The 56578-nt window shown below is 53.6% G+C and carries 57 protein-coding genes and 1 riboswitch (2 of these 58 running past the window's edge); of the genes, 21 read left to right on the top strand and 36 right to left on the bottom strand.

The annotated features are described in order from the left end of the window. Positions 1 to 414 carry the final stretch of an MFS transporter gene (locus tag NST37_RS02875; RefSeq protein ID WP_172920751.1) on the top strand. 828 nt of this gene lie to the left of the window's left edge, so only the last 414 of its 1242 coding nucleotides appear in the window; its start codon lies off the left edge, out of view; it ends in the stop codon at positions 412 to 414. A gap of 141 nt (positions 415 to 555) precedes the next feature. Here the strand turns inward: NST37_RS02875 and NST37_RS02870 are convergent, their stop codons facing one another. The 4 genes from NST37_RS02870 to NST37_RS02855 form a co-directional block, all read right to left on the bottom strand. Further along, positions 556 to 1434 (bottom strand): aldo/keto reductase, encoded by an 879-nt coding sequence (locus tag NST37_RS02870; RefSeq protein WP_003389829.1) that lies wholly within the window; start codon positions 1432 to 1434, stop codon positions 556 to 558. A gap of 95 nt (positions 1435 to 1529) precedes the next feature. Beyond that, positions 1530 to 1961 (bottom strand): BrxA/BrxB family bacilliredoxin, encoded by a 432-nt coding sequence (locus NST37_RS02865; RefSeq protein ID WP_003389830.1) that lies wholly within the window; start codon positions 1959 to 1961, stop codon positions 1530 to 1532. 103 nt (positions 1962 to 2064) lie between these two features. Continuing rightward, a complete protein-coding gene (locus tag NST37_RS02860) occupies positions 2065 to 3018 on the bottom strand; it encodes a bile acid:sodium symporter family protein (RefSeq protein ID WP_024984011.1) in 954 nt (317 codons plus the stop codon). Positions 3019 to 3258: 240 nt separating this feature from the next. Continuing rightward, positions 3259 to 4938, bottom strand: coding sequence for a ribonuclease J (locus NST37_RS02855; RefSeq protein WP_031932584.1), 1680 nt, complete (start codon positions 4936 to 4938; stop codon positions 3259 to 3261). Between the two features lie 341 nt (positions 4939 to 5279). Here NST37_RS02855 and NST37_RS02850 point away from each other — a divergent pair, with 341 nt between their 5' ends. Further along, positions 5280 to 5723, top strand: a complete 444-nt coding sequence (locus NST37_RS02850; protein ID WP_003389833.1) for a hypothetical protein — start codon at positions 5280 to 5282, stop codon at positions 5721 to 5723. 275 nt (positions 5724 to 5998) lie between these two features. On the opposite strand, the gene NST37_RS02845 is transcribed toward NST37_RS02850, so the two are convergent. The 4 genes from NST37_RS02845 to NST37_RS02830 form a co-directional block, all read right to left on the bottom strand. Continuing rightward, positions 5999 to 6622: an SCO family protein gene (locus tag NST37_RS02845; RefSeq protein ID WP_003389834.1), complete on the bottom strand. Its 624-nt coding sequence runs from the start codon at positions 6620 to 6622 to the stop codon at positions 5999 to 6001. Between the two features lie 38 nt (positions 6623 to 6660). Then, positions 6661 to 6975, bottom strand: a complete 315-nt coding sequence (locus NST37_RS02840; RefSeq protein ID WP_003389835.1) for a rhodanese-like domain-containing protein — start codon at positions 6973 to 6975, stop codon at positions 6661 to 6663. Between the two features lie 72 nt (positions 6976 to 7047). Further along, positions 7048 to 8073 (bottom strand): cytochrome d ubiquinol oxidase subunit II, encoded by a 1026-nt coding sequence (locus NST37_RS02835; RefSeq protein ID WP_339186222.1) that lies wholly within the window; start codon positions 8071 to 8073, stop codon positions 7048 to 7050. A 21-nt stretch (positions 8074 to 8094) separates the two neighbouring features. Continuing rightward, positions 8095 to 9408 carry a cytochrome ubiquinol oxidase subunit I gene (locus NST37_RS02830; RefSeq protein ID WP_003389838.1) on the bottom strand — a complete coding sequence of 438 codons (1314 nt, stop codon included), beginning with the start codon at positions 9406 to 9408 and terminating at the stop codon, positions 8095 to 8097. 375 nt (positions 9409 to 9783) lie between these two features. Between NST37_RS02830 and NST37_RS02825 the strand changes: the two genes are divergently transcribed. Continuing rightward, positions 9784 to 10530: a class I SAM-dependent methyltransferase gene (locus tag NST37_RS02825; protein WP_339186220.1), complete on the top strand. Its 747-nt coding sequence runs from the start codon at positions 9784 to 9786 to the stop codon at positions 10528 to 10530. A 224-nt stretch (positions 10531 to 10754) separates the two neighbouring features. Here NST37_RS02825 and NST37_RS02820 read toward each other — a convergent pair whose 3' ends face one another. Further along, positions 10755 to 10925, bottom strand: a complete 171-nt coding sequence (locus tag NST37_RS02820) for a hypothetical protein (protein ID WP_003389840.1) — start codon at positions 10923 to 10925, stop codon at positions 10755 to 10757. Between the two features lie 292 nt (positions 10926 to 11217). Continuing rightward, positions 11218 to 11322: riboswitch (SAM riboswitch) on the top strand. A gap of 81 nt (positions 11323 to 11403) precedes the next feature. On the opposite strand from NST37_RS02820, the gene NST37_RS02815 reads away from it, so the two are divergent. Then, complete coding sequence (locus NST37_RS02815; protein WP_031932586.1) at positions 11404 to 12705, top strand: homocysteine synthase; 1302 nt, start codon at positions 11404 to 11406, stop codon at positions 12703 to 12705. Between the two features lie 133 nt (positions 12706 to 12838). Here NST37_RS02815 and NST37_RS02810 read toward each other — a convergent pair whose 3' ends face one another. Continuing rightward, a complete protein-coding gene (locus NST37_RS02810; RefSeq protein WP_003389842.1) occupies positions 12839 to 13345 on the bottom strand; it encodes a GNAT family N-acetyltransferase in 507 nt (168 codons plus the stop codon). A 226-nt stretch (positions 13346 to 13571) separates the two neighbouring features. On the opposite strand from NST37_RS02810, the gene NST37_RS02805 reads away from it, so the two are divergent. After that, positions 13572 to 14057 (top strand): MarR family transcriptional regulator, encoded by a 486-nt coding sequence (locus NST37_RS02805; protein ID WP_227277770.1) that lies wholly within the window; start codon positions 13572 to 13574, stop codon positions 14055 to 14057. Positions 14058 to 14126: 69 nt separating this feature from the next. Then, on the top strand, positions 14127 to 15326 hold the full coding sequence (locus NST37_RS02800; protein WP_339186217.1) for an MFS transporter: 1200 nt from the start codon (positions 14127 to 14129) through the stop codon (positions 15324 to 15326). 62 nt (positions 15327 to 15388) lie between these two features. On the opposite strand, the gene NST37_RS02795 is transcribed toward NST37_RS02800, so the two are convergent. From NST37_RS02795 to NST37_RS02755, 9 genes are all read right to left on the bottom strand, one after another. Continuing rightward, entirely contained in the window at positions 15389 to 15997 is a 609-nt protein-coding gene (locus NST37_RS02795; RefSeq protein WP_003389845.1) for a TasA family protein, read from the bottom strand. Between the two features lie 100 nt (positions 15998 to 16097). Further along, on the bottom strand, positions 16098 to 16637 hold the full coding sequence (locus NST37_RS02790; protein ID WP_003389846.1) for a signal peptidase I: 540 nt from the start codon (positions 16635 to 16637) through the stop codon (positions 16098 to 16100). A 312-nt stretch (positions 16638 to 16949) separates the two neighbouring features. Next, complete coding sequence (locus NST37_RS02785) at positions 16950 to 18014, bottom strand: hypothetical protein (protein WP_339186215.1); 1065 nt, start codon at positions 18012 to 18014, stop codon at positions 16950 to 16952. A gap of 9 nt (positions 18015 to 18023) precedes the next feature. Then, positions 18024 to 18674, bottom strand: a complete 651-nt coding sequence (locus NST37_RS02780; RefSeq protein WP_122958063.1) for a hypothetical protein — start codon at positions 18672 to 18674, stop codon at positions 18024 to 18026. After that, a complete protein-coding gene (locus NST37_RS02775) occupies positions 18667 to 19938 on the bottom strand; it encodes a right-handed parallel beta-helix repeat-containing protein (RefSeq protein WP_122958064.1) in 1272 nt (423 codons plus the stop codon). Before NST37_RS02775 ends, NST37_RS02780 begins: the two co-directional genes overlap by 8 nt. Further along, complete coding sequence (locus NST37_RS02770; RefSeq protein WP_327955909.1) at positions 19935 to 20477, bottom strand: signal peptidase I; 543 nt, start codon at positions 20475 to 20477, stop codon at positions 19935 to 19937. The genes NST37_RS02775 and NST37_RS02770 overlap by 4 nt, the downstream gene beginning before the upstream one ends. 468 nt (positions 20478 to 20945) lie before the next feature. Then, positions 20946 to 22100 carry an HD domain-containing phosphohydrolase gene (locus tag NST37_RS02765; RefSeq protein WP_024983348.1) on the bottom strand — a complete coding sequence of 385 codons (1155 nt, stop codon included), beginning with the start codon at positions 22098 to 22100 and terminating at the stop codon, positions 20946 to 20948. 45 nt (positions 22101 to 22145) lie between these two features. Continuing rightward, a complete protein-coding gene (locus NST37_RS02760) occupies positions 22146 to 22769 on the bottom strand; it encodes a response regulator transcription factor (RefSeq protein WP_122958066.1) in 624 nt (207 codons plus the stop codon). Beyond that, positions 22762 to 24321 carry a sensor histidine kinase gene (locus NST37_RS02755; protein ID WP_339186213.1) on the bottom strand — a complete coding sequence of 520 codons (1560 nt, stop codon included), beginning with the start codon at positions 24319 to 24321 and terminating at the stop codon, positions 22762 to 22764. The genes NST37_RS02760 and NST37_RS02755 overlap by 8 nt, the downstream gene beginning before the upstream one ends. Positions 24322 to 24578: 257 nt before the next feature. Between NST37_RS02755 and NST37_RS02750 the strand changes: the two genes are divergently transcribed. From NST37_RS02750 to NST37_RS02730, 5 genes are all read left to right on the top strand, one after another. Continuing rightward, entirely contained in the window at positions 24579 to 25631 is a 1053-nt protein-coding gene (locus NST37_RS02750; protein WP_339186212.1) for a metalloregulator ArsR/SmtB family transcription factor, read from the top strand. Further along, positions 25628 to 26857, top strand: coding sequence for an MFS transporter (locus NST37_RS02745; RefSeq protein WP_339186210.1), 1230 nt, complete (start codon positions 25628 to 25630; stop codon positions 26855 to 26857). Before NST37_RS02750 ends, NST37_RS02745 begins: the two co-directional genes overlap by 4 nt. A gap of 112 nt (positions 26858 to 26969) precedes the next feature. Further along, positions 26970 to 27908 carry a MoxR family ATPase gene (locus NST37_RS02740; RefSeq protein ID WP_003389857.1) on the top strand — a complete coding sequence of 313 codons (939 nt, stop codon included), beginning with the start codon at positions 26970 to 26972 and terminating at the stop codon, positions 27906 to 27908. A gap of 3 nt (positions 27909 to 27911) precedes the next feature. Further along, entirely contained in the window at positions 27912 to 29105 is a 1194-nt protein-coding gene (locus NST37_RS02735) for a DUF58 domain-containing protein (protein ID WP_003389858.1), read from the top strand. Next, positions 29102 to 30427 carry a DUF4129 domain-containing protein gene (locus tag NST37_RS02730; RefSeq protein ID WP_039070403.1) on the top strand — a complete coding sequence of 442 codons (1326 nt, stop codon included), beginning with the start codon at positions 29102 to 29104 and terminating at the stop codon, positions 30425 to 30427. The genes NST37_RS02735 and NST37_RS02730 overlap by 4 nt, the downstream gene beginning before the upstream one ends. A 144-nt stretch (positions 30428 to 30571) precedes the next feature. Here the strand turns inward: NST37_RS02730 and NST37_RS02725 are convergent, their stop codons facing one another. The 3 genes from NST37_RS02725 to NST37_RS02715 are packed head-to-tail and all read right to left on the bottom strand — an operon-like array spanning position 30572 to position 31847. After that, complete coding sequence (locus tag NST37_RS02725; RefSeq protein ID WP_003389860.1) at positions 30572 to 30922, bottom strand: multidrug efflux SMR transporter; 351 nt, start codon at positions 30920 to 30922, stop codon at positions 30572 to 30574. A 17-nt stretch (positions 30923 to 30939) separates the two neighbouring features. After that, positions 30940 to 31254 carry an SMR family transporter gene (locus NST37_RS02720; RefSeq protein ID WP_003389861.1) on the bottom strand — a complete coding sequence of 105 codons (315 nt, stop codon included), beginning with the start codon at positions 31252 to 31254 and terminating at the stop codon, positions 30940 to 30942. A gap of 50 nt (positions 31255 to 31304) precedes the next feature. Next, entirely contained in the window at positions 31305 to 31847 is a 543-nt protein-coding gene (locus NST37_RS02715; RefSeq protein ID WP_003389862.1) for a TetR/AcrR family transcriptional regulator, read from the bottom strand. A 361-nt stretch (positions 31848 to 32208) separates the two neighbouring features. On the opposite strand from NST37_RS02715, the gene NST37_RS02710 reads away from it, so the two are divergent. After that, complete coding sequence (locus tag NST37_RS02710; protein WP_155807947.1) at positions 32209 to 32367, top strand: hypothetical protein; 159 nt, start codon at positions 32209 to 32211, stop codon at positions 32365 to 32367. Positions 32368 to 32564: 197 nt separating this feature from the next. Further along, a complete protein-coding gene (locus tag NST37_RS02705; RefSeq protein WP_339186207.1) occupies positions 32565 to 33050 on the top strand; it encodes a hypothetical protein in 486 nt (161 codons plus the stop codon). Between the two features lie 264 nt (positions 33051 to 33314). Here NST37_RS02705 and NST37_RS02700 read toward each other — a convergent pair whose 3' ends face one another. The 7 genes from NST37_RS02700 to NST37_RS02670 form a co-directional block, all read right to left on the bottom strand. Beyond that, on the bottom strand, positions 33315 to 33527 hold the full coding sequence (locus NST37_RS02700; RefSeq protein WP_339186205.1) for a YezD family protein: 213 nt from the start codon (positions 33525 to 33527) through the stop codon (positions 33315 to 33317). A gap of 141 nt (positions 33528 to 33668) precedes the next feature. Beyond that, positions 33669 to 33938, bottom strand: a complete 270-nt coding sequence (locus tag NST37_RS02695; RefSeq protein WP_339186203.1) for a DUF2325 domain-containing protein — start codon at positions 33936 to 33938, stop codon at positions 33669 to 33671. 751 nt (positions 33939 to 34689) lie between these two features. After that, positions 34690 to 35712: an NADH:flavin oxidoreductase/NADH oxidase gene (locus NST37_RS02690; RefSeq protein ID WP_003389870.1), complete on the bottom strand. Its 1023-nt coding sequence runs from the start codon at positions 35710 to 35712 to the stop codon at positions 34690 to 34692. A gap of 234 nt (positions 35713 to 35946) precedes the next feature. Then, entirely contained in the window at positions 35947 to 36609 is a 663-nt protein-coding gene (locus tag NST37_RS02685; RefSeq protein WP_024983338.1) for a hypothetical protein, read from the bottom strand. A 207-nt stretch (positions 36610 to 36816) separates the two neighbouring features. After that, positions 36817 to 37917 (bottom strand): citrate synthase/methylcitrate synthase, encoded by a 1101-nt coding sequence (locus NST37_RS02680; protein ID WP_339186201.1) that lies wholly within the window; start codon positions 37915 to 37917, stop codon positions 36817 to 36819. Positions 37918 to 38018: 101 nt separating this feature from the next. Beyond that, entirely contained in the window at positions 38019 to 39095 is a 1077-nt protein-coding gene (locus NST37_RS02675; RefSeq protein ID WP_003389873.1) for a DUF418 domain-containing protein, read from the bottom strand. Positions 39096 to 39230: 135 nt separating this feature from the next. Then, positions 39231 to 40130: a LysR family transcriptional regulator gene (locus tag NST37_RS02670; RefSeq protein ID WP_024983336.1), complete on the bottom strand. Its 900-nt coding sequence runs from the start codon at positions 40128 to 40130 to the stop codon at positions 39231 to 39233. 494 nt (positions 40131 to 40624) lie between these two features. Here NST37_RS02670 and NST37_RS02665 point away from each other — a divergent pair, with 494 nt between their 5' ends. Then, positions 40625 to 42277 (top strand): DUF6583 family protein, encoded by a 1653-nt coding sequence (locus tag NST37_RS02665; RefSeq protein WP_339186199.1) that lies wholly within the window; start codon positions 40625 to 40627, stop codon positions 42275 to 42277. Positions 42278 to 42468: 191 nt separating this feature from the next. Then, positions 42469 to 45621 carry a S8 family serine peptidase gene (locus tag NST37_RS02660; protein ID WP_024983333.1) on the top strand — a complete coding sequence of 1051 codons (3153 nt, stop codon included), beginning with the start codon at positions 42469 to 42471 and terminating at the stop codon, positions 45619 to 45621. Positions 45622 to 45761: 140 nt separating this feature from the next. On the opposite strand, the gene NST37_RS02655 is transcribed toward NST37_RS02660, so the two are convergent. From NST37_RS02655 to NST37_RS02640, 4 genes are read right to left on the bottom strand one after another with little or no spacing between them, the layout of a single operon-like run. Beyond that, a complete protein-coding gene (locus NST37_RS02655; RefSeq protein ID WP_339186196.1) occupies positions 45762 to 46784 on the bottom strand; it encodes an NAD-dependent epimerase/dehydratase family protein in 1023 nt (340 codons plus the stop codon). Positions 46785 to 46803: 19 nt separating this feature from the next. Beyond that, entirely contained in the window at positions 46804 to 47385 is a 582-nt protein-coding gene (gene clpP / locus NST37_RS02650; RefSeq protein ID WP_003389881.1) for an ATP-dependent Clp endopeptidase proteolytic subunit ClpP, read from the bottom strand. A 48-nt stretch (positions 47386 to 47433) separates the two neighbouring features. Next, positions 47434 to 47688: a hypothetical protein gene (locus tag NST37_RS02645; protein ID WP_003389882.1), complete on the bottom strand. Its 255-nt coding sequence runs from the start codon at positions 47686 to 47688 to the stop codon at positions 47434 to 47436. Then, complete coding sequence (locus NST37_RS02640; RefSeq protein WP_024983330.1) at positions 47685 to 48284, bottom strand: helix-turn-helix domain-containing protein; 600 nt, start codon at positions 48282 to 48284, stop codon at positions 47685 to 47687. The genes NST37_RS02645 and NST37_RS02640 overlap by 4 nt, the downstream gene beginning before the upstream one ends. 224 nt (positions 48285 to 48508) lie before the next feature. Here NST37_RS02640 and NST37_RS02635 point away from each other — a divergent pair, with 224 nt between their 5' ends. The 3 genes from NST37_RS02635 to NST37_RS02625 all read left to right on the top strand — a co-directional run bounded on the left by NST37_RS02635 (position 48509) and on the right by NST37_RS02625 (position 50409). Beyond that, positions 48509 to 48790, top strand: a complete 282-nt coding sequence (locus NST37_RS02635; RefSeq protein WP_003389884.1) for a hypothetical protein — start codon at positions 48509 to 48511, stop codon at positions 48788 to 48790. Positions 48791 to 48826: 36 nt separating this feature from the next. Continuing rightward, positions 48827 to 48955 carry a hypothetical protein gene (locus tag NST37_RS02630; protein WP_003389885.1) on the top strand — a complete coding sequence of 43 codons (129 nt, stop codon included), beginning with the start codon at positions 48827 to 48829 and terminating at the stop codon, positions 48953 to 48955. A gap of 287 nt (positions 48956 to 49242) precedes the next feature. Continuing rightward, positions 49243 to 50409, top strand: coding sequence for a cation:proton antiporter (locus NST37_RS02625; RefSeq protein ID WP_003389886.1), 1167 nt, complete (start codon positions 49243 to 49245; stop codon positions 50407 to 50409). A 102-nt stretch (positions 50410 to 50511) separates the two neighbouring features. Here the strand turns inward: NST37_RS02625 and rpmG are convergent, their stop codons facing one another. The 3 genes from rpmG to NST37_RS02610 form a co-directional block, all read right to left on the bottom strand. Then, entirely contained in the window at positions 50512 to 50661 is a 150-nt protein-coding gene (gene rpmG, locus NST37_RS02620; protein ID WP_003389887.1) for a 50S ribosomal protein L33, read from the bottom strand. A gap of 59 nt (positions 50662 to 50720) precedes the next feature. Then, positions 50721 to 51929, bottom strand: a complete 1209-nt coding sequence (locus NST37_RS02615; protein WP_339186194.1) for a GTP-binding protein — start codon at positions 51927 to 51929, stop codon at positions 50721 to 50723. Positions 51930 to 52215: 286 nt separating this feature from the next. After that, on the bottom strand, positions 52216 to 53175 hold the full coding sequence (locus tag NST37_RS02610; RefSeq protein WP_024983327.1) for a hypothetical protein: 960 nt from the start codon (positions 53173 to 53175) through the stop codon (positions 52216 to 52218). Positions 53176 to 53502: 327 nt separating this feature from the next. On the opposite strand from NST37_RS02610, the gene NST37_RS02605 reads away from it, so the two are divergent. The 3 genes in view from NST37_RS02605 to NST37_RS02595 are tightly spaced (at most 35 nt apart) and all read left to right on the top strand, a layout consistent with a single transcriptional unit that may run on beyond the window. Continuing rightward, positions 53503 to 54870: a hypothetical protein gene (locus NST37_RS02605; protein WP_031932602.1), complete on the top strand. Its 1368-nt coding sequence runs from the start codon at positions 53503 to 53505 to the stop codon at positions 54868 to 54870. Between the two features lie 35 nt (positions 54871 to 54905). After that, the gene (locus NST37_RS02600; RefSeq protein WP_003389892.1) at positions 54906 to 55616 is read left to right on the top strand and encodes a response regulator transcription factor; all 711 of its coding nucleotides are present in this window, start codon (positions 54906 to 54908) and stop codon (positions 55614 to 55616) included. Beyond that, positions 55603 to 56578, top strand: the 5' portion of a protein-coding gene (locus tag NST37_RS02595; RefSeq protein ID WP_243014795.1) for a HAMP domain-containing sensor histidine kinase. The gene runs 440 nt beyond the window's last position; the window shows 976 of its 1416 coding nt (coding positions 1–976); its start codon is at positions 55603 to 55605; its stop codon lies off the right edge, out of view. Before NST37_RS02600 ends, NST37_RS02595 begins: the two co-directional genes overlap by 14 nt.

Below are 56578 nucleotides of genomic sequence, written 5' to 3'. Positions count from 1 at the left end.
AAAAGGCTGGTAAAGCAAAATCTGTCCTCCCAGCTTGTCGTCAGTGCCATCGCTTACGGCGGGGGATTCGGGTTTATGCTGTTCTTTCATGACAATTATGCGGCTTTTATCATCGGTATGATTATTACGACCTTTGGAGAAATGCTGATCGCTCCTACTGTCCCGACTTTTATCAGCGAGAAAACCGGGGAATCGGCCCCGTTTTATCTCGGAGCCGTAGGGGCCATTACATCAGGAGGCCGCTTGCTTGGACCGCTTTTTTTCGGGCAGATGTACGACGCGGGCGGGATTGTTCCTGCGCTTACGCTGGCGACAGTAGTCTCGTCGGCTGCAGTCGTGCTGTGTCTGATCCATGCATCGTTCCATCGGGAGCGAAAGGGACGTGTGGAGGCTTCCGGCAAAACTGATTCATGAAAGCAAAAGAACGCGGCATCATAAACTGCCTCTCCATTTGTTTCGATATGTCTAACAAATGAGGAGTAGTTCAATGACAATCCCGCGTTCTTTTTTGTGTATTTATTTTTTTGTGTATTTATAGTCAAGCTTGCTTCTCTTCTACTCTTCCCACGCCAGCTTCGGCTGCCGGTACCACTCTCCGGACATCCATTCGCCTGCTTTCCAGCGCAGCACATCCGCACGGACCAGCGGCATGATCTGTTGAAAGAAGCTGACCCGTTCGATGTCCGTCATCGGAACAAAACGATTCGCTGCGGCTACATCGGCTTCCAGCTCGTTCATTTTGCTGACGCCCAAGACGGCAGTCGATACAGGCAAGCTCCACGTATAGCGCAGCGCCTGCTCGGTCCAGGGGGCCAACTGTCCCAGCGCCATTACTTTCATGCCGATCACAGCGACCCCTCTTTCCACCGCCAGCGGCACGAACTCATGGGCAAAGCTGTAGATGAAATGATCAAGTGCGGATAGAGCGACCAAAGCGCTGTCAAACGGAAAACGGCGGATCGCTTCGGCGAGCAGCCGGGGGTCGGTATGTCCGCTGATGCTGAGCTTTCTGACCATTCCCTGTTCCCGCGCCTCGATCAGCGCTTCCAGCGCCCCGCCTTTGGCAAAAACGGCTTCCAGATCATGCGGCTGCATGACGTTATGCACCCGCCATTCATCCACGTAGTCTGTCCCGAGCCGCTTCAGACTGCCCTCCAAGTCTCGCAAAGCCAGATCCCTCGTACGGCCTCCGGTTTTTGTGGCGATCCACACCTTGTCCCGCAATCCGCGCAAGCCCAGCCCGACCCGCGATTCGGACTGTCCGTCGCTGTAGCTGGGTGCTGTATCAAAGTAATTGACTCCGAGCTCTACAGCGCGCCTGATGATCGCAATCGCCTGTTCCTCCGTGCAATCATGCTCGTCTACAATCCGCTGGGCGCCAAAGCCAAGCAAGGAAACCTGGTGGGAGTCTCGTCCAAACGAACGGGTAAGCATTGTTCTCATCCTTTCCAAGTGAAAAAGGGGCTACGATTTAACAAGACGCCCCCTTCGGAGCGTCTTGTTGACAGTCTGTTATGATGTGCTGCACGTTATCCGCAGTATTTGTCGTATGCGTCGGTCAGCAGCTTGGCGATGGTCGGCAAATCGTTGTTTTCGATCTGATGGCGCTCAATCATGGTCATGATTTTGCCGTCTTTCATCAAAGCAAAGGACGGAGAGGATGGCGGGTAGCCTTCGAAGTACTCGCGCGCTTTTGCCGTCGCTTCTTTATCTTGGCCCGCGAAGACCGTGTACAGATGGTCCGGCTTTTTCTCGTGGTTGATCGAATAAGCGACAGCCGGACGGGCAAGACCAGCCGCGCAGCCGCATACGGAGTTGACGACGACAAGAGCCGTCCCCTTCATTTCTGAAAAGGCTTTTTCAACTTCTTCCGCCGTCTTCAATTCGGTAAAACCTACACGTGTCAGCTCGTCACGCATCGGTTGAATGACTTGGCTCATATATGCCTCATAGGACATCATTTGGCATTCTCTCCTTTGTGGATCACGATTCACTTATCCCTATTATACCCTCTCTTGTGCCCAAGGAGAATGTCGGAAGTGCAAAAACACAAAAACACCTTGATCAGGTGTTTTTGTCCAGGCTTTGCTGTTCGTTTTTCATCCGGCTGAAGATCGTCGCCACGATTGGGCCGGAGATGTTGTGCCAAACGCTGAAGATCGCGCTCGGAACTGCAGCCAATGGGGAGAAATGGGCCGTGGCGATTGCTACGCCCAAGCCGGAGTTTTGCATGCCGACCTCGATGGAGATCGCTTTTTGTTTCGCTCTGTTCATGCCGAACAGTTTTCCAAACAAGTAGCCGAGCAAAAGTCCGAGACCATTGTGCAGCATGACGACGCCGAAAATAGCAAGACCGGTCGTCGCGATTTTTTGCTGGCTTCCGGCTACGACAGCTGCTACGATCGCAACGATGGCGATGGTGGAGACCAGCGGCAGTGCCTTTGCTCCCGCTTCCGCCGGTTTTTTGAACAACGTTTTGACGATAAATCCAAGAACGATCGGAATGATGACAATTTGCAGAATGGACCAGAGCAGGGCCAGCGCATCCACCGGTACCCATTGGCTTGCAAACAGCAGGATGAGCGCAGGCGTTACGATTGGCGCCAGCAGCGTGGTGACAGAAGTAACCGCTACAGACAACGGGACATCCCCTTTTGCCAGATACGTCATGACGTTGGAGGCAGTACCGCCCGGGCAGCAGCCGACGAGGATGACGCCGACAGCGATCTCAGGAGGAAGCTGCAATCCCTTCGCCAAGCCGAAAGCGAGCAGCGGCATGATCAGGAACTGTCCGAGTACGCCGACCGCTACGTCCTTGGGACGGCGGAACACTTCCCGGAAGTCGGACGGCGATACGGTTAACCCCATACCGAACATGATAATGCCGAGCAACGGCGTAATGTACTTTCCGATCCATTTGAATGCGTCGGGGGAAAAGAAGGCCAGGGCCGCAAACAACAGCACCCAGATGGCAAATGTTTTGCCGACGAAATTGCTTAACTTTTCTAACGATTCCACTTGTAGCACTCCTTAGTTTATCTATAATTAAAAAATTAGTATTTATTATAATTGACTGAATTTGAAATTGCCATCATGAAATGCAGTCTACGGGCTTTTTTTCGAGAGTACGTGTTGATGAAAACAACGTATGAAAGACTGCCATCGTCGGACCGCATGTTGAAAAGGCCATCGTCAAGTTAGTGTAATGACAATGGCCTTTCCTATTGAACAACCTTTTGGCGCTAGAATGTTCTTTACCTACACTTCCATGAGGATCGTCAGGATCATCGGGTTGCGGCCCGTTTTTTCGTAAATGAACGGCTTGATCACTTCGTTGATCTGGGATTTCAGCTCGGACCATTCCTTGATTTTCTTGTCCAGCGCTTCCTGCAGGCGCTGGCGGACGAGAACGGTCGCCTCCTGGATCAACGACTCGGATCCGCGCACGTAGACGAAGCCGCGGCTGACGATGTCGGGGCCGGTGAGAATCTTGAAGTTTTTCATATCCAGGCTGACTACGACGACCATCAAGCCATCCTCGGCCAAATGCTTGCGGTCCCTGAGCACGATGTTGCCCACGTCGCCCACTCCGCTGCCATCGATCAGGACGATGCCGGCCGGAACCTTGCTCAACCACGCCTTCTCGCGGGTGCAGTTCAGCACATCGCCGTTGTCCATGATAAAGATGTTGCTTTCCTCGATGCCGACCTGCTGGGCAAGCTTGGAATGAGTCTTCAGCATCCTGTACTCCCCGTGAATCGGGATGAAGTACTTCGGCCGGATAAAGTTGAGCATCAGCTTCAGCTCTTCGCTGCTTCCGTGGCCCGACGCGTGAATGTCAAAGGCCGAGTTGAGAACGACATTGGCTCCTGCCCGGTACAGCTTGTCTATCGTGCGGCTCACGTTGACCGTATTGCCGGGAATCGGCGACGCGGAAATGATCACCGTGTCCTCCGGGTAAATCGAAACACTGCGATGAGAGCCGGACGCGATCCGGGTTAGGGCTGCCATCGGCTCACCCTGGCTGCCTGTACAAATAATCAGCACCTGGTTGTCCGCGTAGTTGTCGATGTGCTTGATGTCGATCAGCATGCCCTCCGGCATAGTGATGTAGCCCAGCTCTTGTCCGATCAAAAACACCTTTTCCATGCTGCGCCCGATTACCGCCACTTTGCGGTTGCACTCGGCGGCGGCATCGACCACTTGCTGCAGACGATGCACATTAGACGCGAACGTAGCCAAAATAATACGGCCCCGCGCCTTTCTCACCACGTCCAGAATGCCTTCGCCTACAGTGCGCTCGGACATTGTAAAGCCGTAGCGCTCACTGTTCGTGCTGTCGGAGAGCAGCGCCAGCACATTTCCCGAGCTGCCGATCTTGGCAATCTTCCCGTACTCGGTTGTTTTTCCGACAGGGGTCATGTCGAACTTGAAGTCACCCGTGTGAACGACCAAGCCCTCCGGCGTCTCCAGCACGATTCCGAGCGAATCCGGAATGCTGTGATTGGTTCTGAAGAATGTGGCCTTCATGTTTTGGAACGGAATCTCCGTTTCCTCCGAGATCGGGATCAATTGGACCTCGTTTTGCATGCGGTGCTCTTCCAGCTTTGCCTTGACCAAGCCCAGGGTAAGGCGTCCGCCGTAGATCGGCATCTTGATCTGCTTCAGAATGTACGGAATGGCGCCGATGTGATCCTCATGGCCGTGTGTCAACAAGAGCGCCTTGATTTTGTGCTGATTGCTGATCAAGTAAGAAACGTCCGGAATGACCAGGTCGATCCCAAACATCTCATTCTCGGGGAATTTCACCCCACAGTCGATGATCACGATCTCGTCTTCATACTCGACACAGTACATATTTTTTCCGATTTCGCCGAGACCGCCCATCGCGAAAATCTTAACTTCGCTCAACTTCTTTCCTCCTACCTCAACGTGCATGTTTTGTTGGAAACCCGAACCAATGCATGCCATATTTATTGTATCACAACCCAGCACGTTCTTTTCATTCAGTCTAGCCAAAATGCATCCGAAAGGAAAGTCGGTCCGTCTGGATTCTACGTTTGCATACACGCTTTAAGCATACCACCTGCACATCCTACATAAGTATTATAAGTAACCCAAGCAAGACATAAGCTTTGATCCAACAACGGGGCACTGGAATAAATTTACAAATGTCCGTTTTCATGATATCCTATTTAGGGTGCTTGCTTACTTTTTCCATGGATCAGCGAAAGATGCAAGTCCCACATATCCGGTCAAAAAAAGCGGGTGGTAGCGTGATGAAAAGGATTGCTGTGGCAGGAGCATGTACCCTGTTGGTAGCCGGGACACTCGGCTGGAATCACTCGACAACCAGTGCTGCAGAAGAAGAATTTACCGGAGAACTGCCGTTGGAACGATTTGCATATGACAAAAGCAAGGATTCTGACTCCCGGCCGATCAGCCCCAATTTCCTGAACTACAATGCCATTCCCGTGCGGATCATCATGGGCAATGACAAAACGGAAGCGTATGAAGACGCTGTTCGTTCAGTCGTTGCAAGCAAACAAAAGAACAGCGTAATTACCTCGCTCTACGTAAGCGACGATGAAGATGAGGGGTATGTGCTGGAGACGACGGAGGACGGCATTTCCTATGTGCATGTTCTGGAAAAGAACGGCGGAGACTGGGCGGTCGCCAGGGTGGAAAAGCTGGAGTGGAAGAAAAAGAAGCGCGGAGAATAGCGATAGTCGGTGAGCCTGTTTGCGTATGCGGATGGGCTCTTTTATTTTGGGGGGGAAGGTGACTGACTATTGGAGACATGAATTTGAAAGGCCTGCTGGGTCGGGCTTTGGGGGGCAGGAGAAGAAAAGAATACTAGAGCTGCTCCGCTCCTGAACAAAATCGTCTTTTCATAAATAACAATCCCTCCCCTGCAAGGGCACGGCTGCAAGCCACGCACTGCACGGGAGGGATTGTTCATGTCGGGACGATATTGATGCTCGCCCTTAGATTTTTATCAGTCAGCCAGTTGAATCATTTCGTTCAGGATTTGGTCCATGTCCATATCGGACGCCATTCCGTAAGCGCGGCGCATTTTTCCGTCCTGATCGAGGAGGAAGATGCGGGCGGTGTGGACGTAGGAGCCGTCCGGCTGTTTCAGGGTCGCCATCCCGAAGTCTTTTGTCACCTTGTCGATGTCGGCCTGCTCTCCTCTGAGGAATTGCCAGCCGCTGAAATCGACGTTGAATTGCTCGGCGTATTTTTTCAGCACGTCCGCCGTATCGCGCTCGGGGTCAAACGTAATGGTGACAAATTCTACCTTGTTTCCGAAGCTTCCCTTTTCCTTCAGCTGCTCCTGCAGCTTGGACATATTGAACGTGGTCGCAGGGCAAATATCCGGGCAGTGGGTAAACATGAATTCCACCAGCCGTACCTTGCCGTTGTGCTCCGACAGCGTGTACTTCGTGCCGTCGATGTTGTCCAGCGAAAAGTCATTCACTTGCTTCAATACAGGCAGCTGGTTCTTTTGCCAGTATTGGTAGCCAAACACGGCGGCGATCAGCAGGATCAGCACTGCAGCTACCAGCGTAAACCAGTGCCGCTGCAAAAAGGTCGCCTGCTCCCGTTTTCCTTCACTCACGACAATCCTCTCCCTATCAATTGTTGCTTACCTGTTCTCTATTGCTCTGTCTCTCCCGGCCAAGCCAGCATTCCGCCTACCATATTGGCCGCGTCAAACCCGAGATTGGTCAAGTACTCGGTCGCCATGTGGCTGCGTGCTCCGCTCCGGCAGACGAGCACAACGGGCACGTCCTTGTCCAGCTCGTCTACGCGGTGCGGCAAAAAGCCGAGCGGAATCAGCCTGGCCTCCTTGATATGGCCGGCATTCCATTCTTCTACTTCACGCACATCTACGACTTGCAGCTCTTCTTTCGCCGCCAGCTTCTCCATCAGCTCCTGCGGGGTCATTTCCTTTACGCCTTGATCGCTCATCTGCAAACAGCCTCCTGTATGCTCAGGTTTTCACCTTGCTTTCACTGTCTCCCATCATACCATATGCGGACGCTATTTTTGAATCGGACGACCCTGCACGTACTTGGCGTCAAAAAGGAACAGCTTGAGCAGCAGCAAAAGCGACGGAATCAGCAGGAAAAGACCGGCGATCAGTCCGATCACCAGAGCCTTGCCCATCGCGGGGCTGTTGATGCTGTCCGTGATCGTAATGTACGGGTAGAGCAGGTACGGCAAATGGGCCATTCCATAGCCAAAGAACGCGAAGGCAAACTGCAGCATCACGAGAATGAACGCCCAGCCGTAGCTGCGCTTTTGCAACTGCAGGGCAAGCGCACCGCAAAAGCAGGCAAAGGACAAAAGGAACAGCCAGCTGATGTCCATCATCTTGTCAAAATGCTCCGGGTTGTGCCAGTGAATGGAAAGGAACACCAGGAAGCTGGCGAAGATCGTCGGCAGGCTCCAGGCAATCGCAAAGGAACGAAGCAGCTTGACCGCGGCTGTGTCTTTTGCCCGGTCCGCATAAAAGGTCAGGAAGCTCGCGCTGATGTACAGCACGCTCACCAGCGCAAGGGCTACGACCGACCACGAATACGAGCTGGTCAAAAGCTTGCCCATATTCAGGACGATTTCTCCGCCAGCCATCTGCTCGATATAGCCCCCTTCGGAAATTGTCAGGACCGTGGACAGGGAAGCCGGGATAAACAGCCCGGTCACGCCGTAGACGAACAAGTAGGCCGTGCTGTTGCGCGCTCCGTAATGGGCAAAGGCGTAGAACGACCCCCGGAGCGACTGCAGGACGAGAAAGATGCTGCCCGGTACAAGCAAGGCTGTTCCGTAGTAATACGCCGTATCCGGGAAAAACCCGATGAGCCCGACCATGAAGAAAATCAAAAAGACGTTCGTGACTTCCCACACAGGCGACAAATACCGTTCAATGATCGCGTTGACGATATGATCCCGCCGCGTGACTTTGCAGAAAAACGAGAAGAACCCCGCTCCGAAGTCAATCGACGCAATAATGATATAGCCGTACAAAAAGATCCACAGCACCGTAATGGCCAATGTTTCCAGAGCCATGTCGCATACCCTCCCTTCCCGCTACTTCAGCTCGGCTTCAATCGGCTTGTTCTTGAACATCCGCTTCAACACAAGCGAGCAAACGATGGCCAAAAATGCGTACAGAAGACTGAACATCACCAGCATCTCACCGACGTTGTCCGCCGTCGTAGCCGCGTGCTGCGTTTTCATGTAGCCGACGAGAATCCACGGCTGCCGCCCGATCTCCGAAAAAATCCAGCCCAGCTCGATGGCGAGAATTGAAAGCGGCGCTCCCCAGAAAATCGCATGCAACAGCGGCCTCGGGACGTTCCCCTTTTTCCAGCGGCGAACAGCAAAATAGAGAAGCGGCACAACCAGCATGTACATCCCGATCGCCACCATGCCGTCAAAGAAGTAGTGGATAACCAGAGGCGGCCAAAGCTCGCGAGGAATTTGATCCAGCCCCATCACTTCGCCGTTTGGCGAACCGGTCGCGAGAATGCTGAGCGCATAGGGCAGCTTCACGGCTCCCTTCACTTCAAGCGTCTCCCGGTCCAGAACGCCGCCAAAGATCAGCTCGGCCTGCGGCTTCGTCTCAAAGTGCCATTCTGCTGCCGCCAGCTTGGCCGGCTGGTATTTGGCCAGGTACTTTCCGGCAAAATCGCCGTACAGGGCCGTCCCGAAGGAAAAAAGCAGCGCCAGGGCCACCGTGAAGTGAAGCGCTTTGCGGTAGTACTCGTGACGGTTGCCTTTGAGCAGCTTCCATGCAGCGATGGCGGCAAGGATAAAAGCAGAAGTTGCATACGAGGACAGAATCATGTGCCCCGCCTTTGTCGGCGTAGCCGGGTTGAACATGGCCGTGAGCGGCTGCACGTCGACGATAGCGCCATTTGCGAGCGTAAAGCCCTGCGGCGCATTCATAAACGCGTTCACCGTCATGATGAAGAAGGCAGAGGCCGTCGAGCCAATCACGACCGGGATCGAGAACAACCAGTGGATATACGGATTTTTAAAGCGGTCCCAGGTATACAAATAGATCCCCAGGAAAATCGCTTCAAAGAAAAAGGCAAACGTCTCCAAAAACAGCGGCAGCGCAATCGCCTCGCCGGCCACCTTCATGAAGCTTGGCCAAAGCAGGCTGAGCTGAAGCCCGATACAGGTGCCTGTCACGACACCGACCGCAACGGTCACGGTAAAGCCCTTTACCCAGCGGCGGGCCATCAGCGTGTACATTGGATCTTTGCGCCGGATGCCCAGCCATTCGGCAATCGAAATGATTACGGGAATGCCTACGCCCATAGCGGCAAAAATGATGTGAAACCCAAGCGTCAACGAGGTCAAGATACGAGCCAGCATCGTGTTGTCCAGTTCCATACGTTGTCTCCCCTCCCGAAAACAACATTTTCACAGTGGTTATATGTGAATGTGATCACAATCCTCTTTATCATATGGCTTGTGCATGCATTATGCTGTGAACAACGAAGGACGAATTGGTTACGGAAAAACGGCGAATTGGTTACGAAAATAAGGCGATGCTCGGTCATCGGCCAAAGCGCCTCTGCTGTGGTATGATTTGAAGCAACGAAACGGAAAAGGAGTGGTTGGGATGTCCGCATTTTGCACGTGCTCTTTTACTCGTATTCAAGAGGGATGGGGATCATAACTTCTTGTCTTCATTCAGAAAATTGTTTCCCTGTCCCCTCTTCATCTGAATGAACAGAAAGCAGGACAAACAGGGGGAATTTGATCATGAGCATGGAGATTTTCTTTGACATTCACAGCAATCTGCCCCGGGAAGGCCCCGGAAACAATGATTCGACCCGAAAAGCTTTTTCGTATGTCAAAAACATTCCGGGCGATGCTCGCATTCTCGATGTTGGCTGCGGTCCGGGCATGCAGACCATGGAGCTGGCAAAGCTTTCGGACGGCCCGATAACGGCAGTCGATACGCATCAGCCGTTTCTGGACGAACTGGCCCGGCGAGCTGCGGAAGCAGGGGTTTCCCATCGGATAACGCCTGTAAATGCCTCGATGTTTGCGTTGCCCTTTGAGCCTCTTTCCTTTGACGTGATCTGGTCGGAGGGAGCGATCTACATCATGGGCTTTGGCGAAGGGCTGCGGGCATGGCGTCCTCTGCTGAAATCAGGAGGATACCTGGCTGCAACAGAGCTTTGCTGGCTTCGGGATGAACGTCCTGACGAAGTGGAGCGGTTTTGGGCTGAGGCTTACCCGAGCATGAAAACGGTTGAACAAAACCTGCGGATAATCGCTGAGGCAGGCTACACCTTGCAGGAGCATTTTGTTCTGCCGGATTCGGCCTGGTGGGATGACTACTATGAACCGATGTGTGAGCGGATCAGTCATCTGCAGGATCGGTACAAGAACGACCGGGACGCGCTCGCGACGCTGAAAGAAGCCAGCCGGGAAGTTGAGCTGTACCGAAAGTATTCCAGCTATTACGGCTACGTGTTTTACGTGATGCAAAAGACAGATTAATGGATTGGGGCACGCCGCTATTAACAGGCAAAGGGAGAGCTTGTCATGCTCTCCCCTTGCCAAATTCCAGACTTGCTTGCACTTTACTTGAACTCTGCTTGATACTTCGCTTGAGCTTTGCTTGTACTTTGTTCATCTCTTGGGCTGCAACGGCTATTTATCCCTGCCATTCTCCGGACAAAGCCAGTTCCAATAGTCCGATTCACTCTATGTTGACCCGTCACCTACTCCTTTTTTTCCGGCAGCTTGTCCCATACGACGATGATCAGCGTTGCGATCGGGCCCAGGAAAAGCGACAAAAAAAACCAGTTGCGCCCGCTCCGATTCTTTCCCTGCGCCAATCCCGCATTGATCAAGGACAAAGTTCCCCAGCCTACTACAAACTCGTTCTCCATGGCTTTTTCCCCTCCTCCTGATTGTTATTGTAAGGCAAACCGGAAAATCCAGCAGCAGCACCGGGAACAGAAGGGTTCTTCAGCCCCTGCTCCTCTCCATGGCTTGCTGTTCTACGTGTCTGCGTTCTATATGGGCGAGCGTTTTAAAGCTGCTGCCACCGCCATATACGGAGTATGCAATTGCAGCGTTCTCGAAATCACAGAAAAACCACCCATTTAGTCGGAAATTTGATTGACCTTCCGAAATTGTCCCCTTATAATACCAAATAAGCACTATAAGAAAATTGCAAACATTTCATCAAGAGTGGTGGAGGGACAGGCCCGATGAAACCCGGCAACCTGCGCAAGGACGCATGGTGCCAAATCCTGCAGAATCGCTGATTCTGAGAGATGAAACCGCCCGGCATGTCCGAAGCCTTCCCCTCTCAGGAGAAGGCTTCGTTTTCTTTATATCTTTTGACGAGAGGAAGAGATGCCCATGTCAGACCAGCAACAGTGGAAACCGGAAACCCTTGCCCTGCACGGCGGCCAATCCGTCGATCCTGTGACAGGATCGCGAGCAGTGCCGATCTACCAGACGACGTCCTATGTGTTCCGCGATACGGAGCATGCGGCCAACCTGTTTGGCCTCAAGGAGCCAGGCAACATTTACACGCGGATCATGAATCCGACGCAGGATGTATTTGAACAGCGCGTTGCCCTTTTGGAGGGCGGGGTCGGGGCACTTGCCACTTCGTCCGGCCAGGCTGCGATTACATTCGCCATCCTGAACATCGCCCAGGCGGGTGACGAGATCGTCTCCTCCAGCAACCTGTATGGCGGCACCTACAATCTGTTTGCCCATACACTGGGCAGACTGGGGATCAAGGTTCATTTCGTCGATCCGTCCGATCCGGAGAATTTCCGGGCCAAGATCAACGAAAATACGAAAGCTCTTTTCACCGAAACAATCGGAAATCCGCGAATTGACGTCGCCGATATCGAAGCGATTGCGGCCATCGCCCACGAAAACGGAGTTCCGCTGATCGTAGACAATACGTTTGCCACGCCGCTGCTTTGCCGACCGTTTGACTACGGTGCCGATATTGTCGTTCACTCCACGACCAAGTTTATTGGCGGACACGGCACCGCGATCGGAGGAATCATCGTCGATTCCGGCAAGTTTGACTGGAACAACGGAAAGTTCCCCGGGTTGACCACACCGGACCCGAGCTACCACGGCGTCGTCTACACGGAGGCTGTCGGACCGCTTGCCTACATTATCAAAGCGCGCGTGCAGCTCCAGCGCGATATCGGCGCGGCCGTGGCTCCTTTCAATTCCTTTTTGTTCCTGCAAGGGCTGGAGACGCTTCACCTGCGGATTGAACGCCACAGCCAAAACGCATTGGCGGTAGCCCGCTATCTTCAGCAGCATCCCGCGGTCGAGTGGGTCAACTACCCTGGCCTGGAGGACAGTCCTTACCACGAACTCGCGAAAAAGTACCTGCCGAAAGGAGCGGGAGCAATCCTCACCTTTGGCATTCGCGGCGGTGTTGCCGAGGGCAAAAAGCTGATCGAGTCGGTGAAGCTGTTCTCCCATTTGGCAAACGTCGGCGATTCCAAGTCGCTCATCATCCACCCGGCTAGCACCACTCATCAGCAAATGAACGAATCCGAGCAGCTTGCTGCCGGTGTGACCCCTGGCATGATCCGCATTTCCGTCGGTACGGAAGCCATCGACGACATCATCGCTGATCTGGAGCAGGCACTCCATGCGGCGGTAGCGGTCAGCAAGGTGTAGCTGAACATTTAACGAGCCGGGAACAGCCTTTTTCCTGAACCCGCCATAGCAAAAGGGACGACCCTCTGTCGCGAATGACGCGGACGATGGTCTTCCCTTTTTCCTTTTCCTTGGCAGAGGGGCCAAGGTGAGCTCAAATAGATTTATAGTAAAAAACAGTTGCATGCAATTCCCCATCCGCCGATCTGGCGTAGTCAGGGATGCGGCCCGCTTCCTTATATCCGAGTGAGGCATAGAGCAGGTTGGAAGGATCTCCTTCTCTCGTGTCGAGAACAAGGAGCGTCCGCCCCGCCTGCTTCGCCCTCGCCTCCGCTGCTTGCATCAATCTGCGGCCGATTCCCTTGCGGCGATAATCCGGATGGGCCATCAGTTTGGCGATTTCCGCCCTGTGTCTGCCGTTTTGCTTCGTGGATGCATGCAACTGGACGCTTCCGACAATCTCATTGTTGATTTTGGCCACAAGCAGAATGACCCCGGGCTGCAATACGTTCTCCCAGTACCGCCTTGCCTCTGCCTGCTCCATCGGCGGGAGAAAACCGACAGACGCACCATCCTCGACAACCTTTACCAAAATCTCCGAAAGCCTCTCAACATGCTCGGCAATGCGATTGCATTCTTCAACCTCTACTTCACGAAACATAGCAGACACCCCCAACTGCTGGTTTTGGCCAATCTATTCTTTCTACTATACGCTGTGGGTAATCTTTCTTACAACAAGCGATGTACTTTTAACAGACGACGTATGTTAACAGACTCTGTCAGAACGACAATTTCGTCGGCTTGCTTGCAATGCTACCGAAGCTTGTGGTACATTGGTATTGTTTCCTTGGAAACAATACTGAGGAGGAGGCTGCTCGACATTGGATGTGAAGGAAAGCATCTTCCAGCAAATTCTCGTTCTGTCTCATAAGCAGGAGGAGCGAAGAAAACAGAGACACGACCGATTGCTCGATGAAATCAACCGACTTGCTCCCGACTGTGCGCCATGCAAAAATTTGAGCCTCACCGAGCTGCACGTGATTCAATGCATCGGTCTCGGCGGCGATGCAAACGTGACGGCGATCTCTCAAAAAATCGGGGTGACGAAAAGCGCTGTTTCCAAAATCACGGCAAAGCTGCTCACAAAAGGACTCATCACGCGCTACCAGCTTCACGGCAATCAAAAGGAAGTCTATTTTCGGCTTTCACGACAGGGAGAAGCGGTTTTCTCCATCCATGAGCAGCAGCATCAAAACATCAGCAGCGAGTGGAAGGCGTTTCTGGGGCGGTACACCGCAGAGGAGCTCGCCTTTTTGCACCGCTTGCTGCAGGATGCACTGGAACTGGCTGATCAAAAACAACGCGATGAATGACATTCGATCTTCGTCGCATTACTTTTGAACATATTGTTTCCACGGAAACAAAAAAGGAGGAAAACAACCATGATACAAAAACAAACGGTTGGCTCGTCTACTATTTTATACCTGCTGGGGATTACGATTTTAATCGGTACCTTTGCCCAAAATCTATTCTTGCCGATTTTGACCGATATGCAGCAAACCTTCCATGCTTCCGCTTTTGCGATCAATCTGACCGTTTCCGTTTTTACGCTGATGCTTGCCGTGATGCAGCTCGTGTACGGCCCTCTGGTTGACCGCCTCGGCCGCCGGAGAGTCCTGCTTCCTGCCCTGCTCCTGTTTGTGGCCGCCTCCATCGGCTGCGCTTATGCCCCTTCTCTTGCCTATTTACTGTTCTTCCGGGCGCTCCAGGGTATCGGCTTTGCCGCGATTCCGATCGCAACTGCGACGGTCATCGGGGACCTGTTTGAGGGGGCAAAAAGAGCAGAAGCGATGGGCACCTATCAAATGATGCTGGGATTGGGCCCGGCGCTTGGGCCGCTGCTGGGCGGCTGGCTGGGGGGACTTGGCGGACATCCGGTCATTTTTCTGTTTCTCGCTGTCAGCTCGCTGATTCTTTTTGGCGCCAACGCCTGGCTGCTCCCGGAAACCAGGCCGTCCGGCTTGTTGGCGACGAAAAAAGAGGGGCGACCGTTTGCCTCTATTTTGACCCATCCAGTGGGAGGAGCGATCATTTTTATCGCTTTTGCGCAAATGTTCACCTATTACAGTTTCCTCGTGTTCCTGCCTGTGCAGGCCACTCACTCCTTTGGACTGGATCCGAATGAGATCGGCGTATTGTTTCTGTGCATTTCGCTCGTATTCATTGCAAGCAGCAAAATGAGCCGTCTTCTGTTGAAGCGCTTCAGGCTTGAGCGCGCTTTGTTGATGACCGCCATCGCGAATGCCGCTGCCACCGTTCTCTTCATGCTGCTGACCAACATATCGCTGACCGCCCTGATTTTCGGCAGCATGGCGTACGTTTTGACGCTGGGGATCGGCATGCCTTTGCATACGACGCTTTTGTCCGAGGCTTTCCTCAATGAACGGGCTACAGCCATCGGCTGCTACAATTTTGTCCGCTACATAGGGATGGCGGCGGGCCCCGTAATCGGTGCCTTCCTGTTCAAGCTGGGGGACAGCTGGCTGGAATTTGGCTTTGCCGGGCTGTTTATCGCCGTCTCTGCATGGGTTGGCTGGATTCGTTTCCACACCGCTTCAAATGTCGTCCGTCCCGGCCAGTAGTACTTGCCAAAAAATCCCCACTCGTCTTTGAGTGAGGATTTCTTTTTGCGGCAGCCAACCAATTATTTCGGCTCGCCGGCTGTTTGCTTGCCTTCCAGCTTCAGCGTCAGGTTTACGCTGTCTTCCTGGAAGCGGTTTTGATCATTGCCGTCATCTGCGAATTCAATACCCATGTAAATGCGGTCTGTCGTGTCAGGCGGCAGCGTGAGGAGCTTGGTAGCCCAGCTGCTGATATCCACTTGACCGCTGTCTTTCAGTTCCTTCAGCGATTTGCCGTTCAGCGGATGGACGATGACCCGCTCGGAGATCGGGATGCTCGGATCTGCGCTGGACAGCCAGTAAACCTTCAGGTGATTGTCGAGATCATCAGAGCCGTTGTCGCCGTTTTTGTCGGCTACCGTGTAATCTACGCTCATCAGCAGTTTATTGATGTCGATAGTCCCTGTGTTGGTGATGTCAAATGTTCTTTCAAACCAATCACCGGGCTTCATGTTTTCCACTTGGAAGACGGACTCGGCTGGTGTTGCGCCGATTTCCATTTTACCGGCGGCAAACGTATTGTCCTTGATTTCGCTTGTGGCATTGAACCATGCGAAGGTGCCTCCGCCGATCAGTGCCGCGCCAAGTCCTACGGATGCCAAGGTTACCGCAAATTGCTTTTTCAAGCTCATGTTTTTCTTCCTCCCACGCATTCATGATATTTATGATGACTTGAAGCCTGATACCAGAAAGAACTGCTATCAGCCCCCAAGGTATCACCGCGAGGGTGATTTACGGCTGCGGCTTTGCCGCCGTTTTCGCTTCCTCTTCCTTGATCATTCGCAAGAGCTTCCAGACCTGGCTGACGATCAGGTAGAGTCCGGGCAAGCCCAGCATCAGCAGCATGCCGAGTCCCGATCTGGCAAACTCGATAAAGTAACCGATGAGCGGAACGGAGTACTGCACTTTGCCGATAAACCGGTCTGGCGTGACCGGGGCTGTGTCCTTTCCGTCGTTGGCGTCGCCCTTGGTAATCAACTGGCCATCGCGTTTCTCGATGACGCGGTGCGTAATCGTGAGGCCTTCCGGGTCCTTGAAGGTAATGATGTCCTTTTCTTTGACCTCCTTGAAGTCGACCGGCTTTACCGCGACGATGCTTCCCGTGTTGAAGGCGGGAGCCATCGATCCGCTGAGCACGACCATGATCTGGTTGCCGAACAGAACCGTTTTCCCTCCGTTTATCTTGCTGACGAAGAGAAGACCCGTGATGGCGATGACCGCGATTAAAAACAGACTCGTCAGAATGGATATGCACTTTTTCAACAGGACCACTGGATGATCTCCCCGCTTTCCTTGGCGTTCGGCTGTATGCCGTTCACAGTTCTCATCTTACGGATTTTCCGTTTTCCCATCTTCCTGCGTCAGGGTGAACTTCCTGACTGTCCGGGATGATCCGAAGCACCGGAAAGTATGGCTGCATTTTCATACCGAGGGATGACCTTATCTCAGCTTTTCATTGTGCAGTGGAACGACGGAAACGACTTTTGGCATGAAAAAACCAGCGAGTGGTGACCCGCCGGTCTTGTTTGATCCGTTTCTGTTTGATCCGTTTACACTTTGTTTGAATGCACGCTGCTAAAGCACTCAGCCTGTCGAGGCTGGCAGACTCTCGCCGTCTTGGTTCGACGGCGGAGTATTGTCTTCTCCCGGGCTCGGAGGCGGCTGATCCTCGCCTTCTCCGCCTGGAGGCTGCGGCGTCTTTTCCCCTGTGCTCGGAGACTGAGGTTCTTCTCCTGTGTCCGGTGGCTGCGGAATTTCTCCTCCTGCTCCCGGCGGCTTCGGTGCTTCTCCCCCTGCTCCCGGCGGTTGCGGTGCTTCTCCCCCTGCTCCCGGCGGTTGCGGAATTTCTCCTCCTGCTCCCGGCGGCTTCGGTGCTTCTCCACCCGCCCCCGGTGGCTGCGGAATTTCTCCTCCTGCTCCCGGCGGCTTCGGTGCTTCTCCCCCTGCTCCCGGCGGTTGCGGAATTTCTCCTCCTGCTCCCGGCGGCTTCGGTGCTTCTCCCCCTGCACCCGGCGGAGGCGGTACAGGGGTTTCCGTCCCCGGCGGCGGAGAGCCCGGCGTACCAGTCCCCGGTCCAGGTTTGGCGGGCGGAGGTGGCGGGCTCACCTCCACGACACTCGAGCTTTCCTTGTATTCCGTAACGACCGTCAACGGAATCACGTGCCGGTAAAAACCGCCCAAGGCTGTTATGTGCAGTTCCCCTTCCAGTGTTTCATGTTCGCGCTTGACTTGATCCCGTATATGGCCGATGCGAAACTCGATGCCGTTCCCGCCGCCTTCCCGGCTGATCTCGAGGCGCCCCTCCGGCTCACCCGTCACTTTCAGATTTTCCACGTCCAGATCGAGATGCGGACGCTGCGGCTTGAATACGAGCGTAAAGGTGCCCTCGTCGATGCTAATGTCTACATCGCGTTCCTCCGTGCTTTTTCCTGCTTCCGTCTTTACTCTGGTAATCGTTACGTGCTTCTCCACCTCTGTCACGAGGCGAATCGCTTCCGTTTCCGTTGTAAAGACGTCTTCATTGGTTCCCAGACTGACAGGGACTGTCTGCTTTTTCTCACTGGTCAAAAAGGCAACTGTACCTTCGAGGGGGAGGAGCGCGAAGATCAATGCGAAAGCCATGAGGCCCGACACCAGCTTTTTCACCATTCGTCCCCCCTATTCCGCAAAAATGGCATCCAGCGTGGCCTGTTTGGCCAGGAAGCGTATTTCCAGGTTCCCCTTCAGCGCTTGAAAGCTGTGATCTACGCCTTCCTTTGGCAAATAGACGGTGATCGCAAACGTCTTGCTTCGCTGATGGGGAGAGAAATGCTCTTCCGTTCCGTTCACATGCTTCAGCCCGGGCTGCTCCTGATGCAGCCCCCGGACCAGCCCGTCATAAATGACGCTGCCGCCGCTTTCAATCCGGATGCGCAGAACTTCTTCCAGCTTCTGCACGTCTTCCGGCTTGCCCGCTTCCTTCACCTCAGCCACAATCTTGTAGATAAATTCCAGATCGCTCTCTCCGCTGGAAAGGGTCGCCTCCAGCTGGCGGGCGTCTCCCGGGATCATCCGGAACAAGTCGACTGCCTGGTTGCCCCCTTCAATCACCCGCCACTTTTCGCCAAACACGCTGCTTGTAATGTCCAAAAGCCCGATGGCAAATTGGTTGCCTGTATCTTTGACCCCCTTCCACATCCAGCTATAGGTGCCGGCTGGCTGTACCCAAAGCGAGGCGGTCAGCCCCAGCAGAAAAATACCGCCTGCCCATTGTTCGGCAAGCCGCAGGCGTTCCTTTTTGGGTCTTTGTCCGCTTCGCCGCTCAATCATATTTGTTGTCTTCCAGGTAGAGGTCTGCCTTGAACAGATGGAGGGCAAGTTTCTTCGCATCCCCGTTCTCCTCGCTTGTCTCCTTGAATCCTTCAATGCCATCGCCCACTTGAACGCCGCCGCTGTCCACTGCGTATTTATTTACGTTGGCAAAGTCATTGCCGACGATCTGCACTTCGGTCTCCCGGTCGTTTGCTACGACCACAGCGTGTTGAACGCCCGAAAACGAATTGTTTGCGATGAATGCCCCTTTGATCGTCTGATCCAGCAAGATCGCTGCCTCGGCTCCGGCAAATGTGCTGTCTTTTACCGTCAGCCCCTCCAGCGTCTTCTCTCCGCTCAGATCGGGCATCGTCCGGATTGCCGCGTCGAACCGGCCGTCAAACGTGCAGCCGCTGAAGCTGACGTTGGAGCCGACGTACAAGCCTGTCCCGCTGCCTTCAAAGCGAATGCCTTCAAAAGCGGCGTTGCTCACCTGCAGCTCATCTGCCCGGACGACGACCTTGCCTTCCTTGCCGGGAGCCGCTTTCCACGTCACCTTTTCCGGCAGCTTCATGTCGGAAAGATCGTAGCTTCCTTCTTCGAGGATAAAGGTCAATCCCGTCACGCTGTCCTTTTCCGCTTCCTTGCTGGCCATCCGCAGCGTTTCCACCAGCTTGGTGCCGTTCAAATCCTGCGGTGTGAACGTCATGACAGGACCGCCCTGAGCAAAGTAATGGCCATTATCCTGCTGGGTAGCCAGGAAACCAAAGGTCACATCGGCCGACTTCTGCTGCACTTCATTTCCGGTGCTCTCCGGAAGGTATACGGAAAAATGCAGATCGTCGCTGGCATCCTTGGGCAGCTCCGGAATGATCACATTGGCCAAAGTAAGCTGGCTGACCCGCCCGTGGTAAAGCAGCTCGCCGCCTTCATTTTCCCTTCGCACTTCCACGACCAGCCGATCGTACACGATGTCGTCTCCGCCTTCCTTCTCAGCCAAAAGCGCGTATTTCACCGGGACATCACTCTGATTGTGGACCGTCAGCGTCTTTTCAAACCGGACTCCGGGCAAAAACGGCTGATCGTCGGCGGCTTGAAACCTGGCTTTCGTCTCTCCGAGGGAAATTTCCAGCTTTCCTGCCGCAAATGTACTGGAATCTTCCACTTGGCTCGTAAAGTAGGCGTACGTGCCAAAGCTGGTACTGGCTACGATGGAAGTCAGAACAGCCGTCCCCATCGCGATTCGCTTCCACGGCCAATTTTTGACCTGTTCCCACTTCATGAAAGTTCCCCCTCAATTGTCTCAGTTTGCGTACGCTTCGACCGACTCTGGCCCTTCCGATGCGAATACGCCAAAGCCACGATAAAGGCAGCCAATGCGAGCAAGACAGGCGGCTTCCGAAGTCCCTCCTGGACTGCAGCCGCGTACGGAATGGTGACGACCACTTTGCCGACAACGCGGTCCGGATCGGTCCACCCTCCATCCTCACCTTGATTGGCGTCTCCTTTCGTTTGCAGATAACCGTTTTCCATTCGATGCACGATGCGGTGAGTCGTAAGGGAAAGGCCATTTTGCTCTTGCCAGTACGTAATGATATCGCCCACGCGCGGCTGCTCTTCCCCGTACCTGCGAACGATGACCATATCGCCGGCATTTATCGCGGGGGACATGCTTCCCGTAAGCACAGAAAGCACCCGCCAGCTGCCGATCCCCGGCATGCGGTCATCGTTTAAGCGGCTGGTTGCGAACAAAAAAAGATTGAGGATGACAAAGACGATCAGGATAAAAATACCGCTTCTCTTTCCCCAGCGAGCTGCCACGCCGATCACCTCTTTTTTTCATTTTACGCGGAAGTCAGGGGCCCATCTTCCATCGCCGGAAGGACTGCGCATACACATTGGGAGGAAGATTTTTATTCGCCGGGATGAGACGATCTCAGACTGAAGGATGAGGGAAACAAAAAAGCTTGCAGATCTCACCTCTCGGGGAGTGTTCGGCAAGCTGTCAGTTCAATTTCTTCTATTTTTCGGGGCGGCTGCACAGGACGAATGGGAACATACGAGAGGGTGGCCGGAGTGGCACGGATACGGGAAAGGTCTTTGCCGCAATAGGGGCAGATCCATTCGTACCGTTCTGCGCTGCTATACGATCGCTTTTGGCATTTCCCGCATTTCTTCTGCCACACTTGCCTTCCCTCCTGACCGACAGTTCATACGTTATGATTACCATTTATTTATACCATCTGCATCAGGCTTCAGGCTGTTTTCTCCTATCCTTCAGGCGGAGATTTAGCCAACCATCGGCGGGACATTGGAAACGGTGACGGGAAGGGGCATCTGTATCGAGCGCGAAAAAGCGCAAACCACACGCTCATCGTATACCGTTCCTGCCATCAGGCGGATTTGCTCGCAGGCTTCCTCCACCGTTAGCGGCTCGCGATAGGACCGGAAGGTGGTCATGGCCAGATAGCATTCCACAATCCCTAAAGCCTGTGCGAGCACTGGAATTTCATTCGCCTTCAATTGAGTGGGGTAACCGGTGCCATCGTAGCGCTCATGATGCGAATGCAGCGCAGCAACCACGCGCTGACAGGCCGGATCGTCCTTGAACAGCTCCGTCCCGATGAAGCAGTGCTCCTGAATGACCTGATATTCGTAAGTGGTCAGCTTGCCTTCCTTTTCAAATACATAATCAGGCCACTTGATCCGGCTGACGTAATGCAGGAGGGACAGCAAATTCACCTCCCAATCGCTCACCTTCTCCTCCGGAAACTCGCGGAGCATCCGCTTGATCAGCCTGCCCATCTGCTCGATCTCCCGGGAGCTGATCCGCGTTTTTCGCTCGACCGTGGGCACAAGCTCGTTTAGCAGGGTCATCGCGTATTCGCGTTTCCTCTCGTCTGCCGCCCGCCTGGCACCGCCGACCCATCTGTTCAGGGAGTAGTACCCGAGCCAAGCGCAGATGCCGCTTCCAGCCGCGAGCGAAAGGTGGGCAAACACATCCATCGCGGCAGCTTGCTCCAGTTTTACACCGAGTGAAAAAGCGTAGATCAAACAGCTCACGGTTCCCCATATAAGCAGCAACATCCGGTTGTGAAAGAATGTGAGATACAGCGGATAAATCAGAAAAATGTTCCACAATCCCGCATCATACTGCCGGTTGGACAGACAAAGAAACAACAGCAAGGCGGTGACGAGAAAAGCGGACACGTGCGGTGATCTGGCGTCCGGCAGCACATAGCGCTTGTGCAGCAGGTAGACGGTCCAGGATACCGCTCCACCGATGACCAAGCCCATAACATGTACCCATGGAGAAGAGATGGCATTGGTTACTGCCAGAAGCACTGCAATCAGCGCATCGACCGTGACCAGCACAGCCAGCCAATAAAACATCCTGTCCGCCAGAAATTCGGTATGATTTCCTTTCCTCTTTCGCAGTTCCATGTAAGACCCTCTTTACCGTTTTTACAATCGGCTTTATTTGCTTATCTACCGCGGCACCCTGACCATGCCTTTTTTCAAACCGTACAGCACTGCTTGCGATCGATTGGGCTGGCCCGTCTTTCTGAGAATGCTGCTGACATGGGTTTTGACGGTCGCCTCTGATATGTATAGCCTGTGAGCGATTTCCTGATTGCTGAGATTTTCGACAATCAATTCAAAAATCTCTTGCTCCCGCTCTGTAAATACGACATCGGCCTCTTCCTTGCGTTTCCGCTGGAGCTTGGATTGAAAGCAGGAATAGCCCATCATGACCATGTCCATGGTGTGAAGGATTTGCTCTGGTCCCGTGTCCTTCATGACGTACCCGTCGACATGGGAGTCCAATGCCCGAAAAACGTCCTCGCTCTCATCATAGGCAGTCAAAATCATCACTTTCAGTTCAGGCAGCTGCTCCTTCATCGATTTGCAGCTGTCGATTACGGAGATGCCCGGCATTTTCAGATCGGATATGATCAGGTCCGGTTTGCTGCTCATCGCCTTTGCCACAAGTTCGTCTCCGTTGTTGGCTTCCTCGACCACTGTATAACGAGGCGAACTTTCCAGGATCATTTTCAGGCCCTCCCGGACGATCCGGTGGTCGTCCGCCAGCAGCAATCTTACCTTATCCATACATTTCCACTCCCTTTTTCGGTACAATCGCCACAATCTCGGTTCCTTCATTCGGTATGGATTGAATGTGCAGGGTCCCACCCACTTCAGCAATCCTCTCTCTCATCCCCAGAAGCCCGTAGCTGTTCTTCAGGTCCGCCTTTTCTTCCGGCAAAAAACCAATCCCGTCGTCCTTGATGCGCACTGTGATTTGCAGGGAGGACGCCTCCACGCTCACTTCCAGACGGGACGCGGCGGCGTGTTTCACCACATTGGCGGAAGCCTCCTCCACCAGTCGGTAAATCGCATCGAGGATCGGCAGAGGTTCCTCTCCCAGCCTGCCGCGCGTCACAAAATCCACGTCAAGATCGGTCCCCACCGTGATTCTCTTCAGCAATTGCTGGACGGCCTCGGTTATCCTTTGCGTCGGTCGGACATCCCGCAGGTGTGTAATGTACTCGCGAACCTCGCTATGACACCACTGAATTCGCTCCTCCATCTGCTGCAGCCTTTCCAAAGAGCTCTCCCTCGCCTCCGAAGGCAGCGTCTGCTTGATGTGAAACAATTGGGCAGAAAGGAAAAACAGCTGTTGAGCCAACCCGTCATGCATGTCTTGGGCCAGCTTTCGCCGCATTTCCCGGTGGAGGGAACGAGCCATTTCATAGCGGACGCGATTTTGCTTTACGTGCTGGCAAATGACGACAGCCATCATTCGCAGCAGAAGTTGTTCATAGCGGCTCACTAGCCGTTCGTGCGGAACTGAAAACAACAGGCATCCCACGGAACGGCCATCCTGCCTAAGCGGCATGCAAGCATACGTGTCTTCTCTGCCTGTAAAGTCATGCAAAGGCAAAAGGGTCAAATGCTCCAGCCCTTCCGCTCCCAGATCGAGCAAGCGCTGAACAAAGTAGTCTCTCCGCCAGTTCCCATCTCCTTCCCGCTCCTCAAACAGACATAAATAGGCGTTTTCCGCGCGAAACATCCGTTTGACCGCCTTTTCCGACTCATTAGTAAGATAGATATTCTGCTCTTTCTCCGACATCCGTCTCATAAACAGATATATTTGCAAACATTTAGAATAGGCCCCTTTCAATTGTTTGATCATCGTAAAGACCCAATAAGACAGACTGATCCAAAGCAATATGTCGAGCAGCAAGCGAAGGTGATCGAGATAGGGTTGCGGCAGCAGCAAATCGTGAGGTATCCATGCTTGAAGAACGAAGTAAGCGAGGAGAAAAAGAGCGGCGACCAGGAGAAACTGTTCCAATCGCAAAACAGCCGTCAGCCAAAGCAGCGTTGTATAGGCATACAGCATGAACGGACTGTTCGACTTTCCTGTCAGGACGATAAACAGCAGCGCCACTCCCAGATCGACCAATCCCAGAAAGAACCACGACTTCCGGGGGAGCGCGTACCAGAGCACCCCTGCATAGACGACAACCAGCCCCAAAAGGAGAAAATAAAACGTGTCGTGATTGGCTGACGACTGCATGTAGAAGGAAAAAAAGGAGAGAAACAAGACCCACTGCAAAAGATACAGCATCAGACGAATTTCTTTTAACAATTGGTTCATTCCGATTACCCTCAAAAGCTTCGTCAGAGTAAATATCGACTGATATGATGCAGACGACCTAATCGTATCCCAGTTTCCAGTCATTTACAACAAGTGTAAAATGTCGAACAGCTGCTGATATTTCCAGCCTTTTCGACGGAACCTTACAGATTCGACGAAAAAGATCCGGCCAAATTTCGGTATTCGGTTTTTATTGAACAATTTATTCGTTAAATATAGAATATAAACAACTACGATTCGGGAAGGATGTTCATTCGATGAAGCTTTTGGATATGAGCTATGGCCGCAGCAGCTATCAGGTGACACTGCATTCCTCTCCTCTGTTCGAAGCAGCCTTGGGGATCGCGGCTGCTACTTATGATGAAATCCATCCTACTCTGGAAAAGCCGAGGGAGCATTGGCTGGCGATGATCGACGCTCTCCCGCCTGACGTTCAAACAGAACTGTACGACGCGCAGCGGCATCATACTTGGAAAACGCTTTTGCAACTGCTGCATGCTCGCCCTTTTCCCGATCTCGCTGCATTCCTTTCCTATCTGGAAGGATTGCCCGGGCAGCAGCTTCGTCTGGAAGCATTGCCCTACCTCGGGAGAGAACGCGAGGATGCGCGCTATCTTGCGTCAACAGGAAACCGCCTAGCAGTGGCAGAACTCCTGCAGGCTTGTGCGGGCCACAAGTTTTTCCCCGCGTACATCTCCCATGTCTCCGAGGTGGATGCAAATGAATTGCGACGCCATTTGATAACGCTTTTCCGTGGCTGGTACAGCATCCACGTACGTCCGCAAGAAACGGAGCTGGGCAGCCTCTTGCAGCGCGACTGCGAACAGAAGCGCGCCATGCAGCAAAAGCTCTCTCCGGAAGCGCTCGTCGAATGGGCGACAGGGGGAAAATACGAGCCCGAGCCTTCCGTCGCTCGCGTACTGCTGGTTCCCCATACGCTGTACCGCCCGTGGACGATCCAGGCTGACGCTCCCGACACCAAGGTGTTTTATTACCCGGTCGCAGACGAAAACATGGCAGAGCAGGTCGATCCGTACCAGCCGCCGCATCTGCTCGTTCAGGCCTGCAAGGCATTGGGCGATGAACATCGCCTGCGCATCGTCAAGCATCTGGCAGAGCGCGCTCACAGCCTGCAGGAGCTGGCGGTACGGATGGACATGGCGAAGTCGACGCTCCACCACCATCTCTCCATGCTCCGCTCGGCCCGCTTGATCGAAATGGACGCCTCCAAATACCAGCTTCGGCGGACTCATGTCGACCAGCTCTCGCTTTTCCTGTCGGAATATCTGGACAAGGACTGCAGCCGATGAGGTGTTGGAAGCTGGGGGCGAACCCTTCATTTTGGCTGATTGTCTCGGGACAAGCCGTCTCCGAAATGGGGGCGAGCCTGGGAACGCTGGCAAACAGCTGGCTTCTGCTGGAGGCGACCGGTTCTCCCGCAGCAGTGGGCAGCATGTGGCTTTTGTACTTTCTCCCCTCGCTCGCCGTACAGTTGTTTATCGGACCGTATCTGGACCGCTGGGACCCGAAGCGAGTCATGATAGTTTCCCAATTGGCGAGAAGCGCAGCGTTTGCGTGCAGCTTTGCGGCTGCGCTGACGGGCTTGGGCGGAGTCTGGCCTGTCTACCTCACGTCTTTGGTAAACGGCCTGGTTCAACCGTTGTACGTCCCTGCCAGCCTGTCGCTCCTGCCCTCTGTCGTAAAGCCGGAGGCGTTGACCCGGGCCAATGCCACGCTTGACGGCACCTTGCGTCTGGCGATGGTCGGCGGCCCGTCGCTCGGCGGGCTTTTGATCGGCATTTTCGGCGGTACGGCAGCACTCGCTCTGACTGCGGCCGCCTTTGCCGCAAGCGGCACTCTTTTGGCTTTTTGCCAGAGCAGGTCTGTCAGTGAACGGGCGAAGCGGGAGGCCTGGATCTCGATGTTTGCCGAGGGTCTTCGTTTTTTTGGCAAAGAGCCGCTGCTTTTGCGTCTCGGAGTGCTGCTGTCATTTGTCCAGTTCGCCGTGGGGGTCCAGATGGTGCTGACCTTGCCTTATGTGGTGGACGAGCTGCATGGAACAGCTTCCCACGCCGGTCTGTTATTGGCTGGCTTCCCGCTGGGCTACGCCTTTGGTTCGATGCTGGTTCCAACCTTGTCCAAACGGTGGCCGCGTTCTGTCATCATGATGCTCTCCCTGCTCCTGGGCGGCACAAGCTTTGTCGCGCTGGCACTGGTCCACTCGATCTGGCTCGCCGTATGCATCGAAATCATCGCCGGCATCACAGCTCCCTTTTTCCATGTGCACAACACCAGCCTGTACCAGACAAGGGTTCCCCGGCAACTGCTGGGACGTGTGCTCTCTGTCCGCCTGCTGATTATTCGCGTCACGATGCCGCTCGGCGTCTGGCTGGGCGGACTGCTGGGGGAACAGGCGGGGATTCGCTTCGTCTATGCAGGTATGGGACTTTTGATCGTGATCGCCACTGTGCTGCTGCCTCTCCGGGCCCGCCTGCTCGAAGCCGGACAATGCGAGAGAACAGTCAACACCCCTTGATCAATCTATAAAATTTTATGAAAATCTGGCGATATCAGGATACTTGATTGTATAATGGATGACGAGTTGTTTTTTTGCAAAAACATCGGATAAAAAAGGGGTTTTTCTGAGAATGACACATCCAAAGCTGGAATCTTTGCTGGATACAATAAACAGAGTGATCGTAGGCAAGGAGGATCAGGTTCGGCTCCTTTTGACGGCTATGCTCGCACGCGGCCATGTCCTGCTGGAGGACCTGCCCGGGATGGGCAAGACTGTTCTGGCCAAAACGTTGGCCCAAGCGATTGGCGGCACCTACAACCGCGTGCAGTTTACCGCAGACCTTTTGCCTTCGGACGTCGTCGGTCTGCATGTGTTCAACCCCCGCACCAATGAATTTGAGCTGCGCCGCGGACCCGTTTTTGCCGATGTGCTTTTGGCGGACGAAATCAACCGGGCGACGCCCCGTACACAATCCGGTCTGTTGGAATGCATGGAAGAGCGTCAAGTGACTATCGAGGGCGTGACCCTGCCGCTGCCGTCCTCGCTGCTGGTGATCGCGACCCAAAACCCGATTGAATCCGAGGGTACATATCCGCTTCCGGAGGCGCAGCTGGACCGCTTTTTGTTCCGTCTGGCGCTCGGATACGGAAGCAGAGAGGATGCGCGTGAAATTCTGCGGCGTTTTCGCGGCCAGTCTCCGCTGGAACAGGTGCATGCTGTCGTCAGCCCCGACGAGATCGCGGCCTTGCAGCGGGAGACGACGGCCATCCACGTCAGTCCCGCTGTCGAAGAATACGTCATCGACCTGACGGAAGCGACCCGGAATCACCGCTCAGTGGAAGTGGGACTCAGTCCGCGCGCCATGCTCGCGCTCCTGCGCTCCGCCCAGGCCGCTGCCCTGCTCGACGGCCGCAGCTATGTCCTTCCAGATGACGTCAAACAAGTATTTCCTCCCCTGGCGGTCCATCGCATCCGTCTGTCGATGGAAGCGGAGCTGCACGTCACCGAACAGGAAATCATCCAGGAAATCCTCCGGGAAGTCCACGCGCCGGTCGAAGAGGGCGTCTAAAGCATGAGCACGCGGCAGACGTACCACGGTTTGGGCTTTATACTTCTGATCTTTGCCCTGTTTTCAGGCAATTGGTTTCTTTGGCTGTTCGGCGGGTTCTTCTTTTTTATGTCCGGGCTCGCTAGCTGGTGGGCTAGAAACCTGACCCGGTGGGTGCAGGTGGAATGGTCTGCTGATCAAAGCCGGGTCATGCCCGGCACGCCGATCACCGTCCGGCTGCGGCTTCACAACCGTTCCTGGCTGCCGCTTCCGGGGACGCTGGTCCAATTTTCCCTGCCCGACCATGTTGTCCCAGAGCAGGCAGACGAGGTGGTGGAGCGAAATGCGCGAACCTGGATACGCTTTCGCTTTCATCTGCCGATGCGAAAAACCGCGGAGCGGACATTCGTGATCACTCCGCACAAACGAGGCGTGCTCTGGCTTGGCGAAGCCCAGTTTGAAACCATTCCGCTGTTTGGCGAAGAAGCGGAGGCTCTTGTGCTCCCCTTCTCCTTTTCGGTGCTCGTGTATCCGCTGCCGCTGCCCATTCCCCCATTGGATACGGGAACAAGCGAGCCGGAGGGCAGCCGTGTCACGCGAAGCCACCCGATAGAGGACGTTACCTTTTTGCGGGGCGTCAGAGCGTATTCCCCCGGCGATCGCCTGAAGCATATTCACTGGAAGGCGAGCGCCAAAACCGGACTCTTGCAAACAAGGCTGTTTGAGCCGACGGCAAATCCGAAGTGGATCGTGATCGGTCACATCCTGCCCTCCTACGAGCCGGTTCTGCAGAAACACAACGATGCCGTCAACGAACGGACTATCTCCGGCCTGGCAGCGCTGTCCGTCCTTTGCCGCCGACAATCGCTGTCCTACGAGCTGTTGCTGACGGTCCGGCAGCGCGGCCGGGAGCATTACCACCAGACTGCCGGAAGCGGCAAGGCGCATCACATCCAGATCATGACCCATCTGGCCAAGCTCCACCAGTACGCGCCGACATCCCTCGCCGCTGTCCTGCACCGGCTTGAGCAGCAAAGCGCCGCAGAAGCGCGAATCGTCATCGTGACCCCCCGGCTGGATGAACCGGCATTGGAAATGATCGAGCGGCTGACTCGGCGCGGCCATCACATCACGGTGCTGGACGTGTCGCAGGACCAGCCTGTCATTCGCCGTTACGGACTTGCTGCTGCCAATCAAAGGAGGGTGAGCTGCCGATGAGCCGATCCTTTCTGATCCGCCAGTCTTTTCTCTTCTGGCAGGAATCCGTCCTGGCCGCTGTGCTGTTGATGCTGATCGGCTGGCTTCCCTCCCTGCCGGGTAGCGTAGCCGGCTTTGCCTGCGGCGCCACTGCTCTTCTCGCTCTGGGCCTCTGGCTGTACGAGGGCGGCGGACGTCATATCATGCTTCACTTTTTGCTCTATCCGCTGGTGATTGCGGCTGGTGTTCTCGTGTACTATTTGTTTGGCTCCCTGCTGCTTGCCGCTCTTGCTGCAGCGCTATTTTTCTGGCGGGTCCATGCCCTCTCGACGCTCACATATACCCGGGCCACACTGCAGCGGCTGTTCGTGATCGCGCTCTGCATCTCGCTCTTCCATTTGGCGATTCTCGCCTTGTTCGGGTCGATGATGAAAGACGCGGTCTACGACGCAAAGCAGCTGTCCCCCGTTTTGGTGCTGATACTCGGCGGCTATTTGCTCTCCAGTATAGGTGAGTATTTGACGCGGCAGGACACGAAGGGAGCTTTTCCGCCGTCAGCGTATGCTGCATCTCTGGGCGGGCAATTGCTCGGATCGCGCCTGCTGCTGGCCCTTGGCTATACGGCGGTGACAGGTCTTTTGCTGCTTGTCTTGAGCTTCCTTTGGGGGGTTGCCAAAAAGCCGCTCGGCGACGCGCTCTACTGGTTGTTCGGGCCTGCTTTGCGAGCGGCCGGAAATTTGATAGAACAGCTGGCAGGCGCTCTGGGGAACAACCAAAGAGTGAATGACCTGATGAACGAGTCTACGGAAGCAACGGATGAACTCCCGCTGGACGAGATGGAGTTTGCCGGAGAGCCATTATTTTCGCTTTGGGAGCCGTATCTCATCGGGGGTATTGTTGTCGTTGTGGCGGCCTCGGTGGGCTGGGCGATTTGGAAGCGGAGACGGCGGACTGCAAGTCTGAGCGCTGCTGACATCCCCGTCCAGGCTGAAACCGCCTTGCAGGAACTGACCGATGAAGGAGCTAATGAAGGACGGCCGATCTGGAATTTGGACGAGCTGCGGAAAAAGACGGCAGGCCCCGAGGAAGACCCGGTTCGCTACAGCTACTACCGCTTTTTGCTGCACATGGCAGATGCCGGCTTGCGAATCGAGCCCTTCGAGACAAGCCAGGAGTATTTGCGACGCCTGCGCCGAGAGTGGCCTCATCCGGACGCGCTCGAATTGGCTGGACGCATCACGCGGTACTATGAGCAGTACCGGTATTTGGAAAAGCCGCTGTCTTCGGAGGAATTGGCCGACCTGCGGGATTGTGTGGAAACGATACAAAAGACTATGGAATAGGAAAGAGGGTGCCCGACTGGGACACCCTCTCTTTCATGCGTCTTCGCACCGTAGTATACCGGACTAATCGCCAAATGAAGCAAGGAATACGCCTCTCTTCCTCACGCGGGGTTTTCCTTTTCCCCGCCAAACCGGAAGTGACATCTAGGCGGCTTCTTCTGCCTCTCCATCCGATTTTTCCTTCGCTTTGTTCAAAATGACAATTCCCACGATAACAAGGACGAGCGCAACAACCTTGATCAGGCTCAGGCTTTCCTGAAAAGCGAACACCCCGATCAAAGCAGTCAAAGCCGTTCCTACTCCTGACCAGGTTGCATAGGCCGTGGAGAGCGGAATCGTCTTGAGGGCAAAGCTCAGACACGTAAACGAGGCCAAAAAACCGATGGCCACACCGATGGAGGGCCAGAGAACCGTAAAGCCTTCCGATATTTTCAGCATCGTAGAGCCGAACGTCTCCAGCGCTATCGCCAAGCTTAAATAGATCACACCTGTCACAACCGATAACCTCCCACTTATTTCGCAAGATTCAGCAGGACAATGCCAATGATCAGGATGGCAATGCCTGCGATCGCTTGCTTGTTTACTTTTTCTCTAAACAGGTACACGCCCACAAGCACGGTCAGAATCGTCCCGACGCCGCTCCAGGTCGCATACGAAAGCCCCAGCGGAAGTGCTTTCAGCGCCAGGGACAATGCATAGAAGGCCGCTCCGTAACCGATCACCACGCCGACACTCGGCAAAAAGCGCGAAAAACCGTTGGACAGCTTTAACATGGTAGAAGCGAATACCTCCAGGACAATCGCTGCCCCCAGAAATACATAGGCCATGATTCTTTTCCCCTCTCATTTGTGTACGTGCAATTCCAGGCCAGCTCCGCTCAATCCGATTCTCCCTTGGTGAGCTGGATTAATCTCGCGATGACTTTCGCTTTCATCTCGTCATTTACAGGATTGAACTGGAACATGTCGTTATACCACAGTCCATCCGCGACGAGGTAGATGATATTGGCTAACACAGGGTCGATCTGGTCTTCTCCGGTCTTGGCGTAGAACTGCAAAAAACAGTCCTCCAAAGGACGGAGCAGCTCTCGGTTCTCCATCACTCCACTGAACAATGCCGAATACAGCTCATTATTTTTTGACTTGTCGTCGCCCGTCAGCTTCAAGTACGTCCGAGTCCATCTTCCGCGAGGGTCATCGTCTTCATCGTAAATGGCTTGGAATTGCTTTTCGACTTGTTCCTTGGCATAGATGACGATGGCTTCGATCAAGGCTTCTTTGGTTGAGAAGTGATACAAAAGGCCTCCCTTGCTTACCTGGGCCTCCTTGGCAACGGCATCCAAAGTGAGCTGGGCTGCTCCTTCGGAAAGAATGACGCGAGTCGCGGCCTCGATTATGTCAACGCGTTTAGATGAACGCATATGTCATGCCCCCCCTGTTTTGTCCACATCATTAGTGTACCGTCTGGACGGTTTAGTTTTCAACGTTTTTTTATCTATTCCACCTATCACCCTATCAAGACTGACTGGCTCAAGTGTTGTTCGAGGTCGAGGACTCGCTCACGTGTTGCTTATGTCCCGGACTTGTTCCCGTGTTGCTCAGGGCCTGGGATCGCTCAAGTGTTGTTCATGCCCTGGGCTCGTTCGCATGCTGCTCATCTCCCGCCGCAGCTTCGCAAGGCTTCCGTTGACAGCCCCCCTTCCCGTGAATAATGTCTGTCTTCGCTTTTGCCATTTTTAAAAATGAATGAACCAAATGGTTAATGGAAGAGGAGAGGAAATCATGCAGGGCTTGCAGCAGTGGCTTGGCAAGCGGGTGACAATCTCTTACCTTCCCGCAAAAGCGCTTTTTCTCAGCCTGCACGTCCTCGCCAATCCCGACCACCACACCTCCCGTATCGGCCGGGTGCGCGAAAGCAGCCGTGGTTTCAAGCTGCGATGAAAAGGCCGCAAATGAGCCGTATAGCCTTGCCTTTGCCTTTACTTTGCCCTCGGGTTTCTTCCGTTTTTTTCAGACAAAACAGCCACCAGAGTCGGTGGCTGTTTGCTTTGTTTTCTTTCATTTGCTCGGGCTTTTTTCTGGCATAGCAGCTACCGGAATTCCTTCCGAAACAAAACGCGATCCTGTCCCTTGCCGTCATGGCTCACAAATACGGGCACGCCATCCACCTCGCCGTTCCCTTTTTCTATCTAAAATCCCATGCGCTCCTGATGGAATGCGGCGATCCTCGCGGGGTGTGGGGAAGAAGCTTTCTCCCGATCCGCCCCGAGCTCTTGCAGGCAATCCGCAAGAAGCAGCTCTCGGTCTTTACCTGTCACTTGCCCATGGACACCAGCCGGCCCATCAGTACTGGCGGTACGATCATGGAAGCGTTGGAAGCCCAAGCTATGCAGCCTTTCTGGCGGGAAGGAAACGGGCATGTCGGCATGATTTGCCGGGTAAAAGAGACGGATACCCCGTGTTTAATCGATCGTTTAACATCGATTTTCGCCATCCCCTGCGTTGACTTTGAGGGAAACAGCGAGAGAAGATTCAGTGCATTGCCATCGTTCCCGGCTGCGGGGATGTGGTCGACCGAATGCGTGAAGCGGAAGCGCTGGGCGCCGATGAGAAATCTGATGTGAAGCTTATTTCTCAGACACGGTGGTGGCTGTAGAGACTGGGCGGTTTTCCACGGGAATGGACGGCGGATCGAATCGTATAATGCAGCCCAATTACGTAAGATACTTGTTTGGCGATGATCACGGTATGGCTCCTTCCTGACACAGGTTGCCACATATTACCACTGCGGACGAGAACAAAAAAAGATAGCTCATTTCTTAGCCAAGAAGCAGAGCTATCCTGCCTATGTTTTTGTATGTAAGGAAGCTTTCTGTCGATTGTGCGAATCACCCGCCTTGCCGTGTGCGTCCGACCGGCAGCCACTCCTTGGGCGTGGCCGTTTTTTCCAGCGGAAACCGCTTTTTCTCGGTCCGCTCGATCTGGGTGATCTGCGATTCGTGCACGATGATGTTCAGCGTCCCGTACTCCAGCCCCTCAAGAGCTTGCAAAATCATCTCCAGACGGGTGTCAACGGAATTTCCATGTCCTTTGTTCGACATACGTTCCACTCCTGTTTATGCCCGATTTGATTTGCTTTCTCGATTGCATGGTCGCGGGTTATCCGGACCTGGCGCGATTAAAGAAATGAATAATCTGCATTATTCATATCATATAAGTCGGATTTAAAGGCCAAAAAAGTACTACAACACCTTTTCCATCATCGTACACGAGCGTCTGCAAAAGACAATCGGAAGCTTTTTGGCTTTCGCCTGGCTCTTTACGTGACAAGACAGATTGTGATTGACGAAATCCGTAAACACTACGATCATTTTCGTATCAGCGGGGATGTTCACTTTGTACTGGGAATGTTTGCGTCCCGTGACGTGATAAATTCGCCGGTAACCGCGTCCGTGGAGCACATCGGTGATATTGCCCAAGCGGTCTCCGCCAATGACCAAAACTGCTGACATCGCTTCTCCCTCCAGACCTTTTCCTTTTTTCAATACCGTACAATCCGTTCGTGATTTCTGTTCGCTTGCTGTTCTCGTGTATTCCTGATCGTCAAAAGACAAGCAGAGCCCCTTGGTTGCGGGGAAACCTCCAGTTGTCCAGTCGGTTTCGCAGTGTTCGCGCGTAATTCCAAGTATTTTTATAGGTTTTTACATCATTATAAAAAGTTCGTTGTTGCCTGTCAACGGCTGTTTGTGGTGTGAACTGTTTCCGCTGGTAATTAATTGCAATTCATCGTTGTTTCGTGCTTTTAAAAATGGTGGGTGTTCGCGCGATAGTGGAGGAGATGAAACAGGGAGAAAACACTTCAGGTTCGGTGGGACACTTGCTGGGGGGCTGTACTGGCCGGCCCCATTTCAAAAGCGGAAGCCGCGTCCAAAAGCAGTATTTTCAAAGATGCGATTCAGAGTTGGACGCTAAGGGCAGCTTCCGCTTTTGGAATGGAGCCTGGGCGGTGTCCCAAAGACCTTCGCTGTTTTCTCCCTGTTTCATCTCTACAGCTTTTCGTTTTTACCGGTATTTTTAGAAGGAGAATCAAGGAAGACGCAAAAAAGAAAGACCTTCTTATTGGGAAGGCCTTTCCTTGCTTCTTGTTTCTTTAGACTTTTATTCATCTGCTTGTGGAAACAAAGCTTCGTTCCGATATCGCAACGGGTCGGTCACGCCAATCGTTTTTGCTTTGTTTATCTAACTGAGACAAAACAGCATTCCTTAAAAAGCCCGTCCGTATTGCTTCGGAGGCACGAGCTCGCCATTTAGCTGCTTGATCGCGTGCAGCGCCCAGTACGGGTCGCGGAGCATGGCGCGGCCGACGGCGACCAGATCAGCGTCACCGTTGCCGAGCGTCGCTGCGGCAAGATGGGGGTCGTCGAGGATGCCTACGGCGATGACCGGGACGTCAAGCGCTTCCTTGATCGCACGGGCCATCGGGACCTGGTAGCCGGGATGGATGCCGGGGCGGCCACCCGAACCAATCGGGCCTTCTCCGCCGCTGGTGATGTGGAAGATGTCCACGCCCGCCTCCCGGTAACGCCGGCAAAGCTCGGTGCTGTATTCCAATCCGTAGCCGCCGTCGATATACTCGACTGCCGATATCCGCATGATCAGCGGCATTTCCGGCGGCAGCACGCTTTTGACAGCCTGGATGACTTCGATGCCGAACAGCGCGGGGTCCTGGCCGTACTCGTCGCTCCGCTTGTTGGTAGCCGGGGAGTGGAACTGGTGGATCAAATAGCCGTGCGCCCCGTGCAGCTCGATGGTGTCTACGCCAGCTTCGACAGCCCGCCGCGCTGCATCGCGGAACAGCCCGACCATTTCCTTCACCTCGTCCGTGGTGAGGGCACGCGGCGTCTTGAACTGATCGCTGAATGCGATAGGCGACGGTGCGACAGGCACTTCCGCATCCTGCGCCTTGCGTCCAGCATGAGCGATCTGGATGCCGATCTTCGTTCCGTATTTCTGCACTTCGGAGATGATTCTTGCGAAGGCGGGAACTTGCTCGTCAGACCACAGGCCGAGATCGTAATCGGTAATCCGTCCGTCCGGGTCCACATCGGTCATTTCCATGATGATCAGTCCGGTACCGCCGACAGCCCGGGATACGTAGTGGACGAAATGCCAATCGTTCGGCGCGCCGTCCTTGGCCTCTACGGAATACTGGCACATCGGGGGCATGACGATACGGTTTTTGAGCGACAACCCTTTGTACTGAAATGGGGAATCCAGCTTGATCATAGCCATACTGTTAGCTCCAGCTCCTTCCTTTTCTTTCGGTACGTTTATCATCTCAAAAGCGCCCCCGATTGGCAAAGCTTCTTGACACTTTCGTTGCAGTTTTGACAGGAGGAGACACCCGATACAACTGGTGCGGCCTTCCGCCATTCTCTGATGGCCCGCCATTTTCCTCAATCAAGAAAAACAAAAGCCCACAAGCCGAAGCGTTCCGACTTGCGGGCAGTCCAGTGCTCCTCATTCATACAGATCTTCTGTAATGAGAACAACCTCGCCGAGGTGGCCTGGATTGTCAGGAGAGTCGCTTTTCATCTCAAGCAGATAAAAGCCGTCCACATATGTAAAGGAAGCGGAGACGGCGTCCTTTTTTGCCGGCACGCCTGCCGAATTGACCGTCAGCCCCAACGCTCCCATCACCTTCATGATATCATCCGGATATTTGTAAGGCGCTCCCTTCTCTATCGACAGCTTAATCCGCACGGCTTTCCCGTCCATAAATATGACGCTGATCGTCCCGATTCCAACCGTATAATCATTTTGTCTGTACGGCATCTGCTTTTCTGTGGACGTCAGTATCCTTTCGCCATTCTCGGATTGAATCGGTGTCCCCAGTACTGCGGAAACCTCTTCTTCCGTCTTGCCCGCAATTAATGTAATATCAAATAGTCCCGTTGCTGCATTTTCAATTTGACCAGGTTCGCTGCCGGCTGCGGCAGCCCCCGTGCCCTGCTCTGGATTGGCACCCGGCTTAGCAGTATCCGGTACGGGTGTTTCCTTTGCTTCCTGCTGTCCCTGGACGGATGCGGTCCTTTGATCAAACACATCCTGAGGCTGCGTCTTCTCTGTGGTACAGCCCGTTAGAATTGCGATAGCCACTATTAGGTATGCAATCTGTTTCATGACAACCCCCTTCCGCCTCCCCTTCATTATACGCCATCCGAGCTGAATTCACTATTTTCTGTAAATAAATATCATAGACAAACATAAAGAAAGCTTCCATTGAAGCTCTTCGAAGAGCAGATTCTTCGTTACAGGAAGCGAAAAAACCCCCTTGGGCAACCTGTATGGCCGCCTTTCGGGGGTCGTCAAAAACTTTTCCTATTTCCTTTATTCCGGCATGGAACCGATATAGTTGGACTGCGGGCGGATAATCCGGTTGTTGCTCGCCTGCTCCAGGACGTGAGCGCTCCAGCCTACCACACGGCTCACGGCGAAGGTCGGCGTGAACAGGAAGTCATCCAGGCCCACGGCACGCATCACTGCTGCGGCAAAAAACTCTACGTTGGTATGCAGCTTGCGGCCCGGTTTATATTCGTCCAAAAGCTTCAAGCCGACTTGTTCCACGTGGGTCGCCAGGTCAAACCACGGATCGTCGGCAGAGAGCTGGGAAGCTACCACGCGAAGCGCTGTCGCCCGTGGATCGATTGTCTTGTAAACGCGATGGCCAAAGCCCATCAAACGCTCGCCGTTTTCCAGCTTGGCGCGGAGCCAAGGCTCTGCGTTTTCCTTCGTGCCGATGGCTTCGATCATTTCCGTTACTTCAGAAGGAGCGCCGCCATGCAGCGGTCCTTTCAATGCGCCGATTGCCGCTGTGATCGAAGAGATCAGGTCCGATTGAGTCGAGGCGACGACTCGTCCGGAGAATGTCGATGCGTTCATGCCATGCTCCTGGGTGAGGATCAGGTAGGCATCCAGGGCCCGGACATGCGCCGGACTCGGCTCCTGACCTTTCAGCATATACAGGTAGTTGGCTGTATGATTCAGGTCCTGGCGGGGATTGAGCGGTTCGCGTCCAGCCAGGCGGGCAAAGCGGTGAGCGACGATTGTCGGCATTTTCGCGGTCAGAGAAATCACCTGATCGAGGCTTGGCGGCCATGCGTGATCGGGAGCAGCCAGCGCAGAGACGCCGGTCCTCAGCACACTCATCATATCGACATCCGCAGGTATCAGATCGAGAATGCCTTTTACATGTGCAGGCAGTTCCCGGTTGGCCTTCATTTTGTCTTGCAGCTCGGCAAGCTCCTGTGCGCTCGGCAGGTGCCCGTACCAGAGCAGGTGAGCGACTTCCTCAAAGGTGTGATGAATCGCCAGATCCCGCGCCCAGTGGCCGCGGTAAACCAGGAGTCCGTTTTGGCCATCCACCAGACTTAAATCCGTTTCGGCTACGGCAATCCCGTCTAAACCGATTGCTAACGCATGTGTTGTCATGATCACCACTCCTTTTTTCTCCGTATCTTTCCCTTAAGTATATCGATTAAAAAACACAAAGGGAAATAGAAGAAATCAGGGGTTTTGATCACTTTCTGCAATCAATTGGCAGGCGTCGCCGGCTTTGTCCTTCGACGCCCATACGTCATGAAGCGCCAGACGGTTTCCATCGGACCTCGTTCGAAATATCTCATCCAGATCGTGCTTGCGACCAACTGAAAGACATAGATGCCGATAGCCAGGTACAGCCACTGAACAAGCGGCATCGGCTGGATGTGGAAGAAATGAATGATCGTCATCACGAGAAATGTCTGCCCGAGATAGTTGCTCAACGCCATTTGACCTGCGTATCCAAAAGGTCGCAGCACGCGCTGGATCCTTTCTTTCGTCAACAGAACAAACAGGCCCGCAATAAAAAACAAGGCAGTCGGCAGAGTTCCCAGATTGACCATAATTTCTCGGGCAGCGTCCATCGTTTCTCCCGGATGTACATAAGTCCAAATCATGGCGCATTCTACTGGAATGCTTAGCACCAGTGCGGTCAGACAGACGCTTTTCAAAAGCTTAACGTGCGTAGCCACAGCACTGATCAGGCCTCGTTTCCCTGCATACAAGCCCAGCAGGAACATCGTGAAAATGGCGAGAATGTCGCTGCCAATAGCGCTTGCCCAGGTGTTTATTTCCACGCCCGACAGCGTTTGCCAAAGCACGATCGCCTTTGCCACCGTGTACAGAAGCCCTGTGCCTCCCGCCCAAGCCAGGATGGTTGATGTCTTTCTCCGATAAAACGGTATCAACAAAAATCCGATGACAGCATAAACGGTCAGAATGTCCCCAAACCAAATCACCATATGCACAATACCAATCAAAAGCAGGGCCAGCAGCCTCCGGGTAAAGCGCCAATACACTTTGTCCCTCCGCTGCTCAGCACGAGACATGAAAATAAAAAATCCCAGGCCGAACAGGAATGAAAAAATACTATAGAACTTGGTCTGAATCATTACATCGTACAGCAGTCTCAAAAGCGCATTAATCCCCGTCTCTTCCGGCATCGGCATCTCTTCCGTATAAATAAGAAAAGAGGGCATGTTTACGATCAAAATGCCAAACAGAGCAATCCCCCTGACGATGTCGATGGAAAAGATCCGATCTCTTTTAGCGATGGGTTCCGCCCCCATTGGTTTCAACCCCTTTGTTTAATCACACTAAACAAAAAGGAGTATACTAAAAGAAAAGAAAGCTGTTCCAGCGATATTCCTTACAGTTTGCTTACAGCTTTGTAATCTCTGTTCGTTTTTCTCTACCGGGGCACGCTAATGCACAGTCTCCATCGGTGAGTACAAGGCCTCCAAAATATCGACAAAGTGCTGTGCGGCCTCGCTCAAGCCTGTTTTCGGAACGAGCAGGTAGGAAGCCGCACTGGGAACAGTCAGCCCGGGAGTAGGCAGCTCGATAAAGCGGTTCTCAAACAGCTCCCGGCTGATCGCTGACCGTGGCAAAAAGGAAACCCCGAGACCTTCTTCAATAAACCATTTGGTAATATCGACCTGGGAAACGGCCATGGTCCGAAGCGACAAGCCCCGCTGTCTGAGCAGCAAAAGCAGATCGTCCCAGTAGCCGGGGTGATTGTGGGTCAACAGTCGCTTCGTTTGCAGCTCCTGCTCCCAGTCAGGCAGCGGTGCCTCCATGTCTCCACCGTAATGCGGCACGGCAAATACGACCGGGTCTTCGTACAGTTTGTAGGCGGAAAGCTGCAGCTCACCCGGAATCATTCGCGTCAATCCGATATCAGCCTGTCCACTCTGAACGAATGGCCCAATCTCGACGGAATCAGCCAGCTTGATCGACAAGTCCACATCCGGATAAAGCTTGGTGTAGCGATGAATCAAATGGGACAACCGGGTTCGGGCAATGATCGGCGAGACAGCCAATTGAAGCTTCTCGCGGTAGCCCTGCCGCCACGCCATCAGATCTTCCAATCCGTGATGCCACTGCTCCAATAGTCCTCTTGCGTGCGGCAGGTAGCGCTTGCCTGCGGGCGTCAAGCGGACCCGCTTTCCGACGCGTTCAAACAGCTTCAACCCCAGTTCGGTCTCGAGAATGCGAATATGTTGGCTGACTGTTGGCTGCGCGATAAACAACGCCTCCGCGGTCTGATGGAAATTCTCTGTGGTTGCAGCCATCACAAACGTCTGCAAAACGCGAAAATCCAAAGGTCCCCCTCCTTTATCCTTGCAGGCTTGACCCTTGTATATATGATCGGGTCGTACCGGGTTCTCACCATTCTATTCTATATCGCAAAGAAAAACGTCCCCATGCTGCTGCCAATATTGCGAAGCACCTGCTACTTGCTTTAGGCTCGGCACTTCTTATTTTGCCATGCAGACAGGCGTACAGGAAGGGAAGACTCCTTTTTTTGCGCAAGCCATCGCCACATTTGTCACAGGCAGTGTCCACCGACCGGAAATATCCGGGACTTTTGCCGTCTTGTCAGCCGTTCTCTTGTCTACCATTATCACGAAACACGACAGGAAATCCAGCCAACGGACAGGATACCCCCCCTTTTCTCCTGGTTCCATCTTCCTCTTTTTTAAACATATTACCAATTTTCGACATCTTTGCCCTCTTTATGTGGTACAATACGAAATCGGGGCGAGAAACGTCTTTTTTTGCCCCTACAGAGAGAAAATATTTGAGGAGGAAGAAAATGGAGACCACCACAAACGTGACCCCGCCTCGCAAAAGCTCGAAAAAGGCGCTGCTGATCGCCGGTGCAGTCGGGGTTGCGATTCTAGGCGGATTGGGTACTGCGTACGCCAAGCTGGACCTGTTCAAAAGTGCCAAAACGATTTATTTAGAGGCAGAGGCCAACAATGTCAAGCAACTGGCAGACGATGCCTCCCAGTCCTTTGGAGAATACGAAAAATATATCAAGCCTTACCTGGAGAAGCCTGTTCACTCCACGATGGAACTGAGCCAATTCAACATTGACGCAGATATTCCGGACCCGCAGGCTCAAAAGGTTTTGGACCTGTTGAAGAGCGCCAAGCTTGTCGTTGAAGCGAATGCGGATGAACAAAAGCGGCAGCAGTCCGGCAACTTTGAAATCCATCTCAAAGACAACAAGCTGATCAACATGGAGTATTTTGTCGACGATACGAAGATGGGCTTCCGTTTCCCTGACTTCTACCCCAAGTACGGCTATGTTGATTTGAAAGACCGCGATGTGATCAAGGAAAAGCTCGGCGAAGAGCTGCCGAAGCGCCTGGTTACCAACAAAGATATGTATGAAGCGATCAAATTCAGCCGCGAAGAGGTATCCAGCATTTTCGCTCCGTATGCGCTGATGTACGCTGAAAGCTTGAAAGACTCCCAGATCGCGATGAACAAAAACGCCTCTTTCTCCGAGGAAGGCTACAAGACAGACGCACGCGAAATCACTGTCACCTTCAACGCCGAGGAAGCGAAAGCGCTGTTTACGAAAATGGCCGAAAAGGCAAAAGCGGATGAAAAGCTGTTCGACCTGATCTACAACCGCTACCACAACGTATCAGCACTGCTCATCGACAGCGGTTACCCTGACGTACAGGAGCTTTCCAAGGATGAGTTCAAGAAGGAATACGAAAAAGCTTTCGACGATGCACTGAAGGATCTGAAAGATACAAAAGACTCCAAAGAACAGCTGAAAATGATCGTTCTCGTAGATGGAGACCATCAGATTCTTTCCCGCAAGCTGGTATTTGTCGAAGAGAACCAGAAAGAACAAAACATCTGGTCCAGCGTAGGCTTCAAAAACGGAGCAGACACGTACCAACGCTACTCCCTGTTCGTTGAGGATGGCGGCGAAAAAGGCGAAATGACCCTCAGCTACAAAGCAAACAAACAAGGCGACAAAACAACAGGAACGGTAGCTTTCCTGTTTGACGCCCAGCCGGACGTATTGCTCGACTTGACAACCAAATTCGAGACAACGAAGCAAGCCGACAAGGAAAACGGCACGTACGACTTCACGCTGAAAGCCAAGTCCGATTCTGATCCAGAGACGATCTCCCTGACCGGCCAAGTGACATCAGCCGTAACCAAAACAGAAAACGGACGCGATACTGACGGCACGTTCAAGGTGAACTTTGAACAATCCACTCCTGACATGCCAAAGAGCTTGAGCATGAACCTCAAGTTCAAGGAAGAATTCGGCAAGGCAATTACCATGCCGAGCTTGAGCGCTGACAATGCGGTCAACGTCGCGACTGTGACAGAAGAAGAAATGATGCAGATTCAGCAGGAAGTAGGCACTGCTGCCCAACAGTTTATGATGAAAAACATGGAGCTGTTCCAAGAGTTCATGCCTCCTATGCAATAAACCCGGGCTTTCGTTCGGATGATTCGACAAAAAACCTCTTTCTTTTGAAGAAAGAGGTTTTTTTGTCGATAAAAAAATGGCAAAACCTTGCAATGAATATAAAAAATTACTTTTCCTTTGAAGGAATACAGTTTCTCCAGACGAATAATTACCAATATTTAGAATTCTATCAAATGACAGGAGGAGAATGTGTGAAAAAACAAGCGAAATCGTTCATTCCCTTATCCCTCTCCGCAGCCTTATTGTTCAGCGTTGCTCCCGGCGGTGTCTACGCTTCCGAGGATCTGAGCAAACGGGAGCTGTCAAAGCTGAACAGCGTCACCAATGCAGTAGTGGAGCAGGGAGCAGCAACAGCCAAAATCTCTCCCCGCCTGAACACAACATCGCGGAAAGAGGTAAGCGTCATCGTCCAGCTGCAAGGAGAACCTGCCGCGAGCGAAGCGTCCTACAAACGCGGTTCGCGCTCTTCTGCCACGCGCTCGGCTGAATCGCGTGTCTCCCGCGAACAAACCTCCTTCTTGAAGGAAGCGCGCAAGAAAAATATCGATCTACATGTAGAACGCACTTTTTCACATGTCTTCAACGGGATGGAAATGACGCTGCCTGCCAACGAAATCGAGAGTCTGGCCAGCCTGCCGCAGGTAAAAGCGGTTTATGAAAACACGATCTACACCATCCCCGATGTCGAGCTTGACGCGATGAATGGCCGCGAATTCAAGTACGATATCGCTCCCCTCAAGCAGATTGGCGTCCTGGATATGTGGGATGCAGGTCTCACCGGAAAAGGGTTGAAGGTCGGTGTCATCGATACAGGTGTCGACTATCTGCATCCTGACCTGAAGGATGCCTACAAAGGCGGCTACGACTCCTACGACAATGACAAGGACCCGTATGAAGAGGCGCCCATCTCGCCCGATGACGATGCAAAAGGCGAAGGCGGCTACGAGGGCTCCTCGCACGGTACGCACGTCTCCGGGACGATTGTGGGCCGCGCCAAGAACAAAACGTCCGATGTGCAGGTAAAGGGGATCGCCTATGAGGCCGATCTCTACGTGTACCGGGTACTCGGACGAAAAGGCGGCAGCTCCGCACAGGTGATCGACGGTATCGAAAAAGCGGTGAGAGACGGCATGGACGTAATCAACCTGTCACTCGGGGCAGACATCGAAAAGAATGCCGACTCCCCCGACTCGATTGCGGTCAACAACGCGATGCGCGCAGGCGTCATCACTGTAGTCGCCAACGGCAATGCCGCCTCCGACGAGCCGGGCAGATTTTACTACACGGCCGGCTCCCCGGCAGGAGCGAAGCTGCCGATCTCTGTCGCGGCAGTGAATTCTCCAAGCGTTCTGTACGACGCTTCCGCCAGCTCATCTCTCGGCCAAGACTACCAATTCCACGTCATGGCCTGGCAGATCAGGGAAGACAATTTCAGCGAGCTGATCGGCACAAATCCGCTCCCTGTCGTGTACGCCAACCTGGGCTCGGTTCAAGATTTTGAGAAGGTAGACGTAGCTGGCAAGGTCGCTCTCGTGTCCCGCGGCACCCTCGCCTTCACTGACAAAATCATCAACGCGAAAAAGGCTGGCGCTGTAGCGGTAATCGTCTTTAATGGAAACGACAAAGACGGCGATGGACAAGCAGACCTCAATCTCCCGCCGGAAGATCGCGGCGGTTATGTGGACACCATACTGGGCGACCAGATGGATGCTATCCCTACCTTTGACATGAAGGGAACGGAAGGACGGGCTCTCGCCTTGCAGCTCCTGAACAATCCGTCCAGCCCTGTCACCCTTACCTTCTCCAGCGACTATCCGACCACCAGTGACAATGGAGACAAGGTAGCCAGCTTCAGCTCCCGCGGTCCCGTGCTTGGCGACAATTACTCGATCAAGCCGGATGTAGGCGCCCCAGGGGTTTCCATTCTGTCCGCTTATCCGGCATGGTCCAAGCTGATCGACGGTGCCAGCTACGAGAAGGCATACGCTCGCTCCAACGGAACCAGCATGGCGACCCCGCATGTTGCCGGCCTTGCTCTCCTGTTGAAGGAGGCCCATCCGGAATGGACTCCCTTTGACGTAAAAGCCGCTCTGTCCAATACGGCAAAGCCGCTGTATGAGGAAGAGGATGTTCTCTACGATGTCTACTCCCAGGGAGCAGGCCGCGTCGATGGATTTGCGGCGATGAAAACTCCTGCCCTGCTGCAGACAGTAGAGCAGCTCACCATCTTAAACGAAGATTTTGAAGCGGAGACGATCGAATACAACGGCTCCAACTACAGCTTCGGTCTGCTGAAAGCAGGCAGCAAGCCTGTTTCGCAAACGCTGCAAGTCAAGAACACGTCCGATAAAGAAGTGAGCTACAGAGCCGAGGTCAACATGCACAGCTCGGTAACCACCGATCCTTATCGTCCAAAGGATACACCGGACCCGAACAACATCGATGTCAAGCTGTCGACCAAGAATATCACCGTAGACGGCGGCGAGATCGAAACCTTTACCCTGACTGTAGAGCCGCAGGAGGATGCGGAGGAAGGCGTGTACGAAGGTGAAGTTGTCCTGCGCAGCTCCGATCGCAGCATTCCCAAGCTCCATCTTCCGTTCGTCATCCACGTGGGCGACAAGCCGGAGGATACCCACTTTGGCCTCGACAATATGAAGCTGTCCAGCGCCATCCTGTCTCCGGACGGTGACGGCGAAAACGATACGATCACTGTAGAAGCATTGCTCCAGGCTGAAGGCGTCAATGTGATCGAGCTGGAAGCCTGGAGCATGGATGACACGTACATCGGTACGATGGCTGCTCTGTTTAACGATTACAAACCATTTGCTCCCGGCCCGATCACCTTCTCCAACATCGACGGCACGTACGTGAACGGTTCTCTCATACCGAAGAAGCTGGATCCAGGCGTCTACAAGCTGCGCCTGGTGGCACAAGTAGTCGACCCTGATCTGCCGAGAGGCGAACAGGTCGTCGAAACGTATGAGATCTGGAAGTCGTTCAAGCTGGAAATCAACGAAACGGAAAAAGGCAAGCGGACAACGGAGAAGAACGACGATAGCCTGAAGCAAGCGGCTGAGGAATTTGAAGGCAATGTCGTCAATACTGACAAAGTAGGCGAGGCTGTTCTGGAACTGCCGGAAGACTCTGATGCAGTGACCTATGCCGTCACCGAAAGCTCCCATCCCGAGCTGATCGACAATGCGGGCGTACTGCTTGCATTGCCGGAAGAAGGCAATGAAACCGTCACACTCTGGGTTACGATTGCATCCAAAGACAACCCGGATCAAACTGAAAAAGTGAAAGTAAAAGTGAAGCTGGAAGCTGGAGAAGAATCGCGATAACACCGCAAGAAGGGCTGTCCCCGAAAAGTAGGAACCTACTGGACGGGGAAGCCCTTCTCTATTGTTTCATCCGTTTATTCCCTGCTGCCCATGGAGGGTTGGAGATCTTCACCCTCCACGATAATCGCCATCATTTCCCTCTACGCAAGTTTCCCCAAAGCAGTGAGAATCTCATCTTCAATCGCATATAAACGTGAGTCTGGTCCCCCTGCTGCGGGAGGATGGGAGGATTCCCAGGCGATCGTCCGGGCAAAAGCTTCTGCGCGTGAAACTTTTTCGGAAAAACCGAGCAGACGGCGAATCTTCCCCGTATCGATCTCGATGTGTTGGCTGGTCTCTATCCCCAGTTGCAAGGAGGGGGGCAGCATGTCGGGAGCTGCCGTTACGATACTACCCTGCCAGCCAACTTGTGCCGCGATGCCCATGATCCAGTCACGCAGCGAGTAGCTGTCCGACTCCCCGACGTTGAAGATTTCCCCCTTTGCCCGTTCGTCCTCCGCTGCCAAAACGATGGCTGCCGCCACATCCTCCACGTATCCGCGAGTCCAGCGCCAATCGTCCAGCCCCTCTTCCAGCAGGATGTACCGTCTGCCGTCCATCATCGGCTTCAGATACGGATACATGCGGTTTTGATAGTCTCCGGGGCCGTATACCATCGGCAGGCGGAGTACTGTTCCCGGCAGGCTGGGGCTGCTCATGACGACCCTTTCTACGAGCACCTTGTCGTAATCCTGTCTGTCTTCTCTCATGCCGCGGAACGGATAACGCTTCTCGCCCAGCGGCGACTCCTCCGTCAGCAGCCCGCGCTCGACAGGGCCGTCCTCGATCCGGTTCAGGATCTGAAACGCCCTGTATACATCACAGCTGCTGATCGCTACGACACGATCGGCAATTCCGTCGAAAACAGTCATCATACTCGTCGCATCGGACTCGGTATAAGGAAACATGTCAATCACGACATCTGCCTGATACTCGGCAAACTGCTGGCGATAGCTTTGCAGCTGCACTCGGTCCCCGATGATTCGTCTGACCTCATCAGGAAATCCACCATCTGCTTTCAACTCGCCGCGGTTGAACACCGCTACTTCGTGACCGGCCGAGACAAGCTGTCTGACCACATGCGGGCCGATAAAACGAGTCCCTCCCAACACCAGGACTTTCATCTCCCATCTCTCCCCCGCGTTACAGTTTTTCGATTACCTTGTCGACAATTCCGTACGCTCTTGCTTCCTCTGCGGTCATGAAATAATCGCGGTCGGCATCCCGTTCCACTTTTTCAACCGGCTGCCCGGTCCGCTTTGCGATAATCTCAAACAGCAAGCGGCGATGGTTCAGGATCCGATCTGCCTGGATTTTGATGTCGCTTGCCTGTCCCTGGCTCCCGCCCCACGGCTGATGAATCATGATCTCCGCATTGGGCAGGGCGTAGCGTTTACCCGGAGCTCCTGCCAGCAGCAGGAAAGAACCCATCGAGGCGGCAGACCCGATGCATATCGTAGAAACCGCAGGCTTAATGAATTGCATCGTATCGTAAATGGCCATCCCCGCCGTGATAGAGCCCCCCGGGGAATTGATGTACAGATGAATATCCTTTTCCGGGTCCTCCGCTGTCAGAAACAGCATTTGGGCGACTACCGCATTGGCTACTTGATCGTCGATTGCGCTGCCCAAAAAGATGATCCGGTCTTTTAACAGACGGGAGTAAATATCGTAAGAACGCTCTCCATAGCTGGTTTGCTCCACTACAACCGGTATCAGATTCATGTTCATGCCTCCTGTCTTCTTGTTTACTCATTTCCACACAACGAAGAGTTACGCGGCAGCTCTCCTGCCCAGCATAGCCTGAGGGGCTGCCTGTTTGCGCTCAGCCGCTTCAAATCCGGACGACACGATGGTGACAGTAGCGGGATTCTCTTTGGGCCCGACTGTCCAACTGGTTACCGTCGCTTCCTGCTCCACTGTTCCACGGCCGCTCTCACGCGTAGGAAAGGGAATGACCGAACGATCCTGCTGCCTGACATCACTTTCCCAAATGACTACTGCTTGCTTTTTCATTACCGGCATCATTTCTCTTCTCCTCCTTGGGCGATTTGGGGATAAACAGCCAGCACAACTTGATACGCTTCCTCTGTCTCGTCATGTGCTTGATATTTCTCGACAAGCTGGCTTACCAACTGCACGTACTCCTGCACAAAAGCGCTGCGCTGCTCCTTTGTTGCCAGCCGGATACTGGTATCGACCGTCGCACTCGGGACCTCCTCCTGCTGATCCGATCTCTCCAGGAGTGTAAGGGCATCCCGTTTGATCCGTTCGGCGGCCGTGATCAGATGGGACAGCGACCCTTGATCCTTGATCCGGTCGACGGTCTCTTTCGGCCAGTTAAGCGTCTCCGACAAAATGTAGGTCCGGGCGATAGCCTGGTACAGCACCTCTACCAGATTTCTCACCTGCCGCGTACCGACCCGGCGTACCAAACCGACCTTTTCCAGCGCCTTGAGATGGTAATTGACCCGTTGGGGGATTTCGTTGATCCCGCGGGCCAGTTCGGCCGCGGAGGCAGGTTCGGTCAATCGGCCGAGGATTTCCGCCCGCAGCGGATTGAGCAGAGCCATGGCCTGATCCGGCGACTCGACGACATACGTTTCCAATACTTGTTGATCCATTATATACACCTCGGAAAACTTATTGTTCACGTAAAAATATTTTATTACGTGGATCTCCCTTTTGTCAAATGGTGGAAAGGCCTTTTTTTGCAATCCATGTATCAGCCAGTGATAAAGCTGCTCCAGATTTTGTGGGTTGCACCCACTCCCGGAACGGAGTTACAATATGGGGTACCAAGAACCGAGGTTCTTGCCAGCGCCAATCAAAAGGGGGGAAATCACCGATGGAAGATCTGATTCTTCTGTTTTCGCTGGATGATTTCTTCGCCTTGCTCGCCTTGTTCGCGGGCTGCTACACCTCTGTTTCCTACATACAGAACTGGTGTCGTCCGCAGAGATTGCCTAATGGCTGGCGTTCTAGCGATACTTACGAACCTTCTATCAATCGTTGCTTGGTCGAGACGTATCCGACGGCGGCAAGGCAGCCGCAGCGCAGACTGATTCTGCGACGCTTGCGGTATGCAGACAGCGACAACGACGGCTCGGCACTCCTGTTTCCGGCATGATCAGAAAATCTGTCGTAAATAAGGAGGTTGATCAGTATGATCGCCAAGTATATCGGAGAAGCTTTGTTGGCTGTAATTGCACTCCCGCTGTTTGCTTACCAGACAGCAGAAAGCTTGCACGCTCTCGCTGATGTGTTTGCTCAGATGACCGATTACTTTAAATGAACATATTATTGGAAATAGGCAACCAGCCTGGCCGCAGCATTACGGTCAGGCTGGTTTTTCTTCTCGTCCAAATCCCACGTTTTCCCATTCGCAAAATGAGGAATACGTCTTTACTTTACCTCGGCATTCGGATATAATGATTATATAATTTAAAAAGCACGAACTTTTAGGAGGAGCCTGTCACCAGTGGCTTTCTTTTGCCTTTTTTCGCAAAAGAGCCAGTGGTGGCAGGCTCTTTTTGCTTGTTTTCCATTTGCAAACAATTTAGAAAAAGGTGGGGATACTGTATGCTAATCTTCCAACTGGCTGTGATCCTGCTCGCCTCCAAAATTGCCGGAGAAGTGAGCTCCAAGCTCGGACAGCCTTCCGTCCTCGGGAAATTGCTGATTGGGATTATCCTGGGCCCTTCGGTGCTCGGCCTGATCTCAAATACGGAGATTCTGAAAGAGATCAGCCAAATCGGTGTCATCCTCCTGATGTTTATTGCCGGGTTGGAGACCGATATAGACGAATTTAAACGAAGCGGAAAATCCTCCATGAATGTCGGCGTCGTCGGCATCGTCGTTCCGCTCGCTCTCGGATACGCTGCCGGAATGGCCATGGGACTGCCCACACTGGAGTCTGTATTCCTGGGTCTGCTGCTTTCTGCCACCAGTGTGAGCATCTCCGTCCAGGCTTTGAAGGAGCTCGGCAAGCTGAAATCAAAAGAAGGCGCAACCATCCTGGGGGCCGCCGTCATTGACGACGTGCTGGTCATCATCGCACTCGCATTTGTCATGAGCTTTGCGGGCGGTGATGTCAATCTGGGAATGGTCGTACTCAAGAAAGTGGCCTTCTTCGCGGTCGTCATCCTGCTCTCCTGGAAAGTCGTTCCGTGGGTCTTGCGGAAATTTGCTCCGTTGAAAGTGACGGAAGCGGTCGTAACGGCCGCCCTCATTATCTGTTTCCTGTTCGCCTACCTGGCGGAATACACCGGAGTGGCCGCCATTATCGGCGCGTACATCGCCGGCATCGCCATCAGCCTGACCAATTATCGCCATGAAGTAACGGAAAAAGTGGAAACGATCAGTTATTCCATCTTCGTACCGGTCTTCTTCACCTCAATCGGGGTGTCGGCCCAATTCAACGGCATTGTCGATCATCTCTGGCTGATTGTCGGCCTTAGCATTTTGGCCGTCCTGACGAAGTTTATCGGCGGAGCACTCGGCGCAAAGGTGTCCGGATTCGGCTGGCGCAGCTCGTGGGGCATCGGGTCCGCGATGGTGTCTCGCGGTGAGGTCGCCTTGATCATTGCATCGATTGGACTTGAGGCGGGGCTTTTGGCTGACAGCATGTTTGCTGTATTGATCGTCGTCGTCCTTGTGACCACGATCGTGACCCCGCCGATGATGAAGATCTTCTTCTCTGAAAAAGAGACAGGGAAAGAGCAAATTGCCCTGAGAAAAGAAGCGTAGCTTCATGCAATGCATCTGCCAAGAACCAACTGGCTTCAGCATACAAAGAAACTCTCTGCCCGGGACGAACCGGCAGAGAGTTTTTTCATGGATGCCGCAGCTTTACTTAGTTTCGCGGTGCAAAGTGTGCTTTTTTAAGCGGGGAGAGTATTTTTTTAATTCAAGCCGCTCGGGGTGATTCCGCTTGTTCTTCGTCGTGATGTAGTTCCGGTCTCCTGACTCTGTGCATTGCAGCGTTACCTGTACGCGCATCTACGCTCCTCCTTTTTGGGCTGCATCCTTTGAAAGCCCATTGATGATTCGGCTGTTTCTCACAGCACTGTTTCCACGACAGTATCTGCTGTCGGGAGCGGATCGGCAATCGCGCTCCAATCTCCGCGGTACTCATCCTCAGTCAGCAAGCACCGATCCAGCTTCTGCTCAATCTCTTCCCTGTTCATCTCCATGCCGATAAACACCAGCTCGGTTTGGCGATCTCCATGGTCGGCATCCCATGTTTTCGCCCACTCCGGATCTTCTGCCAGGATGGCCTCCCGCTCCGCTTCAGGCAGAGCTGCGGCCCAGTACCCGGCGGCGCCGATTTCAATCGAAGTTCCTGCCTGGCTCAGCGTCATGGCCAGGTCATTGCGCGTCGCGATCCAGAAAAAGCCCTTGGCCCGCACCACCTCTTCCGGCCAGTCCTCCAGCCAGCTCGCAAAGCGCTCCGGGTGAAACGGTCTTTTGCGTCGGTAGACAAAGGAAGAGATGCCGTACTCATCCGTTTCCGGCGTATGCTCTCCCTGCTCCAGCTCTTTGATCCAGCCGGCAGAACGGCTTGCTTTTTCAAAGTCAAACAAGCCGGTATTCAGGATATCCCTCGGGTGTATATGCCCCCGGCTGGTCCGGATCAGCTTGGCATCCGGCTGCAATTTGCGCAGGACCGCTTCCAGTTCATCCAGTTGTTCCGGCTCCACCAGGTCGCACTTGTTTAGGATCAGCACATCACAAAACTCGATCTGGCTGATCAAAAGATCCACGACATCGCGGCGATCTTCCTCTGCAGCAGCCTGACCGCGCTCCAGCAGGCTTTCTCCGGAGGAAAAGTCGTGCCAAAAACGGTTGGCGTCTACGACCGTCACCATCGTGTCCAGCCGGCAAACGCGGGACAGGTCGATGCCCATTTCCTCGTCGACATACGTGAAGGTTTGGGCAACTGGCACCGGTTCGCCAATCCCGGTCGATTCGATCAGAATGTAGTCATACTTCCCTTCAGTGGCCAAACGCTCCACCTCTGTCAGCAAATCCTCCCGCAATGTGCAGCAGATGCAGCCATTGGACATCTCCACTACCTTTTCCTCGACCCGGGACAGCCCGCCTCCCTGGGCAATCAGCTCCCCGTCAATATTCACTTCGCTCAAATCATTCACGATGACCGCGACTCGCATCCCTTCCCGATTGTTCAACACGTGGTTGAGCAATGTTGTTTTGCCTGCTCCCAAATACCCGCTCAGTACTGTTACCGGAATCCGATTGTCACTCATGCCTATGTACAACTCCCTGTTTGTGGATTGTGATGCGCAACAAATAAATCGTAACAATTACGATTTAACAATCATCCTACACCCCGCAAACAAAAGTTGTCAAGATAAATCGTATTCATTACGATTTAATAACTGCCTGAATCTATTTGCTCCTCCTCTGCTGGAAACAAAAAAAGCTGTCCCCGTCTGCGATAGACAAGGGACAGCCCTTAACCGTCAGTATTCAATGAAAAAGTGCTCGACAGGAGCTGTTTCCTATCTTCGGCTTTCTTGCAAGCTCACATGTTTATTTTTTTGCGGACCGAACGCTCTGAACCGAAGTCCCGACTCCTTGGCCATCTAATGTTACCTTGTACTGTTTCGGGTTATTGAGCGCTGCTTGATCGATCAAAGGTACAAACTTGGTATACTTCCACGTCAGGGCGCTGTATACGCGGCCATTTTTGGTCGGAATGGTCACAAGGATGTCTTTTACTTTGTCCGAGTTGATATAGCCGATGTTCAGCTTCGGCAGGTATCCGGCATCCAGCTTGCCTACGGAAGCAAAGAAATGCTGGCCCCTTCTTCCTTCGCGAACGACGATGCGCAGATCATCGACCGGCAGGCCAAACGCAGCTCCCTCTTTGTGTCCGACCAGCATGACATGGTCTTTGATGCCGTCACCGTTCACATCGGCATACTTGGTGTCGAGTACAAATGTGATGTCTTTATCCAGAGAGATTCCCGTATTGAGGAACACATCAGGAGACGGAAAGTTGTCTGATTCCCCCGGGCTTACAGTCAGGCCGACAAGCTTCGGCTTCTGGTTTTCCAGCTTCCAAATGCTTGTAGCGTGAGCGATCTGGTCGTTTCCGTGCAGTCCCCACATTCTTTGACGCCCCACGTATTGAATCGACCCGTTCTCGGTCACATAGGGAACCAGCTCAGCCAGCTTGTCGGAAAATCCGTTAGTCGGCTGCGTCACTTTCCCCTGCTTGTTATAAATCCCTCTGCGCAGGTACTCGTCTTTGTTTTCCTTGATATCGATATAGGTCGTCGCTCTCGTCTTGTTGTCCACGACTTTGGCGCGGAATCCGTCAATGAACTGGATCGTGAACAAGATCGACTCCTCCGGCGCAATCCGTACGATCTGAACTGCTGTCTGCTGACTTGCTTGTGCCTGAACGGGTGCTCCCGTCCACGTAGAGGTCAATGTGACTGCTCCCCCCAAAACAACTGTACATAACGCTCGTTGCCATGCTTTCATTTCTTTCTTCCTCCCTTAGTACCCAGGCTTTCCTGCTCTTTTTCTCCTGTTATCATTAGCACAGGTCCAGAGTCATGCCTCTTTTCATGTATGTCCCATCCACTTATCCGCCATATTTCGCAATGGATGGGTTTCATTTCTCTGTAATCATAAACGGTATAACCTCCTAAATTGTTGCAGGCAGGTTTCTCCATGCCCATTCTTTTTTTAAGCGGGTCTGTTTTTTTTACCGGTTTGCAACAAATTCACCTCTCGGGCAAGCTACAATAGAGTGGGAATGAAATCATGCGTCTATTTGAGCACCAACAGAAAGGAACGAAAAGACAGATGAAAAAAATCTGGCTGTATTTGGCTGTCTTGTCTGTCGCGCTGACCGGCGGCGGCTGCGGCTTTACCGATACTCCCAACGAACTGATGCGTGCGCCTGCGGCCGACGTCAACCAGCAGTCGATCAATCAGGCGGTCATGCAGTTTCTCCCCCCCGGCTCACAGCTGACCGTGCCGTTGAACCCGGCAGAGTCTAGTGCTGTCGCCCTTCACGACTTGACAGGCAACGGCTCGCCTGAGGTGATCGCCTTTTACAAGACGGAAAAAACCGACTACGAGATCGGCGTCCTGGTCTTGTCACAGAGTGGCGGAAACTGGAAAAAGACTGCCTCTTTCACCGGGATCGGCCGGGAATTGGACTATGTCGATTACGTTGACATGACCGGCGACGGAATTCCCGAGATGCTGATCGGATGGGGCGGCGGAGACGGCCTGAACAAGGAGCTTTCCGTCTATTCCCTAAAAGAAAATCAGCCCGTGGAACTGCTGAAGCAGCCTTATTCGGTCATGGCGGTAGGAGATCTTGCCGGAAATCAGGAGCAAGAGCTGGCCCTCGTCGTTCACGACAACAACAATCTGGTATCCAAAGCAGAGGTGTACGGCCCAACGGACGGGAAACTGTCCAAATGGACGGAGATCCAACTGGACGGCAATGTAAACGGCTACGAGCAGGCAGTCATCGGCAAGGCGTCCCCGACAAAAAATGGCATTTTCATCGAAGCCGGCCTCGGAGCCCATTCCGCTATGACCGAGCTGTTGATCCTGGAAAATGGCCAATTGCTCCGTCCATTGGCTGGCACCCGGGAAGAAATGGAACTGACTTTTAAACCATACAGCCTATATAGTGAAGATATTAACGATGACGGGATTATAGAAATAGGAATTCATACACAGCCGCCAGGCACGGACGAAATGGCCATGGCGGAAATCCCCTGGATCTCTTCCTACTATCAGTGGGATGGCAAAAGCGGCCTAAAGCATATGGAGGATCATTTCCAAAGCACCAGGCTTGGCATCGATTTTCGCATCCCGGATAAATGGAAGGACAAGTTTACGGTTGAGCGAAATCCCGATTCCAATTCGACCGTGGCCCACATGGTCTACTACGGTCAGAACGGCGAGCAGAAAGCGACCCTCCTCACCTTCCAATCGATCCCTCAGCAGGAGTGGGCGAAAATGGAAAAATCCTCTGAGGGCAAGCAGACGCCGTATCTGGTATTGTCAGAACAGGGCAAGCAAGTGCTCGTGGCGATCCAGCCGCAAAAGCCTGACAATCTGAGCAGTGCCGCTTTGCGCGAATACAACGCCATGCTGCTGACCTCGGACGAAATCAGACAGTTGTTCCGACCGTTGAAAATGCAGCTCTAAGCTCGGCCGGTTCGGTTTTCTAAGGAGACGAGAACATGAAAGTACTGCTGTTAGAAGATGAAAAATCAATCCGCGATTTTGTCCGCATCAATCTCAAGCGCGAGGGATGCGACGTCATCGAGGCCGCCTCTGGCGAAGAGGCGTTGACCATTGCGGACAGCCAACCGAATATCGAGATCGCCATCCTGGACGTCATGCTGCCGGGAATCGACGGATTTGAAGTGTGCGGACAGCTCCGCCGCAAGTTTCCCCGCATGGGAATCATTATGCTGACGGCGAAGAGCCAGGAGCTGGACAAAGTGATGGGGCTGGAGTTTGGCGCAGATGACTACGTCGTCAAACCATTCAGCCCGGCAGAGCTGCTCGCCCGGGTAAAAGCCCTGCACCGCAGGCTTACTGCGCTCGAGGTGCAGGAGGAAGATTCCCGCATTATCGACATTCCTCCTTTCCAACTGCTTCTCGACGAGCGGAAGCTGATCAAGCACAAACAGGAAATCGATTTGACGCCGAAAGAATTTGCCATCATCAAGCTGCTTGCAGAGAACGCCAACAAAGCAATTAGCCGCGACGACATTTTGACCGAAGTGTGGGGACAGTTCTATATCGGCGATCTAAAGGTAGTGGACGTGAACATCCGTCGAATCCGGCAAAAAATCGAAGACGATCCGGCCCATCCCGCATACGTCGAGACGGTCTGGGGCTATGGTTATTTATGGCGAAAGGAAACCGCTGATGAGGGGAATTAGAGCGCGGCTCGTCATTCATTTTGGCCTGATCCTGCTGTTGATCGTCCTCGTCCTTGAGGGGCTGTTCTACTGGGCTGTGCGTACCTACTATTTCGGCACGGCCACAGAGACTCTGGTGACGAGATCGACGACCTTCACCAACTTTATCAACAAGTACGCGGACAGCTACCACTTGAGAGACAAAGCCCGCTATATATTGGAAAACGTCTCAAAAGAAGAAACCGCCAAAGTGGAAGTCCTTGATCTGACTGGAAAAGTCATTCTCAACTCTTACGGCTTTCAGACGGCAGAGGTCATCGAAACGCCAGATGTGCTCAATGCCTTGCAAACCGGCATGGGGTTGTATGTCGGCAAGTCTCCGTACACGCGGGAGAGGGTGATCGCGGTATCCAATCCGCTTGTCTACATGGGAGAGCAGGTAGGTGTCCTGCGCTACTCGATTTCAGCCGAGCCGCTGTACGCTGCCGTATACCGGATTGCGATGTACGGTGCGGGAGTCGGGGTGATCGTGGTGTTATTCGCCTTCACGTTGAGCCTGATCATCGCCAAGCGCATCGTCGGCCCGATTCAGGAGCTGACCCGGGCGGCTACACAGATGGCGACCGGAAATTTCTCCGCGCGGGCAAAAAAGCAATTTAATGACGAAGTCGGTACTTTAGCCGAGGCGTTTAACTACATGGCAGCGGAGATAAGCAAGAATGAACAGATGAAAAACAACTTTATCTCATCGGTTTCCCATGAACTGCGGACGCCGCTTACCTCGATCAAAGGCTGGGGCGAGACGTTGATTTCCGGAGGGCTGGAGGACAAGGAAGAGACGATGCTGGGGCTGGAGGTCATCTCCAAGGAGACGGACCGGTTGATTGGTCTGGTAGAAGAGCTGCTCGATTTCTCGAAGTTTCAGTCCGGTGAACTGAAATTATCGACGGAGCGCCTCGATCTGCGCGATATTGTAGAGGATG

It is taken from the genome of Brevibacillus sp. FSL K6-6036 (genome assembly GCF_037964015.1).
Classification (GTDB): domain Bacteria; phylum Bacillota; class Bacilli; order Brevibacillales; family Brevibacillaceae; genus Brevibacillus; species Brevibacillus borstelensis.
The sequence above is the reverse complement of the archived record's forward strand: the minus strand, read 5'-3'. Positions and strand labels throughout refer to the sequence as shown.

What these genes read in the sequence shown, in the direction of transcription:
- NST37_RS02870 (WP_003389829.1), bottom strand. Translation starts at nt 1,434, where the DNA reads ATGCTTACCCGTTCGTTTGGACGAGACTCCCACCAGGTTTCCTTGCTT.
- NST37_RS02865 (WP_003389830.1), bottom strand. Translation starts at nt 1,961, where the DNA reads ATGATGTCCTATGAGGCATATATGAGCCAAGTCATTCAACCGATGCGT.
- NST37_RS02855 (WP_031932584.1), bottom strand. Translation starts at nt 4,938, where the DNA reads ATGCACGTTGAGGTAGGAGGAAAGAAGTTGAGCGAAGTTAAGATTTTC.
- NST37_RS02850 (WP_003389833.1), top strand. Translation starts at nt 5,280, where the DNA reads ATGAAAAGGATTGCTGTGGCAGGAGCATGTACCCTGTTGGTAGCCGGG.
- NST37_RS02840 (WP_003389835.1), bottom strand. Translation starts at nt 6,975, where the DNA reads ATGAGCGATCAAGGCGTAAAGGAAATGACCCCGCAGGAGCTGATGGAG.
- NST37_RS02835 (WP_339186222.1), bottom strand. Translation starts at nt 8,073, where the DNA reads ATGGCTCTGGAAACATTGGCCATTACGGTGCTGTGGATCTTTTTGTAC.
- NST37_RS02830 (WP_003389838.1), bottom strand. Translation starts at nt 9,408, where the DNA reads ATGGAACTGGACAACACGATGCTGGCTCGTATCTTGACCTCGTTGACG.
- NST37_RS02825 (WP_339186220.1), top strand. Translation starts at nt 9,784, where the DNA reads ATGAGCATGGAGATTTTCTTTGACATTCACAGCAATCTGCCCCGGGAA.
- NST37_RS02820 (WP_003389840.1), bottom strand. Translation starts at nt 10,925, where the DNA reads ATGGAGAACGAGTTTGTAGTAGGCTGGGGAACTTTGTCCTTGATCAAT.
- NST37_RS02815 (WP_031932586.1), top strand. Translation starts at nt 11,404, where the DNA reads ATGTCAGACCAGCAACAGTGGAAACCGGAAACCCTTGCCCTGCACGGC.
- NST37_RS02810 (WP_003389842.1), bottom strand. Translation starts at nt 13,345, where the DNA reads ATGTTTCGTGAAGTAGAGGTTGAAGAATGCAATCGCATTGCCGAGCAT.
- NST37_RS02800 (WP_339186217.1), top strand. Translation starts at nt 14,127, where the DNA reads ATGATACAAAAACAAACGGTTGGCTCGTCTACTATTTTATACCTGCTG.
- NST37_RS02795 (WP_003389845.1), bottom strand. Translation starts at nt 15,997, where the DNA reads ATGAGCTTGAAAAAGCAATTTGCGGTAACCTTGGCATCCGTAGGACTT.
- NST37_RS02785 (WP_339186215.1), bottom strand. Translation starts at nt 18,014, where the DNA reads ATGGTGAAAAAGCTGGTGTCGGGCCTCATGGCTTTCGCATTGATCTTC.
- NST37_RS02780 (WP_122958063.1), bottom strand. Translation starts at nt 18,674, where the DNA reads ATGATTGAGCGGCGAAGCGGACAAAGACCCAAAAAGGAACGCCTGCGG.
- NST37_RS02775 (WP_122958064.1), bottom strand. Translation starts at nt 19,938, where the DNA reads ATGAAGTGGGAACAGGTCAAAAATTGGCCGTGGAAGCGAATCGCGATG.
- NST37_RS02765 (WP_024983348.1), bottom strand. Translation starts at nt 22,100, where the DNA reads ATGGAACTGCGAAAGAGGAAAGGAAATCATACCGAATTTCTGGCGGAC.
- NST37_RS02760 (WP_122958066.1), bottom strand. Translation starts at nt 22,769, where the DNA reads ATGGATAAGGTAAGATTGCTGCTGGCGGACGACCACCGGATCGTCCGG.
- NST37_RS02755 (WP_339186213.1), bottom strand. Translation starts at nt 24,321, where the DNA reads ATGAACCAATTGTTAAAAGAAATTCGTCTGATGCTGTATCTTTTGCAG.
- NST37_RS02750 (WP_339186212.1), top strand. Translation starts at nt 24,579, where the DNA reads ATGAAGCTTTTGGATATGAGCTATGGCCGCAGCAGCTATCAGGTGACA.
- NST37_RS02745 (WP_339186210.1), top strand. Translation starts at nt 25,628, where the DNA reads ATGAGGTGTTGGAAGCTGGGGGCGAACCCTTCATTTTGGCTGATTGTC.
- NST37_RS02740 (WP_003389857.1), top strand. Translation starts at nt 26,970, where the DNA reads ATGACACATCCAAAGCTGGAATCTTTGCTGGATACAATAAACAGAGTG.
- NST37_RS02735 (WP_003389858.1), top strand. Translation starts at nt 27,912, where the DNA reads ATGAGCACGCGGCAGACGTACCACGGTTTGGGCTTTATACTTCTGATC.
- NST37_RS02730 (WP_039070403.1), top strand. Translation starts at nt 29,102, where the DNA reads ATGAGCCGATCCTTTCTGATCCGCCAGTCTTTTCTCTTCTGGCAGGAA.
- NST37_RS02720 (WP_003389861.1), bottom strand. Translation starts at nt 31,254, where the DNA reads ATGGCCTATGTATTTCTGGGGGCAGCGATTGTCCTGGAGGTATTCGCT.
- NST37_RS02715 (WP_003389862.1), bottom strand. Translation starts at nt 31,847, where the DNA reads ATGCGTTCATCTAAACGCGTTGACATAATCGAGGCCGCGACTCGCGTC.
- NST37_RS02710 (WP_155807947.1), top strand. Translation starts at nt 32,209, where the DNA reads ATGCAGGGCTTGCAGCAGTGGCTTGGCAAGCGGGTGACAATCTCTTAC.
- NST37_RS02705 (WP_339186207.1), top strand. Translation starts at nt 32,565, where the DNA reads ATGGCTCACAAATACGGGCACGCCATCCACCTCGCCGTTCCCTTTTTC.
- NST37_RS02700 (WP_339186205.1), bottom strand. Translation starts at nt 33,527, where the DNA reads ATGTCGAACAAAGGACATGGAAATTCCGTTGACACCCGTCTGGAGATG.
- NST37_RS02695 (WP_339186203.1), bottom strand. Translation starts at nt 33,938, where the DNA reads ATGTCAGCAGTTTTGGTCATTGGCGGAGACCGCTTGGGCAATATCACC.
- NST37_RS02690 (WP_003389870.1), bottom strand. Translation starts at nt 35,712, where the DNA reads ATGATCAAGCTGGATTCCCCATTTCAGTACAAAGGGTTGTCGCTCAAA.
- NST37_RS02685 (WP_024983338.1), bottom strand. Translation starts at nt 36,609, where the DNA reads ATGAAACAGATTGCATACCTAATAGTGGCTATCGCAATTCTAACGGGC.
- NST37_RS02680 (WP_339186201.1), bottom strand. Translation starts at nt 37,917, where the DNA reads ATGACAACACATGCGTTAGCAATCGGTTTAGACGGGATTGCCGTAGCC.
- NST37_RS02675 (WP_003389873.1), bottom strand. Translation starts at nt 39,095, where the DNA reads ATGGGGGCGGAACCCATCGCTAAAAGAGATCGGATCTTTTCCATCGAC.
- NST37_RS02665 (WP_339186199.1), top strand. Translation starts at nt 40,625, where the DNA reads ATGGAGACCACCACAAACGTGACCCCGCCTCGCAAAAGCTCGAAAAAG.
- NST37_RS02655 (WP_339186196.1), bottom strand. Translation starts at nt 46,784, where the DNA reads ATGAAAGTCCTGGTGTTGGGAGGGACTCGTTTTATCGGCCCGCATGTG.
- clpP (WP_003389881.1), bottom strand. Translation starts at nt 47,385, where the DNA reads ATGAATCTGATACCGGTTGTAGTGGAGCAAACCAGCTATGGAGAGCGT.
- NST37_RS02645 (WP_003389882.1), bottom strand. Translation starts at nt 47,688, where the DNA reads ATGATGCCGGTAATGAAAAAGCAAGCAGTAGTCATTTGGGAAAGTGAT.
- NST37_RS02640 (WP_024983330.1), bottom strand. Translation starts at nt 48,284, where the DNA reads ATGGATCAACAAGTATTGGAAACGTATGTCGTCGAGTCGCCGGATCAG.
- NST37_RS02635 (WP_003389884.1), top strand. Translation starts at nt 48,509, where the DNA reads ATGGAAGATCTGATTCTTCTGTTTTCGCTGGATGATTTCTTCGCCTTG.
- NST37_RS02630 (WP_003389885.1), top strand. Translation starts at nt 48,827, where the DNA reads ATGATCGCCAAGTATATCGGAGAAGCTTTGTTGGCTGTAATTGCACTC.
- NST37_RS02625 (WP_003389886.1), top strand. Translation starts at nt 49,243, where the DNA reads ATGCTAATCTTCCAACTGGCTGTGATCCTGCTCGCCTCCAAAATTGCC.
- rpmG (WP_003389887.1), bottom strand. Translation starts at nt 50,661, where the DNA reads ATGCGCGTACAGGTAACGCTGCAATGCACAGAGTCAGGAGACCGGAAC.
- NST37_RS02615 (WP_339186194.1), bottom strand. Translation starts at nt 51,929, where the DNA reads ATGAGTGACAATCGGATTCCGGTAACAGTACTGAGCGGGTATTTGGGA.
- NST37_RS02610 (WP_024983327.1), bottom strand. Translation starts at nt 53,175, where the DNA reads ATGAAAGCATGGCAACGAGCGTTATGTACAGTTGTTTTGGGGGGAGCA.
- NST37_RS02605 (WP_031932602.1), top strand. Translation starts at nt 53,503, where the DNA reads ATGAAAAAAATCTGGCTGTATTTGGCTGTCTTGTCTGTCGCGCTGACC.
- NST37_RS02600 (WP_003389892.1), top strand. Translation starts at nt 54,906, where the DNA reads ATGAAAGTACTGCTGTTAGAAGATGAAAAATCAATCCGCGATTTTGTC.